The following is a 57,671-nucleotide window of genomic DNA, read 5'->3' as shown; positions in this document are numbered from 1 at the left end:
GCAGCGACTTGGGCGTCAGCACCACCAGCGGCTTGCGGAACGGGCGGATCATCTGGCGACGCAGCAGGTGGAAAATCTGCGCGCCATTGGTCGGCTGCACCACCTGCATGTTGTTGTCGGCGCACAGTTGCAGATAGCGCTCGATACGCGCCGATGAGTGCTCGGGGCCCTGACCTTCGTAGCCGTGCGGCAGCAACATCACCAGACCGGAATAACGGCCCCACTTGGCTTCGCCCGACGCGATGAACTGGTCGATCACGACCTGCGCACCATTGGCGAAGTCGCCGAACTGCGCTTCCCAGATGGTCAGCGTGTTGGGATCGGTTGCCGAGTAGCCATATTCGAAGCCCAGCACGGCCTCTTCGGACAGCACCGAGTCGATCACGACGAACGGAGCCTGCTTGTCAGACACGTTCTGCAGCGGAATGTAGGTACCGTCGTTCCAGCGCTCACGCTTCTGATCGTGCCAGACTGCATGACGATGCGAGAAGGTGCCACGACCGGCATCCTCACCCGACAGGCGCACCGGATAGCCGGCGGCCACCAGGCTGGCGTAGGCCAGGTGCTCGCCCATGCCCCAATCGATATTCAGCTCGCCCTTGAGCATGGCGCGACGATCGTTCAGCAGCTTGTTGACCAGCTGATGCACCGTGCAGCCTTCCGGCACCGTGGTGATGCGCTCGCCCAGACGCTGCAGCTCGGCCATCGGCACGGCGGTATCGGCCGCATCGGTCCACTTGGCATTGGCAAACGGCGACCAGTCGGTGGCGTACTTGCCCTTGTAGTCGGTCAGTACGGGTTCGATGGTCTGCTTGCCGTCTTCCATCAGTTGACGGTACTTCTTGACCAGTTCGTCGGCCTCGCCCTCGGCCAGCACGCCCTGCGTGGTCAGCTTGTCGGCATAGACCTGGCGGGTGCCGGGGTGCTTGCCGATTTTCTTGTACATCAGAGGCTGCGTGAGCGCCGGGGTATCCTGCTCGTTGTGGCCCAGCTTGCGGAAGCAGACAATGTCGACCACCACATCGTGGCGGAACTGGCGACGGTAGTCCAGTGCCAGACGGGTGACGAACACCACGGCCTCGGGATCATCTCCGTTGACGTGGAACACCGGTGCCTCGATCATCTTGACGATATCGGAGCAGTACAGCGACGAACGCGAATCGCGCGGGTCAGAGGTGGTGAAACCAATCTGGTTGTTGATGACGATGTGCAGCGTACCGCCCGTGCCGTAGCCGCGGGTCTGCGCCAGACTGAGGGTCTCCATGACCACGCCCTGGCCGGCGAAGGCCGCATCACCGTGCACCAGCACCGGCAGCACCTGGCTGCCGTCGGTGTCGCTGCGACGCTCCTGGCGGGCACGGACGCTGCCTTCGACCACAGGATTGACGATTTCAAGGTGGGACGGATTGAAGGCCAGCGACAGGTGGACCGGACCACCCTTGGTCGAGACATCGCTGGAGAAGCCGTTGTGGTACTTCACGTCGCCGTCGGTCAGGCCTTCGGCGTGCTTGCCTTCGAACTCGGCAAACAGGTCACCGGGCATCTTGCCCATGATGTTGACCAGCATGTTCAGACGGCCGCGGTGGGCCATGCCGACGATGATTTCCTGGACGCCGTTTTCACCGGAGTGGCTGACCACCGCATCCATCGAAGCGATGAAGCTTTCGCCACCCTCGAGCGAGAAGCGCTTCTGACCGACATACTTGGTGTGCAGGAAGCGCTCCAGGCCTTCGGCCTCGGTGAGTTGCTGCAGGATATGGCGCTTTTCGTCGACCGAGTAGTTGGGTGCGGCGACGGTGGATTCGAGCCGCTCCTGGATCCAGCGCTTGGCCACCGGGTCCGAAATGTACATGAACTCGGCACCGACGGAACGGCAGTAAGTATCACGCAGCGACTTGATCAAGTCGCGCAGCGTCATGGTTTCCGCCGTGGTGAAGTAGGTATTGGTGGCCGAATAGACCTTGTCGAGATCGGCTTCAGTCAGGCCGTAGAAGGCCGGCGTCAGCTCGGGGATCTCGGGGCGTTCCTGGCGTTGCAGGGGATCGATATCGGCCCAGCGCAGACCCAGAGAACGGTAGGCGGCGACGATGGACTGTACCGAAACCTGCTTGCTGGCCACGGACAGATCGGGTTCCTGAGCGCGGGTCACGAAGGCATTGGCCTTGGCGCGCTGTGCGAACGACTCGATGATGGGTGCGTGGGCCTGATCGCGGGTGCTTTCCTGACCGTCGGTGGCCGGAACATGCTGGAGCTGGTCGAAATACTGGCGCCAGTTGTCCGCTACCGAAGCGGGATTGTCGAGGTAGGCTTCATAAAGCTCTTCGACATAGGGAGCATTGCCCCCGAACAGATAGGAGTAAGACTGGACTTCTTTTTCCGTAGACATATAACGCTTCACCTATACGGGCGTTTCACCCGGTGCGATGCAGGAAAACCTTCCGCGACACGGCCAGACCGGATAGCGGATAGCGGGGGCAGAAGGCACGATAACAAGCCTAAAGAGCCGTTGTGAAACCAGTATAACCCTGTTGCGACCATGAGTACCACAAAAAAGCCCACCCATTTTTTGATGGGTGGGCCTGCCTGAGGCATCAGCGCAACTGAAACTCAATCATGCTGCAGCGCACATGAAAAAAGGCTTGCAAGCATGACCGTAAACTGGCTCAGCGCTTGCTGATATCAGCGACGTCACGCGGCACCGCGCCGGTGAATAGCTGGCGCGGACGACCGATTTTGTACTCGGGATCGGACAGCATTTCGCCCCACTGCGCGATCCAGCCCACGGTACGGGCCAGCGCGAAGATAGCGGTAAACAGCGAGGTCGGGATGCCGATGGCGCGCTGCACGATACCTGAGTAGAAATCGACGTTGGGATACAGCTTGCGCTCGACGAAGTAAGGGTCTTCCAGCGCGATGCGTTCGAGTTCCATGGCCAGCTTGAACAGCGGATCGTTTTCGAGGCCCAGCGACTGCAGCACTTCCTTGCAGGTTTCCTGCATCAGTTTGGCGCGCGGATCGTAGTTCTTGTAGACGCGATGGCCAAAACCCATCAGGCGCACGCCCGAGTTTTTGTCCTTGACCTTCTCCATGAACTCACCGACCTTGGCCAAGCCACCGCTGGCCTGGATTTCTTCGAGCATCTGCAGGCATGCTTCGTTGGCACCGCCGTGTGCCGGGCCCCACAGGCAGCCGACGCCAGCCGCGATGGCAGCGAACGGGTTGGTGCCAGACGAGCCGCACAGGCGCACCGTCGAAGTCGAGGCATTCTGCTCGTGATCTGCGTGCAGGATGAAGATGCGATCCAGCGCACGCTCGACCACCGGGTTGACCTTGTACTCTTCGCAGGGTGTGGCAAACATCATGCGCAGGAAATTGCCCGTGTAGGACAGGTCATTGCGCGGGTAGATGAAAGGTTGGCCCTGGGAATACTTGTAGGCCATGGCCACCAGCGTCGGCATCTTCGAAATCAGCCGGATCGCGGAGATGTGGCGATGCTGCGGATTGGTGATGTCGGTAGAGTCATGGTAGAACGCGGACATGGCACCCACCAGCCCCGTCAGCACAGCCATCGGGTGCGCATCACGACGGAAGCCACGCAGGAAGAACTGCATCTGCTCATGCACCATCATATGATGGACAACCAGACCATCGAAATCGGTTTTTTCCTTCGTATTGGGCAGCTCGCCATTGAGGATCAGGTAGCAGATATCAAGAAAATCGCACTTGACCGCCAACTGCTCGATCGGGTAACCGCGATAGAGCAGCTCACCCTTGTCGCCGTCGATGTACGTGATGCCGGAGGCGCAGGCGGCCGTCGACAGGAAACCCGGATCATAGGTAAACATGCCGGTCTGGCCGTAGAGCTTGCGGATGTCGATGACATCGGGGCCCACGGTCCCCTGGTAAACCGGCAGGTCAATGGAAGGCGAACCATCTGAAAAACTCAGCGTGGCTTTCTTATCGGACAGCTTCATCGATCGTTCCTCTCGTTTCATGCAACTCGTTATTTTGGAAAAAGGCCCCGGCCTGAACCGGGGCCTGCAACGTTTGGGCTGTCAGCCCGAGCAATCCCTACGCCGTACGCAGCCGCCCCAGCATGGTGCGGATTTCGGGCGTATCCAGCGCGCCGTCGGGCTCCTTGCGCGCCAAAAGCAGATCCAGCAGTTCGTTGTCTCCGAGTTCGAACAACTGGGTAAGCGAGGCCACATCCTCGTCGGTCAGCGTCGTTTCCGAGGCATCCAGGAAACGGGTGATGATCAGATCATTCTCCAACAAGCCACGGCGGGCACGCCACCGCAGACGAGTACGATCCAGTTCGGACAACAATGCAGCCATGCTTTACTCCCGCTCAGACGGTGCGACGCACCATCAGTTCCTTGATCTTGCCGATTGCGCGTGTCGGGTTCAGCCCCTTCGGACAGACATCGACACAGTTCATGATCGTGTGGCAACGGAACAGACGGTATGGATCTTCCAGATTGTCCAGACGCGAACCGGTCGCTTCGTCGCGGCTGTCGGCAATGAAGCGATAGGCCTGCAGCAATCCGGCCGGGCCAACGAACTTGTCGGGATTCCACCAGAACGACGGGCACGACGTCGAGCAGCACGCGCACAGAATGCACTCGTACAGGCCGTCGAGTTCTTCGCGAGCTTCGGGCGACTGCAGACGCTCCTTCTCGGGTGGCGGCGTATCGTTGATCAGATACGGCCGGATCGAGTGGTACTGGTTGAAGAAATGCGTCATGTCGACAATCAGGTCGCGGATCACCGGCAGGCCCGGCAGCGGGCGCAGCACGATGGGCTCCTTGAGTTCGCGCAGGTTGGTGGTACAGGCCAGGCCGTTTTTGCCATTGATGTTCATGGCATCCGACCCGCAGACCCCCTCGCGGCAGGAACGGCGGATGGCGAAACTGTCATCCACATCGTTCTTGATGCGGACCAGCGCGTCCAGCAGCATCTTGTCGGTCGGTTGGAGCTCGACTTCCAGTTTCTGCATGTAGGGGCGCTCGTCCTTATCAGGATCGTAGCGGTAGATTTCGAATTTAACGATGCGTTTGGTGCTCATTGCCAGCGTCCTGCTTAGAAAGTCCGCGCCTTGGGCGGGAAGCTATCAACCGTAAGGGGTTTCATCTGGACCGGTTTGTAGTCCAGGCTGTTGGTATTGGAATACCACAGGCTATGCTTCAGCCAGTTCTCGTCGTCACGCGTCGGGAAATCGTCCAGGGCGTGCGCGCCACGGCTTTCGGTACGCTTTGAGGCAGCCAGGACCGTGGCACGGGCCACTTCGATCATGTTGCTCAGTTCAAGCGCCTCGATGCGGGCCGTGTTGAAAACCTTGGACTTGTCCTTGAACGAAACGTGCTTGACACGTTCGGCGAGGTCAGCAATCTGGCCCACACCCTCTTCCAGCAGCTCGAGGGTACGGAACACACCGCAGTGACGTTGCATCGACACGCGGATGGCATTGCCGACATCCTGGGTCTTTTCGCCATTGGCACGCGACTCCAGCGCATTGACGCGATCCAGCGAGAATTCCAGCGACTGCTGGGGCAGCGGCTTGTGGGTTTTCTGGCGCTCGGGGTGGGCTGCCACGATGTGATTGCCGGCAGCACGACCAAACACGATCAGATCGAGCAGCGAGTTGGTACCCAGGCGGTTGGCACCGTGCACCGAAGTCGCCGCACACTCGCCGATCGCGTACAGTCCATTGACCACACGGTTGGCACCATCAGCCCACTCCACGACCTGGCCATGGTAGTTGGTCGGAATGCCGCCCATCTGATAGTGAATGGTCGGCACGACCGGGATCGGATCCTTGATGGGATCGACGTTGCCGAACTTGATGGCGATTTCGCGGATCGAAGGCAGGCGCTTGTTGATGACGTCGGAACCCAGGTGATCGAGCTTGAGCACCACGTAGCTGCCATCGGGACCACAGCCGCGGCCTTCCTTGATTTCCTGGTCCATCGAACGCGACACGAAATCACGCGGTGCCAGATCCTTGAGGGTGGGCGCATAGCGCTCCATGAAACGCTCGCCATTCTTGTTGAGCAGGATACCGCCCTCGCCGCGCACACCTTCGGTAATCAGCACACCCGCGCCGGCCACGCCGGTCGGGTGGAACTGCCAGAACTCCATATCTTCGAGCGGCAGGCCCGAACGTGCCACCATGCCCAGGCCATCACCCGTATTGATGAAGGCATTGGTCGAAGCCGCCCAGATACGGCCGGCACCGCCCGTGGCCATGACCGTGGTCTTGGCTTCAAGAATATAGATGTCGCCGGTTTCCATTTCGAGCGCAGTCACGCCGACCACATCGCCATCATCGTCGCGCAGCAGGTCGAGCGCCATCCATTCCACCAGGAAATGGGTACGCGCAGCGACGTTGCGCTGATACAGCGTATGCAACATGGCGTGGCCAGTCCGGTCAGCGGCGGCACAGGCGCGCTGCACCGGCTTTTCGCCGAAGTTGGCGGTATGGCCGCCAAACGGACGCTGGTAAATCGTGCCATCGGCATTGCGATCAAACGGCATGCCGAAGTGTTCGAGTTCGTACACGGCATTGGGTGCCTCGCGGCACATGAACTCAATGGCATCCTGGTCGCCCAGCCAGTCCGAACCCTTGACGGTGTCGTACATGTGCCAGTACCAGTTGTCTTCGCTCATATTGCCGAGCGAGGCGCTCACCCCCCCCTGAGCCGCAACCGTGTGCGAGCGGGTCGGGAACACCTTGGAAAGCACGGCGACCGACAGGCCAGCCTGAGCCAGTTGAAGAGAGCAACGCATGCCGGCGCCACCTGCACCGACGACCACCACGTCAAACTTGCGGCGGGGAAGGGAATTCTTGACAGCGACCACGGCTTAGATACTCCAGAGGATTTGGGCGAAATAGATGACCGAACCAAGCAGCCACAGGATCGTCAGGATATGCAAGGTCAGACGCAGGCCCACAGGCTTGACATAGTCCATCCAGATGTCACGTACGCCGATCCAGGCATGCCAGGCCAGCGCGATGAACGCCAGCGAAGCCAGCACCTGCCCCAGCGGGATCGCGAAAACCTTGAACGTGAAGAGCGCTTTCCAGTGCTCATAGGTAAATGCGGGCATGCACAGCACGCCGATGAACAGCACCAGCGTATAGATCGCGAGCACCACGGCCGTGACGCGCTGGGCGATGAAATCCTTAAGGCCGTAGTGCGCCCCGACTACGAGACGCTTGGGGCCGACGTTTTGCGGGCTTGCCATTTTTTACCAGACTCCAAACAGTTTGAGACCGAACAGGGCCGTCAGGGCCAGGCTGACGACCAGGACGGATACGGCGCTCTTGCGCGAGCCTTCCTTGGACGTGCCGATGTGCAGATCCAGCACCAGGAACCGGATGCCAGCGCAGAAGTGATGCAGATAACCCCAGATCAGCGCCAGCAGCACCAGCTTGACCAGAGGGAACGACACCAGCGCATGCAGACTGGCGAAACCCACTTCCGAGGTCACGCTGCGCTCGAACAGCGGCAGGATGACCAAGGGAATACAGAGAAACAGCAACACACCACTGACCCGGTGCAGGATCGACACCTTGCCGGCCCAGGGCAGCCGGTACTGCGAGATATTGGATATGCTGATATTGCGAAACTGCGGGCGCGGCTTGGCGGCGGTATCGGACATTGAAGGCCTCGGTGGATACGTAATGACTAAAGACTGCAAACTCGTCGTCCGGTTACATATCCGGACACAAACACAATATTTTCACTCATTTGGCGCATGAACACCAAGCAGGAGAAAAAATCCTTTCAGTTCAGACTGTTGCGGTAGTGATACCCCTCAGTCAGATAGTGTCCGCGACGCACCTCCATGGGGCGATCGCCATAGGTATGGGATACGCGCTCGACCTGCAGCAGTGGCGTGCCCGGCTCGATCTGCAGCAGGGTGGCATACTCGTCGCCCGCCGTGACGGCACGCAACTTTTCGTCGGCGCGCACCATGCTGACGCCGAACTCGGTCTCGAACAGTCCATACAGCGGGCCACGATAGCTGCCCAGCAGCTCGGTCGTCAGGCCGCGGAACACATCCCCGGGCAGCCAGATATCGTCCACCACGGTAGCCTTGCCGGCAAAGCTCAGGACACGGCGAATCGCCACGACCTGCTCTCCCGTGCGGATCTCAAGTGCCCGGGCGATCTCTGCGCTGGAGCGGATACGCCCACACGACAGTACCTGGCTCTGGGCAGGTTGCGGTACCCCCTGATCGGGCGCAAGCCGCAGGAAACGGTAGCGCACGCGGGCTTCATGATGGGTGGCAACAAAGGTACCCTTGCCCTGGCGACGCAGCAGCAGATGCTCGGCAGCCAGCTCGTCGATGGCCTTTCGCACCGTACCCTGGCTGACCTGGAAACGCGTCGCCAGTTCCATTTCGCTGGGAATGGCTTCGCCGGGTTTCCAGTCGCCCCGATCCAGGCTTTGCACCAGCAGCGCCTTGATCTGGCGATAGAGCGGGCTGAAGGCCGCACCGTGCATTCTTCCGGCACGCGCCTGTGCCGCAGGCACTGCCAAGCCGCCCGCTGTAGCGGGCACCGCAGACTGCAGGGCGTTGTCATCCGTTGAGTTCATGCACACAGTTCAGGCCGGCGCACTTGCTGTATGCGGTTTCCACACACAGCACGCCCGGCCTTTTTCGGAATAGGGTTTCCGGCATTGTGGCACAAGCCGGATCGGGCGTCCAGATCTTATGTCTTATATAAGATATAAGACCATTGACGAAGATCAAGTATGGGTCTACGATATTTGCACTGGATAACGCGTCCCGGGGCTGTCGGCACGACAGTTTGACCGGTAAACTGCTTGATGCCCTATCCACTCACATATATACGGAGATTTTTCATGTCCAAACCCGCTTTGCGCGTCGCCGTGACCGGCGCCGCCGGTCAGATCGGCTATGCCCTGCTGTTCCGCATCGCCTCCGGCGAGATGCTCGGCAAAGACCAGCCCGTCATCCTGCAACTGCTGGAAATCCCTGACGAAAAAGCGCAAAAGGCACTGCAGGGCGTGATCATGGAACTGGACGATTGCGCTTTCCCCCTGCTGCAGAGCGTCACCGCCCACAGCGATCCCCGCACCGCCTTCAAGGATGCCGACGTGGCCCTGCTGGTCGGTGCCCGTCCCCGCGGCCCCGGCATGGAGCGCAAGGACCTGTTGCAGGTCAACGCCAAGATTTTCACCGAGCAGGGCAAGGCCCTGAATGATGTCGCCAGCCGCAACGTCAAGGTGCTGGTGGTCGGCAACCCGGCCAATACCAATGCCTACATCGCCATGAAGTCGGCACCCGACCTGCCTGCCAAGAACTTCACCGCCATGCTGCGCCTGGACCACAACCGCGCCCTGTCGCAGTTGTCGGCCAAGGCCGGTGTGGCCGTGGGTGACATCGAGAAACTGGTCGTCTGGGGCAACCACTCGCCCACCATGTATCCGGACATCCGCTTTGCCACCGTCAACGGCAAGAAGCTGGCCGAAACCATCAACGACGACGCATGGAACCGCGACACCTTCATCCCCAAGGTCGGCAAGCGCGGTGCCGCCATCATCGAGGCACGCGGCCTGTCCTCGGCAGCCTCGGCAGCCAACGCCGCCATCGACCACATCCGTGACTGGGTGCTGGGCAGCAACGGCAAGTGGGTCACCATGGGTGTGCCCTCCGACGGTTCCTACGGTATCCCCGAAGGCATCATCTACGGTGTGCCGGTCACGACCGAGAATGGTGAGTACAAGCGTGTCGAAGGCCTCGAAATCGACGCCTTCTCCCGTGAACGCATGGACTTCACGCTGAACGAACTGCTCGAAGAGCGCGACGGCGTCAAGGATCTGCTGGCCTAAGCGCCCCCCGGCGTCCGCGTTCTGCGCGGACGCTGCCGGCCCGACTCGGCCTGCTTTCCGACCCCATGGTGGAAACGTCGAGCCGGACGGCGGCTCCGGACACCTGGGGATGTTTCGAGACACATTTCCCACTGTCATTTCATACGGAGTTCCCATGTCACGACCCGAATCCGCCGGCGCACGCTTTCGCCAGGCCCTGCAGGAAGAACATCCCCTCCAGATCATCGGTGCCATCAATGCCAACCATGCACTGCTGGCCAAGCGTGCAGGCTATCGCGCCATCTACCTGTCGGGTGGCGGCGTCGCCGCAGGTTCGCTGGGACTGCCCGACCTGGGCATCAACACGCTGGACGATGTACTGACCGATGTACGCCGCATCACCGATGTCTGTGATACGCCACTGCTGGTCGACATCGATACCGGCTTCGGCCCCTCCGCCTTCAACATTGCGCGGACCGTACAGAGCCTGATCAAGTTCGGCGCAGCCGCCTGCCATATCGAGGATCAGGTCGGTGCCAAGCGCTGTGGCCACCGTCCAGGCAAGGAGATCGTCTCCACCGCCGAGATGGCCGACCGTGTCAAGGCGGCTGCCGATGCCCGCACCGATGCAGACTTCTACCTGATTGCCCGCACCGACGCGATTGCCGTCGATGGTGTGGACGCCGCACTCGAACGCGCCCATATCTGCGCCGAAGCCGGCGCAGACGCGATCTTTGTCGAAGCCGCCTACGACCTGCCCACCTATCGCCGCTTTACCGAATCGCTGCCCGTACCGGTATTGGCCAATATCACCGAATTCGGCAAGACCCCCCTCTTTACCGTCGAAGAACTCGACAGCGCAGGCGTCGGCATGGTGCTGTATCCGCTGTCGGCCTTCCGCGCCATGAACAAGGCCGCCGAACTGGTCTATGCCGCCATCCGCCGCGACGGCCACCAGCACGATGTCCTGGAACTGATGCAGACCCGCGAAGAACTCTACGACCGCATCGGCTACCACGATTACGAAGCTCGCCTCGACGCCCTTTTCGCCCAGGGCAAAAAAGCCTGATCCCAGTTCGCCCCCTCGCATCGGGGCGCATCCAGAACACCCAAGGAGCAGAGACAAATGAATACCCGAAAAACGACCGCCCAAAATAGTAACAAACGTTCGACCGCCCCCCAGGCGGCAGCCAAGGCCGCCGCCCCGATCGATACCACGACTGCTGCCAGCGCGGCACCTGCGACCGGCCCCAGGCCCAAGAAATCCGTCGCCCTGTCCGGTGTGGTCGCAGGCAACACTGCACTTTGCACGGTCGGCCGCAGCGGCAATGACCTGCACTATCGCGGCTACGACATTCTGGACCTGGCCAAGGCCAGCGAGTTCGAGGAAATCGCTCACCTGCTGGTACATGGCAAACTGCCCAACAAGACCGAACTGGCTGCCTACAAGCAAAAGTTGCGCAGCCTGCGCGGCCTGCCCCTGCACCTGCAGCAGGTTCTGGAGTCGCTGCCCGCGGCCAGCCATCCCATGGATGTGATGCGCACGGCAGTGTCGGTACTGGGCTGCGTGCTGCCCGAGAAGGATGACCACAACGCCCCCGGCGCACGCGACATCGCCGACCGTCTGATGGCCAACCTGGGTTCGGCCCTGCTCTACTGGTATCACTACAGCCACAATGGCCGGGTCATCGACGTCGAGACCGACGACGACAGCATCGGCGGCCACTTCCTGCACCTGCTGCATGGCGAGGCCCCCTCCGACGAATGGGTCCGGGCCATGCACACTTCGCTGGTGCTGTACGCCGAGCATGAATTCAACGCCTCCACCTTCACGTCACGCGTAATCGCCGGTACGGGCTCCGACATTTATTCGGCCATCGCCGGTGCCATCGGCGCACTGCGCGGCCCCAAGCACGGCGGTGCCAACGAGGTCGCCTTCGAGGTACAGCAACGCTACGAAACCCCGGACGAAGCCGAGGCCGACATCCGTCGCCGCGTCGAAAACAAAGAAGTCGTGATCGGTTTCGGTCATCCTGTCTACACCGTCTCCGATCCGCGCAACAAGGTCATCAAGGACGTGGCGCGCAACCTGGCCAAGAAAGCAGGCAACACCAAGATGTACGACATTGCGGAACGTCTCGAGACGGTCATGTGGGATGCCAAGAAAATGTTCCCCAACCTGGACTGGTTCTCGGCCGTGTCGTATCACCTGATGGGTGTGCCGACTGCGATGTTCACTCCGCTGTTCGTGATCGCCCGCACGGCCGGCTGGGCGGCGCACATTCTGGAGCAACGCGCCGACAACAAGATCATCCGCCCGACGGCCAATTATGTCGGCCCGGAAGACCGCAAATTCGTGCCCATCGGCAAGCGCTGATCCATATCGAGGATGCCGCCATGAATCGCGCATACCGCAAATCCCTGCCCGGCACCATGCTGGACTACTTCGACGCACGCGCTGCCGTCGATGCCATCCAGCCCGGAGCCTACGATACCCTGCCGTACACCTCGCGCGTACTGGCAGAAAACCTGGTGCGCCGCTGTGATCCGGCGTTGCTGCCCGAAGCATTGCAGCAGATCATCGATCGCCGCCGCGACCTGGATTTTCCCTGGTACCCGGCCCGCGTCGTCTGTCATGACATCCTGGGCCAGACCGCACTGGTGGATCTGGCCGGGCTTCGCGATGCGATTGCCGAACAAGGAGGCGATCCGTCGCAAGTCAATCCGGTGGTACCAACCCAGTTGATCGTGGACCATTCCCTGGCTGTCGAGCATGCCGGTTTCGAGCCCGACGCGTTCGAGAAGAATCGTGCCATCGAAGATCGCCGCAACGACGATCGTTTCCATTTCATCAACTGGACCAAGACCGCCTTCAAGAACGTGGACGTCATCCAGCCAGGGAACGGCATCATGCACCAGATCAATCTGGAAAAAATGTCGCCGGTGATCCAGAGCCGTGATGGTGTGGCCTTTCCCGACACCTGTGTCGGCACCGACAGCCATACGCCGCACGTCGATGCGCTGGGCGTAATCGCCATCGGCGTGGGGGGGCTTGAGGCCGAAAGCGTCATGCTGGGCCGTGCCTCCATGATGCGCCTGCCGGATATCGTCGGCGTCTGGCTGACTGGACGCCGCCAGCCCGGCATCACCGCCACCGACATCGTGCTGGCGCTGACCGAGTTCCTGCGCCGCGAGAAAGTCGTGGGGGCCTATGTCGAATTCTTCGGCGAAGGGGCCGACAGCCTGACCATCGGCGACCGCGCCACCATTTCCAATATGTGTCCGGAATACGGTGCCACGGCGGCCATGTTCTATATCGACCAGCAGACGCTCGACTACCTGCGACTGACCGGCCGCGAGCCCGAACAGGTGGCACTGGTGGAAAACTATGCAAAAACCACCGGATTGTGGAGCGACGCGCTGCGCAGCGCCGAATACGAGCGCACGCTGACGTTCGACCTCTCGACCGTCGAACGCAATATGGCGGGTCCGTCCAATCCGCATCGACGCCTGCCGACTTCGGCCCTGCGCGAACGCGGCATCGCCGATTCCACCCGGCTGGCGGCAGGCCAGGCCGAACAGGCACAGGGCCTGATGCCGGACGGTGCCGTCATCATCGCCGCCATCACCAGTTGCACCAACACCTCCAACCCCCGCAACGTGGTGGCGGCCGGGCTGCTGGCTCGCAAGGCCAATGCACTCGGCCTGACACGCAAGCCCTGGGTCAAGACCTCGTTTGCCCCCGGTTCCAAGGTGGCCCGCCTGTACCTGGAAGCATCCGGCCTGTTGCCCGAGCTGGAGAAGCTGGGCTTCGGCATCGTGGCCTATGCCTGCACCACCTGTAATGGCATGTCCGGCGCGCTCGACCCGGCGATCCAGCAGGAAATCATCGACCGCGACCTGTATGCCACCGCCGTGCTGTCCGGCAACCGCAATTTTGACGGCCGGATCCATCCCTACGCCAAGCAGGCATTTCTGGCCTCGCCTCCCCTGGTGGTGGCCTACGCCATTGCCGGCACGATACGCTTCGATATCGAGCAGGATGCGCTCGGTCACGATGCGTCGGGCCAACCCATCACGCTCAAGGACCTGTGGCCCAGCGACGAAGAAATCGATGCCCTGGTCGCCGCCAGCGTCAAGCCCGAGCAATTCCGCCAGGTCTACATGCCGATGTTCGACCTGGGCACGGTGCAGGAAGCCGACAGCCCATTGTATGCATGGCGTCCGACCAGTACCTACATCCGCCGTCCGCCGTACTGGGAAGGCGCACTGGCCGGTGAGCGCACGCTGCGCGGCATGCGCCCGCTGGCGGTCCTGCCGGACAATATCACCACCGATCACCTGTCGCCTTCCAACGCCATCCTGCCCGACTCGGCCGCCGGCGAATACCTGGCAAAAATGGGACTGCCGGAAGAAGACTTCAACTCCTACGCCACCCACCGGGGTGATCACCTGACCGCGCAGCGCGCCACATTCGCCAACCCTCAGCTGGTCAACGAGATGGCCGTGGTCGACGGTCAGGTCAGAAAAGGTTCGCTGGCCCGCATCGAGCCGGAAGGCCAGGTCGTGCGGATGTGGGAAGCCATCGAAACCTACATGGATCGCAAGCAGCCGCTGATCATCGTCGCTGGTGCCGACTACGGCCAGGGATCGTCACGTGACTGGGCCGCCAAGGGGGTGCGCCTGGCCGGTGTCGAGGCCATCGTGGCCGAAGGTTTCGAACGCATCCACCGTACCAACCTGGTCGGCATGGGCGTGCTGCCGCTGGAATTCAAGCCGGGCACCACCCGCAAGACGCTGACCATCGACGGCACCGAAACCTATGATGTGGTCGGTGCCCGCACCCCGCGTGCCGACCTGACGCTGGTGATCCATCGTCGCAACGGGGACACCCTCGAGGTGCCGGTCACCTGCCGGCTCGATACCGAAGAGGAAGTCTCGATCTATGAGGCAGGCGGTGTCCTGCAGCGTTTCGCCCAGGACTTCCTGGAGATGGAGGAAACACAATGAGCCACGCCCCTCAGATCCGCATCCCGGCCACCTACATGCGCGGGGGCACCAGCAAGGGCGTGTTTTTCCGGTTGCAGGACCTGCCACTGGCCGCCCGGCAGCCCGGTGCCGTCCGTGATGCACTGCTGTTGCGCGCCATCGGCAGCCCCGATCCCTATGGCAAACAGATCGACGGCATGGGCGGTGCCACCTCCAGCACCAGCAAAACAGTGATCGTCTCGCGCAGCGAACGGCCCGGCCATGATGTCGACTATCTGTTCGGGCAGGTCGCCATTGACCGCCCCTTTGTCGACTGGAGCGGCAATTGCGGCAATCTGTCGGCGGCTGTCGGCCCCTTTGCCATTGCCAGCGGGCTGGTGGACCCGGCCCGCATTCCACTGAATGGTGTGGCCACCATCCGCATCTGGCAGGCCAATATCGGCAAGACCATCGTGGCGCATGTCCCGATCACGAACGGTGCCGTGCAGGAAACCGGCGATTTCGAGCTGGATGGCGTGACATTTCCGGCCGCCGAGATCCAGCTCGAATTCCTGGATCCTGCTGCCGACGAAGACGGTGATGGTGGCGCGATGTTCCCGACCGGCAACGTGCAGGACGAACTGGAGGTGCCGGGCATCGGCACGTTCAGAGCCACGCTGATCAATGCCGGCATCCCGACGATTTTCCTGGATGCCGCAGCACTGGGCTATACCGGGGCCGAGTTGCAGGAAGCCATCAACGGGGATGCCCAGGCGCTGGCTCGCTTCGAAACCATCCGTGCCCATGGTGCCCTGCGCATGGGCCTGATTGACCGCCTGGAAGCGGCTGCCACACGCCAGCACACCCCCAAGATCGCATTTGTCGCACCTGCCGCTGCCTACACGTCCTCAAGCGGCAAGCATATCGAAGCGGGTGACATCGACCTGCTGGTGCGGGCACTGTCGATGGGCAAGCTGCACCACGCCATGATGGGCACGGCTGCTGTCGCCATCGGCACCGCAGCCGCCATTCCCGGCACGCTGGTCAACCAGGCTGCCGGCGGCGGACCACGCCAGTCAGTCCGTTTCGGCCATCCGTCCGGCACGTTGCGAGTCGGTGCCGAAGCCCACCAGCAGGAGGGACACTGGACCGTGACCAAGGCCATCATGAGCCGCAGTGCGCGGGTCCTGATGGACGGACGGATTCATATACCGGGGTAATCCGTGGATTTTCAGTCTTTTCTCGCCAATGGGCAGGTATCAGTGGCCTTCGGGACAACATACGAGGCGTTACCCGAAGGCTTCAAAACCATCAGACGCCACGACATCGACAAGGCGTCTGGCGCTTTCGCCCTGTATCCTGACGGCATAGAACTGCTGTTCGAAGATGGCAGGCTATGCCTGGTTCAATATGAAATTGCCAGGCTGGGGACGCTCCGCCTGGCAGGCAACATCATCACTGGCCGAACCTCCCTCCAGGATTTCAAAGGGTATCTGGATGCTCTGCGCATTTCGTATACGGAATGCACCCAGGATGACCAACAGATTCTGGTCACAACGCAGCATGTAAAAATCTATTTTGAGAACGGCATGTTCGCGACGGCGCTGAAGTCATGGTGAGGCATTACCGTTCTTTCAAAACGGATTGCAATCGCCTGATCCGTTCTGTCAGTGCAAAACAATCCTCCGGCGCTTCGCCAGTCAGAGCCCAGTAGTCGATCAGATGTTCATGCTGATCGCGGTGCGCCGCCAGAAAATCCAGTACTCGCTCCACAACGCGATCGCTTTCGGCATCCGCCTGAGCCACCAAATCATTGGCAACATCCAGCATGAGCGCCATCAGCAGATTTTTTTCGACAGCCGAGCGCCCCGGCTTTGCATATGCATCGGCATATTTTTCCAGCCATAGCGTGGTTCGGTATATTTCAGGTAACTCGTAGATTACATCCTGGGTAAACGCATCACCTTTCGGCAACCCCAGCTCGGCGCACACTTTTTCGATTGCATTCGCCGTCACGCGCATTCCGAATAAGGCAGGAAGCAGCAGGCCACACTCGCACCCGCAAAATACAGGCCTGACATCCTGAAATCATCAGCGCCCTCCATGGCATCTGAATACGGCGCAAAATCCACGAAGTGGATATCGTCGATACATTGATGCGCAATGCCACCGGACAGCACGACATTCGAAAAACCGGCGGACTGCCTGACCGAAAACTCCGTCAGTCCCGAGATCCTGAATTCGACATTCACCCACTCGGCGCTGTCCTTGCGTCTGGCGGAAATGACCACCACGGCATCACTGAGCGACAGCAGGCATACTTTCCTGACCAGACCGTCATAGCCATGCGTGATAGTTTCCAGCGTACTGGAAATTTCGCTCACAACTCATACTCCTGCACCGTCACCTGATCGTAGCGGGACACCAGTGCAGCCACCAGCCGCCCCAGAAATGCCCTGCCCTGACCACCATGATCGCAGAAATAGATGCCTGCCGGTTCGATCGCCAGGGAAGCATCGGGCATGGCGTTTTCAGCCAGCATCTCCACCGCACTGAAATAACCGGCCCGGGCCTCACTGTCCCAGTGGCTCGCCAGACGTGCCAGCGTTTCCTGCAGCGAATCGGCAGGAAACGCTGGAGATGTGATCAGATATTCGACGCCCATAGTGGCGCACAGCATACCCAGAGTTATGCGTGGTCCGCAATCCCCATCGGCACCAGCGGCACGCAACCCGTCAGGGGGGCCGGGCCATAGCGTGCCTGCGGCTGGCCGGCATACCATGCCCACAACTGGTCGCCGCAGTCGAAATGCCACCATTCACTGGGCAGGTTGGTAAAGCCTGCCGCCCGCATTGCATGGTAGAGAATCCGGCGACGCTGGCGGAACACGGCGGCATCGGCCTGCGAATCACTGTCGACCGTGCTTTCGTAATAGGCCGTATGCGATGCCGGTACCGTGGCATCGAAAGGTGTCCCCATGTCCAGCCAGACACCATCATGACTGCACAGCGTGACATCGACCGCCCCCCCGGTCAGGTGCGGACTGGGACGGGCGGGATGGGTACTGGGCAGCGACACGAACTCGCGGGTCAGGGCCAGCAGCTGTTCGGCCGGCAGGTCAGGATGCCGCCGCCGCAGCGTATCCTGATAGGCATCGAACAGTTGCTGCTGCACCCGCCACGGGCGCCAGCCATCCAGCACGACCAGATGCAGGCCGTCCGGCAGGCTACGGGCCGCCTGCAACAGACGCCGGCCCACATCCTCGCGTACATAGCACTCCTGGTGCGCCCCGGCGACTCCCTGGCGCGCATAGGCAGGAAAAGTGAGCACGGGGCGTGGCATGAGACTGGTCGGCACCAGGCGCTCGCCACACTCGCCAATGGCGATGGCCCCCACCTGCGGCCAATCGGGATCGGCCAGCAAGGGGATGGGCATATGCATCATATCGGCAGCCGTCATGCAAACAGTCCTGGCAGCCACAGGGTCAGCGGCGGAAAGACGATCAGCAAGCCGAGCACGCCCAGCGCCACCAGCACGAATGGCCAGATGGAGCGGAACAGCGCCGTGATTTCCAGCTTGCTCACCGCCGCCGCCACGTGCAGGCAGGCCCCCATGGGCGGGGTAATCAGGGCGATCGTGATGTTCAGTGTCACGATAACGCCGAGTTGCACCGGATCGATCCCTGCCGCCAGCGCCACCGGCACCAGAATGGGTGTCAGCAGCATCAGGGCAGACACCTCCTCCATGAACATCCCCACCGTGAAGATGATCAGGCTCAGCAACAACAGGATCAGCAGCGGACTGTCGAGGAACGGCGTGAACAGCGTCGTCAATTGTGCCGGCACCTGGGCATACGACAACTGCCAGCTGATGGTGGCCGATGCCGCCATGATCAGGAAGATCGCCGATGTCAGGCGCACCGTTTCGGTCAGGCTGGCCCAGACATCCCGCAGACGCAGGCGTCGCTGCAATACGCCGCAGATGACGACATAGAGCGCAATCAATCCACCGGATTCAGTGGGCGTGACCAGCCCCATGACGATCCCGAGCACAATGATCACCGGCGCAACCAGAGCGGGAACCGCCTGTACAACGGCAGCGCTCAACTCCTTCAGGGTGGGCGCACGGCCATTGCGTGGCAACTGGTGACGCCAGGCGTACCAGCCATTCATCGCCATGAAGGCCGCGGCAATCACGAATCCCGGAATCACGCCGGCCAGGAACAGGCTGCCGACCGACACATTGGTCAGCGATGCGTAGAGGATCATGAAAATGCTGGGCGGAATGATCGGCCCCACCAGAGAACTGGCCGCCGTCAGCCCCGCTGCAAAAGCCTTGTCGTAGCCCTCCTTGCGCATGGCCGGCACCAGCAGCGGCCCGAGCGCCGACGTATCTGCAACGGCCGAACCATTGACTCCCGCAAAAAACACGCTGGACAGCACGTTGACATGGCCGATGCCGCCGCGCAGATGCCCCACCAGCAAACGCGCCAGACGCATCAACTGATCGGTCATACCGGCCGCATTCATCAGATTGCCCGCCAGGATGAACAGCGGAATGGCCATCAGCGAAAAGGCATTGATGCCACCGTAGAACTGCTGCGGCATCATGCGCGGGATCATGGCGGGATCGATGAAGAAGAACCCGACCACGGCGCTGGACAGCAGCGCCAGAAACAGGGGCAGCCCCAGAAACACATGAATCAGGAAGGTCAATATGATCGCAATAAGCATGTCAGATGTCCTCTTCCTGAAGGGGCAGGAAACGCGGGCCGTACAACAAGGCCTGCCAGCCCAGCAGCGCAAAACCGATAGGCATCGCCATGACGGGAATGCTGCGGCTGATCCCCAGCCCCATGGTGCGGAACATGGCCACCGACTGCGCATAGCGCCAGCAGATCCAGGCAGCGGCAAACGCCAGCACGACCGTCAGTACCCATTGGTAGAAAGCCAGCAGGCGACCGGCCGGCGCAGGCAGCAGCCGCTCAATCAGCGCCACCCGCATGTGTATGCCTTCGACCCAGACGGCTCCGGCAGCCAGCATCACCGTCGAGATGATCAGAAAGCGGGACAGTTCATCCATCCAGATAGGCGCGCCCCCTGCCAGGTAGCGCATGAAGACGCCGTACAGGATCACGGCCAGATTGCCCAGCAGCAACAGCGCAGCGACGGTAATCGTCACTGCGCGGCTGTACCTGAGCAGGCATTCGCGCAGCGTATGCATGTTCATGTCAGATCATCCTGCGCAGGTTATTCCTTGACCGGTTCCAGCCCGGCATCCTTCAGCGCCATGTCGATCCATTTGCGATCGATGCCCTGTGCGTGGAGCCAGTTCATGTACGAAGGCTGTGCCTTGGTGCGGAATGCGGCGCGCTCTTCATCCGTGAGATGAATCACTTCCATGCCCTTGTCGGCCAGGTACTGGATGCGACTCTCGACATCACGCTCGTTCTCGGTGCGTGCCTTCTGGTTGGCTTCGCGCACTGCCTCGTGGAACGCCGCCCGGACCGGCTCCGACAGACTGTCGAGAAATGCCGCATTGCCCACCAGGAACTGGTCCGAATATTGGATGTTGGCCAGCGTCAGGTACTTCTGCACTTCGTAGAGACTGCCCAGGATGATGTACATGGGCGGGTTCATCTGCCCATCGGCCACGCCCGTGCGCAGCGCCATATAGACCTCGGTCCAGGGAATCGGCGTGCCGGTCGCGCCAAACGACTCATAGAGCGCGACCTGGCTCGGGTCCATGGCACGAAAACGCAGGCCCTTGAAGTCATCGGGCGTGCGGATCGCCTTCTTGCTGTTGGTGAATGCCAGGAAACCGCCTTCCTCGACGACTGCCAGCATTTCCACCCCGGTACGCTCGCGGAACGCCTCGCTGAGCGCCTTCCAGTACTCGCCCCCATCGAAAAAATGGCGGGCCGGCTCGAAACCGCTGAACATGAAGGGGATCGCACTCACGAAAATTTCCGGTGCCAGCGGCGAAATGCCCGAGAAAGAGGCAATGTTCAGGTTGGCTGCCGCCATGGTCTGTTCCATGCGGGCCTCTTCGTCACCCAGCATGCTGTTCGGATAAAGTGTGATCTTCAGCTCGCCCTGGGTCTTTTCCTCGACCAGCTCCTTGAGCGTCTGGGCAAAGACATGCACGGCGTTTTTCTGCGGATCGGGCGCACCGTTGTAGCTCAGGTTGACAGTCGTGGCTGCCACGGCGGCCCCCATCCCAGCCAGACCAAGCAGGCCGGCTGCGCACAGTTTCTTGACGATGACGGATGCGGTCATTCGCATTGGTTTCCCCTTTCGATGATTTATTGAAATATCCGCAGGCACACGGGTACCAGACGGTCAAGGCATCCTAACCGTAGCCGCGTAGACAAATCAATTACACATCCGTAGCTTAAAAAGCTACACAAGAACACCGTGTCGATCAGGTGCGTGCTCGCGGAAGAAGCGCATATTGCGACGTAGGTGATCCAGGAAGGCCTGGGTGGCTACCGTCAGGTTGCGATCCGCACGGCTGGCGATCTGCGCCCGCGCCTGGGCAAATACAGGATGGCGCATCGGCAGCACGACCAGGTCACCACGCTTGACGTCGTTCTGCACGGTCGTCTCGGGCATGAAGGCTGCGCCGGTTCCCGACAGGACGAACTGACGCAAGACGGCAACCGAGTTGGTCCGCAGCACGGGAGCCAGTTCCACGCGCTCCTGCTGCGCCACCATCCCCACCAGTTGGCCCATACCGAACTGGTTGCCCATCAGGGCCAGTCGGCAATCCTGGATGTCGGCCAGGTCAAGCTGGCGCGAACTGCCGGCCAGGGCATGGCTCGGCGGCACGATCAGATGCAGGGGATGGCGGGTTTCCACGTGTGCCACCAGATCGCGATCCTGTGGCGGTGCGTACAGTAGCGCCACGTCGGTATCGTAGTCCTTGAGCAATTGCACGGCCTCGTTGACGCCCGCCATCTGGACATCCAGCGCAATGCCGGGATGCCGTGCCAGAAATGACTGCAGCGGTGCCGCGATCAGATCGGCAATGAACCCCTCGCCCAGTGCAATCCGTACCTGCCCTGCATGCAGCCCGCGTATCGCATCAAGGCGCGACAGCACGGCCTCTTCAGTCGTTTTCTGGTTCTGGTAATGCCGGACCAGCAACTCCCCAGCCTCTGTCGCCTTCATGCCCGCAGCAGTACGCTCGCATAGTTCGAGGCCAACCTCGTCTTCCAGCGCCTTCAGTTGCCGACTGATTGCAGTAGCATCCACGCCCAGCGCAGCCGCCGCCCTGCGCACCGAGCCCTTGCGCACCACCTCGGACAGGTAATGCAGTGCACGGACATTCAGCATGCCGCCATCCCGGCCATCGGCCCGGCCTGTACCGGCGGGCTGGCGCCCATGAAACCGCAGACAGCCTGCGCGGCATCCACCGGCAGCGATTGCAGCAGCAGGTGTGGCGCATCAAACACCTGCAACTGGGTCTGCGCTGCCAGACGACGTACCAGCAGACCCGCCGACTCCGGCACGATATGGTCGTTGCGTGCCTGGAGATACAGCAGCGGCACCTGGACTTTGCTCAGCAGCGCACTGCAATCGATAGACATCGCAGCCTGCGCACGCGTACGCAACACGACAGGATCGACGGTTTCCAGGATTTCGAGGAGGTCATCCAGCAGGGGCGAGCCAGACAATCGGCCCAGCGTCAGGTAGCCCAGCAGCGGGGTCGGCAGGAAAGACAACGGTACGGTCGGCAGCATCGGCGACAACCAGCCAAAGCCGGGCATGCTGGCAAAAGAACAACTCAGGATCAGTCCCTGCAAACCTGGAGGCTGCGCCGCCGCCAGACGAATGGCCAATGGTCCTGAAAAGGATTCGCCCAGCAGGAAAAAAGGCTGCCCCTGCGGCAACAGCGCGCGTACCGTGGGCTCCAGCGCATCGTAGTCCAGCGGTTCATCCACCGGGTACGAGGCCACGATGATTTCCAGACCCGGATGCTGCACGGCCATCTCGGTGGCAAAGGCATCGAAAAGACGGCCGGTACCATCCAGGCCAGGCAGCAGAACCAGCGCCGTCATGGCTTCGACAAGGCAGCAGCCAGCACGGCCTTGACCGCCCTGTCTGCCGCCGCCATGCCCATGGCCGCCGTCACCATGACGACCGAACCATAGCCGGCACACGACAGTCCCTGCGGCCCCTGGGCCGGCGATGACGACTGTGCCCAGGCGTCGGGCAACAGGGCCTGCTGGTCGAACCAGAGCACCGATACGCCCATTTTCGGCACCCGCTTGCCTGCCCGGCCAGCCGCCGTACCGCCACCCGGATACCCATGCTCCTTGCGCAGGCGCTGGCGCAGCTTGCTCAGCAGCGCGTCGTTGACGCTGGCTGAAAGATCACCACCGCGCAGAGCAAGCGGATCGGTCTTGCCGCCCGCACCGCCACAGACCAGCAAGCCGCACCGCTGGCGGCGCGCCCACAGGATCATGGCAATCTTGGCAGCGGCCTGATCCGTCGCGTCGATCAGGAAATCCGGCAGGCCGTCCGCAAACAGCGCGCCAATGTTGTCAGGCGAGACGAAATCGTCGACCAGCGTCAGGCGGCAGGCCGGATTGATATCGCGGATGCGCGCCGCCATGGCCTCGATCTTGGCCTGCCCCAGCGTGGCACCCAGTGCGTGGATCTGGCGATTGATATTGGATTCGGCAACATGATCCATGTCGATCAGCGTCAGCGCGCCGATCCCGCAGCGTGCCAACGCCTCGGCCGACCAGGAGCCGACGCCGCCAATGCCGGCCACGGCAACGTGAGCACGCGCCAGCACATCAGGGGCGGTGGCACCATAAAGTCGGTTCAGGCCGCCGAAACGGCGTTCGAGGTCAGGTTGCTGCGTATTCATGAGGCGCTATTTTCCCACGAATCGATGATGATTTTTTTGCATTCATATAAGCACAAGAAATAAGCATGTTGCTTTTTATGCACGCCGATGACAACGCCCAATCCAATGACTAAAATCAATCACCAGTTTCAGCACGCCCAGACTTGCCACCGCATGGACTCCCCTGCCTCACTGACCGCATTGTCTTCCGCCCTTGAGCCCTCCCCGAACGCGATCCGCCTCTGGACGCCGGAAGAGCGGCTCGCCTCGATGAACGCCACGTTGCACCACTGGCAACCCGGCCAGGACATCTGGATCTATGCCTACGGTTCGCTGATCTGGCGCCCCGAATTCGAATACCTGGAACGTCGTCTGGCCACCTTGCGTGGTCATCACCGCTCGCTGTGCCTGTGGTCGCGTGTCAACCGGGGCACACCTGAGGTGCCAGGTCTGGTCTTCGGTCTGGATCGTGGTGGTGCCTGCCGTGGCATGGTATTCAAGATCGCTGGCGACAGCGTGCCGGATGTTTTCCCGCCACTGTGGGCACGCGAAATGTCCACCGGTGCCTATATCCCGCGCTGGATTCATTGCGACACCCCGGAAGGCCGCGTACAGGCACTGGCATTCCTGATGGACCGGCGCAACCCCGGCTATGCCGGCGGCCTGCAGCATGAACACATGCTGGCTGTCGTGCGCCGGGCGCACGGCACCAATGGTCCCTGCGTCGAATACGTACTCGAGACGGCCTCGGCCCTGCGTGCCGCCGGCATCCGTGACATGCGCCTGGAAAATTTCGCCCAGCACCTGTTGCAGCCGCATTAAACTGGCATTTTGCCGTTCGACAGGAACCCGTCATGTCAGTCTCAGATCTGCGTCAGGATTACGATAAATTCAACCTGCAGGAATCCGACCTCGCTGCCACGCCGTTCGACCAGTTCGACCTGTGGTTCAAGCAGGCCCTGCAAGGCGATGTACCCGAGCCCAACGCCATGACGCTGGCCACGGTCGACGAGCGCGGACAGCCCTCGGCCCGTATCGTCCTGATCAAGGATTACGATGCGCGCGGTTTCGTGTTCTACACCAACTACCAGTCGCGCAAGGGCCATGAACTGGCCCACAATGCGCGGGCCAGCCTGTCGTTCTTCTGGCAGCCGCTACAGCGCCAGGTATTGATCGAAGGCACGACAGAACAGGTTTCACGCGAAGAAAGCCAGACCTATTTCCACAGTCGTCCGCTGGGTTCGCGCATCGGTGCCTGGGCCTCGCAGCAGAGTCGCCCCATTGGCGATCGCAGCGAACTTGAGCATCGCGTACAACAGTTCGAAGAACAGTACGGTGACCATCCCCCCTGCCCCGACCACTGGGGTGGTTATCGCCTGCTGCCCGAGCGGATCGAGTTCTGGCAAGGCCGCCCGTCGCGCCTGCACGACCGCATCGTCTATCACACCAACGGCCAGGGTGGCTGGACCACCCAGCGCCTGGCCCCCTAAGAGAGACATGTCCGTTTCCCCTACCGCTTCCGACCAGACTTATTTCCGCAGGGCCCTGGGCCGCTTTCCGACAGGCGTGGCCATCGTCTGCGCCCAGTTGCCCGGTCAGGCCCCTGTCGGCCTGACGATCAGCTCCTTCAATTCGGTCTCGCTGACGCCACCGCTGGTGCTGTGGAGCCTGTCCAACACATCCAGCCTACTGGACGTGTTCCTGCAATGCGAACGCTACGTCATTCAGATCCTGCGCGCCGACCAGCCTGAGCTGGCCGGACGCTTCGCTTATGGCGACATGGCGGGACGCTTTGCCGACCTGCCTGCAGACCGGGCCCCGGGCGGTACATTCATGCCCGCCATCGACAGCGCAGCCTGGTTCGAGTGCCGCAACCGCAGCCGCTACCCGGAAGGTGATCACCTGATTCTGGTGGGCGAAGTGGAGCACTGCGGCCACAACGAATCATTGCCGCTGGTGTATCATGCCGGCGGGTTCGACCTCACGCCGGCCATCCCGGCTGCCACGTCCGAACGCTAGTCTTCCAATTCTGTCTTTCCGGTTTTTTTCATGTCCCAGCCTGTCGATGTAGCCGCTTCGAACCAGGACTTCGTCCTGACCCTGTCCTGCCCGGATACCACGGGTATCGTGTATCGCGTATCAGGTCTGCTCTACCAGCACGAAGGCAATATTCTCGACGCGCAGCAGTATGGCGACACGGAAACCGGCCGTTTTTTCCTGCGCGTGCATTTTGCGCTGCCTTCGGCACACAGCATCGATACGCTGCGCGAGCGCTTCGCGGAACTGGCCGGCCCGCTGCAGATGAACTGGCAGATTCACGACAACAGCCGGCGCTCGCGCCTGCTCATCATGGTCAGCAAGCAGGGGCACTGCCTCAACGACCTGCTGTTCCGTGCCCACAGCGGCCAGCTCAAGGCCGACATTGCCGCCATTGTCTCCAACCATCCTGACTATGCGGCACTGGCCGAGTCGTACGGCATTCCTTTTCACCACCTGCCGATCACGCCCGACACCAAGCCCCAGCAAGAACGCCAGATCCTGGATCTGGTCGAGCGCGAACAGATCGACCTGGTGGTGCTGGCACGCTACATGCAGATCCTGTCGGCCGAGATGTCGACCGCATTGACCGGACGGGCCATCAATATTCATCACAGCTTCCTGCCGAGCTTCAAGGGCGCTCGCCCCTACCACCAGGCCTGGCAGCGCGGCGTCAAGATCATCGGTGCCACGGCCCACTACGTGACCTCGGACCTGGACGAAGGCCCGATCATCGAGCAGGACATTGCCCGCGTGGATCACACTATGCGTGCCGAAGACCTGACCCGCGTGGGCAGCGACATCGAGTCGCTGGTGCTCTCGCGTGCCGTGCGGCGCCACGTCGAGCATCGCATCCTGCTCAATGACAATCGGACGGTGGTATTCCGGTAAGACCTCAAGCAGTACAGCAATGATTTCAAAAATTCAGGTCTTACTTTCAGCCATCTTTATCGTCGCTGCCATACCTGCTGGCTCGGCACAGGCTTACAGTCTCGACCCAGAGTCGGCCACCGAAGCCTATGCCATCATGCGCAATATGCAGGGATTGGCCACCTACTGCGTACGCAAAGGCTATCTGACTCAGGAAAGCATCGAGCATGCCAACACGCTGACCGCCTCGCTGGAACGCTGGCAGCCGGACAAAAGTGGTGGAGACGCCGCCCAGGCCTATGGTGCCAAGGGATTCCTGCTCGAAACACGCCAGCCGATCAAACAGAATTCCGAAGGGTTGAGCGAGGCCGAATGGTGCCAACAAGCAGCGCACGGCTGGGCAATGTGGGCCGTGCTCGACGGTGTCCAGATTGGTCCGGAATAGTGGCCTGACTCTGCCGATGCCGGAAACGGCATTCGCAGAGCTGCTCCGCAGGCTTTCCAGTACGCTCACCCTCAAGAGAATGCCAATAACGGGGTGTACGGAACGACAACTGCAAGAGCTTGAAAATGTGCATGGGGCAATGCCGGCGTTTTACAGGATTTTCCTGAAGCGTATGGGCATTGTGGCAGGAGACTTCAAGACTGAAAGCTGGTTTTTTCATGCACACCTGCATGACATCAACGCAGAAACTCGGCTGTTGATGAAGGAAAACCATGTTCAACTGCCCGCCCGGCTGTTCGCATTTCTGATGCATCAAGGCTATACATCCTTGTTTTTCATTCAGAGAGATGCAGACCCTGAGGTCTTTTGCTACACGGAAGGCTGTGAGATTGCCAGCACGCAGATGCGTTTCAGCCAATTCATGAAGCTTGAAATCGACCATTATCTGTCGTCAGATATTCAGCACTGCAAAAAACCATGACTATCTCTTGCCTGACAGCACTGATGCCGCCCCCCAGGCATCCATCCGAATCCGGAAACAACGAAACCTGGCCCAGCATAGATGGCGACCTCTCTTTTCCGGAAGATTATTTCGCATTCATTCACAGTTACGGTACGGGCCGGATCGCCGACTTCATCGCCATATTCAATCCATTTGCCGCCAATGAAGACATTAACTTCTTCAAGCAGAAAACACTGATCCTTGGCGATCTTGAGTCTCTGAACCAGGAAGACCCAGATTATTTCAAGTACCCGCTTTACCCCGCAGAAAATGGCCTGTTACCAATCGGCCTGACAGACAATGGTGACTATCTGTTCTGGACAGTATCCAACACTCGCGATAGCAACACATGGGGCACTGCCATCATTGCCGCCAGATCACCGGATGTGGAGTATTTCGATCAAAATCTGACGACCTTGCTTTTCAGCATCCTGACAGGTACGTTGAAGCCACAATCGTTGCCTGGCAGTTTTCCGGGTAGAGCGGTAGCTTTCGCTCAATTTTAAGGGTTTCCGATCACCTGCTCAAAGACGCCACGAAACGTTTGCAGCACTCACATCATCGGCCAGATACGCCGCCAGATAAACCTCCAGATTTGCATATCTGGACTCGCCGTTGGCGTCATAGACCCACAGCTCAGGCTCATCGCAGCCATCCAGCCACAGCAGGAATATGGCTTCATTGCCGATATCGCTCCCCGCGAACAGCGAGAGGCGATCTTCCCGAAACAAACCAAACACATTATTGTCCCAATCGGTCTTCAGACACTCAGCCTGAAACTTGATCTGATCAAGCAATTCGTCCTGAATATCGTCTTGCCATAGCGTTTCCATATCGGCAACGCTCAACCAATGCCCATGTGTTGCATGCGCCCAGCGTCCATACCGGGCAAAGCGTGCCGTCAGCATCGGGCTGGCGTCTTTGTAGACCCCCTTCATCAGGCTCGGAATTTTTCCAGAGAAAGTTTGGTCAGCATCCGCTGGAGCCACACAGCAATCCTCGCCAAAGGATTGCCTCTTGTTCACAGCCAGATCAAGTAAGATCCCGTTCATGCTAGGTTAAATACCTATGTATCATCCAGAAGCTGAAAGGCCAATCCCGCCAGGCCAAGCTTCTCGGACTCGTCTTTAAAAAATCCCGAACAGACTGACCTCGACAGGGATCCGGAACAGGTGGAAACCGCTATGATCAGCTCCCACTGTGCATCGGATGCCAACCATTTCCCTCTTTCGCGCCGTAGTGAACATTCTGCAGCGGCACAAGCTTCCACTGGCCATCACTGTCTTTCACAAGCTCGCTGGCCTGTACGCGACACTGGTAGCGCAAGGTATCGGCTTCCAACTGGAATTGATATTTTTTGCCTTTTTCTGGAACAAAGCGCGTGGCAACAAGGCATGAGTATTTGCCTTCAACATAAACATTGATAATTGCCGTTTCAAGGCCTGGCTCCAATGGGGTTTCGTAGTAGTCAATATCGTATTTTTCTCCAGACACTTTTGGCATTCCGCGATCCCGGGTATTCTGCAAAACCCACTCGCTGGAACGGACAAGACCGCCGATGCGTGTGCCGTTTAACGTCTGGTAGATGCTTGTCTGCTCTGTGTTATCTACGATACGCACCCATGGTGAATCATCTTTTTCAGCGGGCGGACTAAAAAACGAATTATTCGGCCATATTGAGCATCCTGAAACCAAAGCAGCCATCACAGCAAGGCTGGCCAGCCATGAAATTTTCACTTTCACTCCCTTGATTCTTCTCATAAAAATTAACTCAACCAATCTGATCAAGCAAGATCCAGATCCTCCCAAGCTGAATACCTATATGTATCATCCAGGGGCTGAAAGGCAAATCCCGTCAGACCAAGCTTTTCGCATTCATCTTTAAAAAGACCCGAACAGACCGGCATCATCAGTTCCTTGCAAAAGAACAGATTATCGACCACTCCACCCCTGATCTTGAAAAGATCTATCGAATCGTAGTACGTGTGCTCCAGACCCTCGGAATCTGAGCAAATTGTATAGATCGATTTATCTGCATCCAATATGGAAATGTATTTTTTCAAGAAAAAGAGAAAATACTTCTTCTCCGGAACCTTGCCTCGATACAGGCTGACATCGACAGGAATCTGTATGTAGTCAACACCCAGCCTTGCACACATATCACACATCTGCCTCGAAGCCAGATGATCGTCGATAAAAAAGTCACCGTTCAACTGATACGTTTTGGCCCGAAGCGCATAGCGACCTGAAAACATGCTCTCATCGAGTGGTGAGGTGTAAAAATCAGCAAAGCAATCCGGCAAATCAGGCATCCAGTCTTTATCAAAAAAATACGGAACACCCGGCTCTCCAGGAGCGGAATTGACGATAAAAAACTCATCTCCAGATTTCATAAACAAGGCCTTAACGAGTATTTCAATGTGACAGCAGCAACCTACGGCGTCACACGTCCAGACTGCGCATCGTCCAACCCCTGCCATCCCCCGCCCAACGCCGCCAGTAGCTTGACGGCAGCATCCAGCCGCCGTCCCTCCAGATCAAGCATCGTGCGCTGCGCAGCCAGCGTGGTGTTCTGCGCCACCGTGACCTCCAGGAACGACACCATGCCGGACTGATAGCGGTTGTATACCAGCCGCTCGCCCTCCTCGGCCAGCGCCACCACCTGCGCCTGCTGACCCGCCTCGGTCTCGAGCACCCGCAGTACGGCCAGCGCGTCCTCGACCTCGCGAAAGGCATCCAGCACTTTCTGGCGATAGGCGGCCACGGTCTCGTCATACTGCGCTTCAGCCTGCTCCAGCGCGGCGCTGCGCTTGCCGCCATCGAACAGGGTCAGCGCCAGCGCAGGCCCCAGTGACCAGATTCGGTAGGGTGCAGACAGCCACTGACTGGCACGGCTGCCCTGCCAGCCTCCCGAACCACCCAGCGTCAGGTCAGGAAACCAGGCGGTCTGCGCCACGCCGATCCGCGCGTTGGCAGCCGCCACGCGGCGTTCTGCCGCGACGATATCGGGCCGGCTGGCCAGCCAGATCGAAGGCACGAGTGTCGGCACCGGTGCCAGTGACGGCATGAAACCCGGCTGGCCGGCCCAGTCTAGCGCGCCCGGCGTACGCCCCAACAACACCGAGACGGCATGCTCCATCTGCGCCCGCTGCCATTCCAGCTCGGACAATTGCACCCGCGCCACTTTCAGCTGAGTCTGCGCCTGCACCACATCACTGCGTGCTACCAGACCGGCCTCGTACTGGTTCTGCGTCAGTTGCAGCGAACGCAGGTAGGCCTGGACCGCCCCCTCCAGCACGACCTTCTGTGCATCCAGCACGCGCACACCGAACACCTGCTGCGCCAACTGCAGTTGCATTGCCAGTTTCACCGCTGCCAGATCGGCCTGGCTGGCGTCAAGGTCTGCCCGGCCCGCCTCGACCTGGCGACTCACGCGCCCCCATATGTCCGGCAGCCAGCTCGCATTGGCCGACAGTCCAAACTGATTATTCACGCCACTGGCCGTTCCCTGACGCGTCAGGGACGCATTGCTGCCGACCTGCGGGTAGAAGTCTGCCTGGGCGGCAGCCGCCAGCGCAGCAGACTGCCGCGCACGTGCCACTGCCTGGGCCAGAGTCTGGTTGGACAGTTCGATTTCAGGCATCCAGGCATCCAGCCTGGCATCACCGAATGCCTTCCACCAGTCCGTCTCAACCTCTCGTACCAGCCCTGCTGCCGGTGTCCAGCCATCAAGCTGCCCAAAGGCCGCCTGCGTCTGGCCTGGCGTATCGGGACGCACGTAGTCAGGCCCCATGGCGCATCCCGCCAGCAACATGGCCAACAGTGGCACGCCCAGTTGGCATCGTACGGTCGAAAACGATTTCGTCATTCCTGTGTTCCTTGTCTCTGCCAGCGTTTCACGCGGGCACGAGCCCGTTCGAGCAGCAGGTACACCACCGGCGTGGTGTAGAGGGTCAGCAACTGGCTGACCGCCAGCCCGCCGACGATGGCAATGCCCAGCGGCCGCCGCATTTCAGCCCCATAGCCCAACCCGAGCACCAGCGGCACGGCCCCCAGCAGGCCTGCGAGGTTGGTCATGAGGATCGGTCGCACACGCATCATGGCTGCCTCGTAGATCGCCTGGCGAGGAGCCAGACCGCGATGACGTTCCGCATCCAGCGCAAAGTCGATCATCATGATGGCGTTCTTCATGACCAGCCCGATCAGCAGGAACAAGCCCAGCAGCGCAATCAACGTGAATTCGAGCCCGGCCATGCGCAATGCCAGCAATGCCCCCACCCCGGCCGAAGGCAAGGTCGACAGGATGGTCAGCGGGTGCAGCGTGCTCTCATACAGCATACCCAGCACCAGATAGACGGCCACCACCACACCCAGGATCAGCCAGGGCTGCGCCCCGACACTGTCCTGGAAGTCTGCCGCGCCGCCGCCCAGCCGCGCATGCACGTCCAATGGCAACATCAGCCCGGCCAGTGCCCGGTCGAGTGCCTGCAGGCCTGTCTGCAGCGGCACGCCCGGTGCCAGTGAAAAATCGATGCCGACAGCCGCAAACTGGCCATCATGGTAGACACGATCATTGACCACCCCGTATTCGTAGCGGGCGAAGGCCATGAGCGGGATCAACTGACCATCGGCCGTCATCACCTGCACACGCTCCAGTTCATCCGGATTCTGCGTATAGCGAGGGTCCAGCTCCATGACCACACGGTACTGGTTGAGACGATCATAGAGCGTGGCAACCTGACGCTGGCTGAACGAGTTGCCCAGCACCGATGCCACCGTACGCATGTCCACGCCCAGCCGCTGCGCCGCCTCACGGTCGATGGTCAACAGCACCTGCTTGGCAGCATCGTCGCCAAACGACTCGACATCCACCAGTTCAGGCACATCCTGCAAGGCCTGCGATACCTTGCGTGCCCAGGTACGCAGCTGCGTGGCATCCCCCGACAGCAGGGTCAGCGAGTAATCGCCCGACGAACCGAACGAATGCGGTGGGTTGAGATCCTGATCCAGGCGTGTGAACAGCATACCGCCCGGGATCTGCGGCGACTGATCGCGCAGGCGGTCGGCCACGGCCTGCGCGCTCTCGCCACGCTCGCCCAGCGGCTTGAGGCGGATCAGGATGAAGGTATTGCTGCCCCCCATCTCGCCGCCACTGCTGCCAACCACGTCCTGCACGGCAGGATCAGCCATCAGCATGCGCCGATAAGTCTCGACCTTGGGCTGCATGACCTGGAAGGAAAAACCGTCATCGCCCCGCACGAAGGCCGACAATTGCCCGGTATCCTGCGGAGGCAGAAAGCCCTTGGGAATCGCCACATACAGATAGATGTTGAGACCAATCACGCCCACCAGCAATGCCAGTACCAGCCACAGACGACCGAGACACCAGTCCAGGCTGCGTCCATAGCCTTCCCGCAATGCCTGCATCAGCCGTCGTCCCCTGTCTGCCAGTCCGCCTCGTGCCGATCCAGTCTCGGGACGGCGGTGCAACAGTCGGGCGCTGAGGCTGGGCGTGAGCGTCAGCGACACACCCAGTGACAGCAGCATCGCGCCCACCAGCGTAATCGAGAACTCGCGGAACAGGCGCTCGACCAGCCCACCCATGAACAGAATAGACACGAACACCACGGCCAGCGCCAGATTCATCGCCAGCAGCGTAAAGCCGACCTCGCGGGTACCCAGCAAGGCAGCACGAAACGGCGGCACGCCGCGTTCGATATGACGGGTAATGTTTTCCACCACCACGATGGCATCATCCACCACCAGCCCGGCCGCGACGATCAGCGCCATCAGCGACAGGTTATTCAGCGAAAAACCGTACAGGTACATGATGGCAAAGGCACCAATCAACGATACCGGGATGGCCAGGCTGGGAATCAGTGCCGCGCGCAGGCTACCCAGGAATGCCCACACGACCAGCACCACCAGCACCACCGCGATCAGCAGCGTCAGCCAGGCATCGCGCAGCGTGGCGCGGATGCTATCGGAACGGTCGAGCACCACGGTCAGGTCGACATCCTCGGGCGTCAGGGCGCGCAGGGCCGGCAACTGAGCATAGATTTCGTCGATGGTGCTGACGATATTGGAGCCGGATTGCCGACTGACCAGCAGCACCACGGCAGGCCGGTCGTTGTGAAAACCGCTGCTGTAGCGATTCTCGACCGAATCGCTGACGGTGGCCACATCCCCCAGGCGTACCACTGCGCCATCACGCTGACGCACGATGAGCGGCAGATAATCGACCGCCTTGCGCAACTGGTCGTTGGTCTCGACCGACCAGCGCCGCTGTGCCGACTCAAGATCGCCGCGCGGAGTCAGTGTATTGGTATCGGCGATGGCCTGTCGGACTTCGTCAAGGGCGATGCCACGCTGCGCCAGCGCCCTGGGATCGAGTTGTACACGCACGGCAGGCAGCGAACTGCCTCCCACCCGGATCTCGCCCACGCCACCGATCTGGGCCAGTTTCTGCGCCAGCACCGTCGAGGCAATGTCATACAGCTCGCCGGGTGTGCGATCCGGAGAACTCAGGGCGATTGCCATGATGGGTGTATCGGACGGATTGACCTTGCGATAGGTCGGATCGCCCGGCATCCCGGCAGGCAGTTCGCCCCGCGCGGCATTGATGGCCGCCTGCACATCACGGGCCGCTTCGTGGATATTGCGATCGAGTTCGAACTCCAGCGTGATGCCGGTCGACCCCTGGTTGCTGGAAGAGGTCATCGATGTCACGCCCGCAATGCTGCCCAGCGCCCGCTCCAGTGGAGCCGCCACTGTACTCGCCATGCTTTCGGGACTGGCACCGGGCAGGTCGGCCGACACTTCAATGGTCGGGAAATCCACCTGTGGCAAGGGCGCAATCGGCATCAGACGCCATGCCAGCAGACCGACCAGCATGATGCCCAGTGCCAGCAAGCAACTGGCCACCGGCCGGTGGATGAACAGGCGCAACATCAGTCTCTCCGGGTCTCGACCACGGCTGCCGGCTCACCCCCGCCAGTCCCGGCATCCGCTGCCGGCGACGCACTGCGCCGACGACTCAAGCGGTCAAAGAACAGATACACCACCGGCGTGGTAAACAGCGTCAACACCTGGCTGACCAGCAGGCCACCCACCATGACCCAGCCCAGCGGCTGCCGCAATTCGGCACCCGAGCCCGACGCCAGCATCAGCGGAATCGCGCCGAACAGCGCCGCCAGCGTCGTCATCAGGATAGGCCGGAAACGCAACAGCGCCGCCTGGTAGATAGCCTCCTGCGGTGCCATGCCCTGACGTCGTTCGGCATCAAGAGCGAAGTCCACCATCATGATGCCGTTCTTCTTGACCAGTCCAATCAGCAGAATGATACCGATCACTGCCACCAGATCCAGCGGCTTGCCACTGATCAACAGCGCCAGCAGCGCCCCGACCGTGGCCGACGGCAATGTGGACAGGATGGTGACCGGGTGAATGGTGCTTTCGTACAGGATACCCAGCACGATATACATGGTGATCACTGCTGCCAGAATCAGCCACAGCGTGTTCGACAGCGATGCCTGGAACGCCTGAGCTGCCCCCTGGTAGCGCATTTCGATACTGGCGGGCAGGCCGATTTCAGCCAGCGTGGCATCGATCTGCGCAACCGCATCGCCCAGCGAGGCCCCCGGTGCCAGATTGAAGGAAATCGTGGCCGACGGGAACTGCCCCACATGGTTGATCAGCAATGCCGTAGGGCGTTCGCTGATCCGCGCCAATGCAGACAGCGGTACCAGCTCGCCACTGTCGCGGCGCACATGCAGCCGCTCCAGCGCACCGGGTTCGGTCGCAAAGCGCGGATCGACCTCCAGTACGACACGGTACTGGTTGGCCTGCGTAAAGAGCGTGGAAATCTGGCGCTGACCATAGGCACTGTAGAGCGCATTGTCGATATCCGCCATGGTCACGCCCAGTCGCCCCGCCGCATCCCGATCCACCTCCAGGAACGCCTGCATGCCGCCCGCCTGCATATCGCTGGCAACATCGCGCAGCGCATCCTGGCCCGCCAGCGCCACCAGCGCACGCGGCACCCATTCTTCCAGCAAGGTCTGATCAGGCGAGGTCAGTGTGAACAGAAACTGCGTGCGGCTGACACGATCCTCGATGGTCAGCTCCTGCACCGGTTGCAGATAGAGATCCATCTCGGCCACATCGGCGGCACGCGACTGCAGACGCGACAGGATTTCGGGCAGGGCCACGCTGCGCTCGGCAATCGGTTTCAGATTGATCATGATGCGGCCGCTGTTGAGCGTAGCATTGACCCCATCCACCCCGATGAAAGACGACACCGAGTCGATATCCTGATCTTCGGCCAGAGCCGCCGCCAACGCCTGCTGGCGACGTGCCATGGCCTGGAAGGAAATATGCTGCGGTGCCTCGGTCACCCCTTGCAGCACACCACTATCCTGCACCGGGAAAAATCCCTTCGGCACGAGCAGGTACAGCAACGCCGTCAGCAGCAGCGTACCCAGCATGGTCAGCAATGTCAGGGTCTGGTGACGCAGCACCCATTGCAGGCCCGACGCATAGCGCTCGATCACACGGTCGAGCAGCCCCTTCCTGCCATGCTGCTGCGACAGGTCGGGCAGCATGCGGGCACAAAGCATCGGCGTCAGACTCAGGGAAATCAGCAGGGAAATGAAAATTGCCACGGCCAGCGTAATGGCAAACTCCCGGAACAGCCGGCCCACCACGTCGCCCATGAACAGCAGCGGTATCAAGACCGCAATCAGCGACAGGGTCAGCGACACCAGCGTAAAACCGATCTGTCCGGCTCCCTTGATTGCCGCCTGCATCGGTGAATGTCCCTGTTCCCGGTAGCGGGCAATGTTTTCCACCATGACAATCGCGTCATCCACCACGAAGCCGGCAGCAATGGTCAAGGCCATCAGGGTCAGGTTGTTGACCGAAAATCCCGCCAGATACATCACGCCAAACGTGCCGATCAGCGACAGCGGCACGGCCAGGCTGGGTATCAGCGTGGCACGCAGGTCGCGCAGGAACATGAAAGTCACCAGCACCACCAGTGCCACGGCAAACAGCAGCTCGATCTGCACGCCCCGGATGGAAGCCCGGATGCTGACGGTACGGTCGGTCAGCACGGCCACGTCCAGCGACGCCGGCAAGGTGGCAGACAGTTGCGGCAGCAAGGCCTGCACCCGGTCCACCACATCGATGACGTTGGCTCCGGGCTGGCGCTGGATATTGACCAGCACGGCGGGTACATCCCCTACCCAGGCGGCCAGCCGTCGATCCTCGCCGCCCCGCGCCACCTCGGCGACCTGTCCCAGCCGGATCGGTGCATTGTCGCGCCAGGCCACGATCAGGTCGCGGTATTCGTCGAGCGTGCGCAACTGGTCATTGGCATCCAGGATGACGCTGCGCACCTCGCCATCAAAACTGCCCTTGGGCTGGTTGACGTTGGCATTGGCCACCGCCTGCCGCACGCTATCCAGGCTCAGTCCATGCGCAGCCAGGGCAAGGGGATTGATCTGAATGCGGACTGCCGGACGCTGCCCTCCTGCCAGACTCACCATGCCGACACCGGAAATCTGTGCCAATCGCTGCGCCAGCAGGGAGTCCACCAGATCGTACACTTCGTGCAGCGGCAGACTCTCGGAGGTGATGGCCAGTGTCATGATGGGCACATCGGCCGGATTGACCTTGCGATATACCGGCGGCGTCGGCAAATCATCCGGCAACAGGCTGCCGGCGGCGCTGATGGCCGCCTGCACCTCCTGCTCGGCCACGCTCATGGGGATATCCAGCGCAAACTGCAGTGTCAGCACCGAGGCTCCGCCCGAGCTGGCCGACGACATCTGCTTCAGACCGGGAATCTGACCGAAACGCCGCTCCAGCGGTGCCGTGATGGCACTGGCCGCAACCGACGGGCTGGCCCCCGGGTAGTGCGTAAACACCTGAATGATGGGGTAATCGACCTGCGGCAGTGCCGCCACAGGCAGCAACCGCCAGGCCATGATGCCGGACAGCAGCAACGCCACCATGAGCAACATGGTGGCCACCGGACGATGGATGAAAAGCCGTGACAGGTTCATGGTGCCGGCGCTGCTGCACCTGCCTGAGCGGCAGCCTGGCTGCCAGGCAATGCATCCGCCGATGCCGCGGATCCCGCATCAGGATCAAGATTGGCCTCACCCGGATCTGCTGCATTGCCTATGATTTCCACCTCTCGACCTTCGCGCAGGCGATCCAGCCCTTCGAGGATGACGCGCTCGCCGGGCTTGAGCCCATCCTCCACGACAATCTGGCCCTGCGACATCGGCCCGAGGCGAACCTGCCGCATATACGATTTGCTGTCGTCCCCGGCAATATAGACATAGGTTCCCCGCGATCCGTACTGGATGGCATCCTCGGCCACAGCAATCACGCCCGCGATGTTGCGTACCTGCAGCCGCACGTTAACGAACTGATTGGGAAAGAGCGCCTCGTCGGTATTGTCGAATTCGGCCCGCAAACGTACCGTGCCAGTGGTCGTATCGATCTGGTTGTCGATCGTGCGCAGCGTGCCAGTCGCCAGCAGGCTGTTTTCGCTCCGATCCCAGGCCTCGACCCTCAAAGCCTCACCGCGACGCAGCGGCGGCAATACTTCCTGGAGTTGTGTCTCCGGCAGGCTGAACAACACCGAAATCGGCTGCATCTGGGTAATTGTGACCAGACCGCCTTCATCACCGGCCCGCACCAGGTTGCCGATATCGACCTTGCGCAAGCCCAGGCGGCCGCTGATCGGTGCCTCGATGCGGGTATAGCCGAGCTGCAGGCGTGCCTCATCGACGGCAGCCTGGTCGCTGCGCGCCGTACCACTGTACTGACGCACCAGCGCTTCCTGGCTTTCCAGTTGCTGGCGGGCGATCGAATCCTGGCTGAAAAGGGTCTGATAGCGCTTGAGATCGGCCTGCGCATTGCGCAATTGCGCCTGGTTCTGCTGCTGCTGCCCCAGCGCCTGGGCCAGTTTCACCTCGTACGGGCGCGGGTCTATCCGTGCCAGCAAGGTACCGGCCTCGACCGCCTGCCCTTCCTTGAAAGGCAGTTCGACCAGCTCACCTTCGACCCGGCTGCGTACCACCACCGTATTGAGCGGTGTAACCGTACCGAGCGCATGCAGAACCAGTGGAAAATCCTGCTGCTCGGCCAGCACCACGCTGACGGCCACCGGTCCGGCATAGCGAGAAGGACCGGCAGCCTCTTGCGGGCCGGACAGCCAGGCATAGAGGCCGCCTGCAACGAGGAGCGCCGCAACGGCGCAAAGAATCTTGGTTCGGGAAGAAGAGAAAGAGGCCATGACAGAAGCGAAGGACAATCGGGCGACGCGACGGGAATATTTTGCTACGCCCCTTCGGTCTGCTTGCTACGGATAGATAGGGACATTCAAAATTGAGAATGGTTCCCTTTTTTGTTCTTGATTCTTAAAACCATAGAATTTTACACGCGAACACCGCTATACGATAATTCTTGCAGGCATCCTGGCTAGGCATGCTGCCATACAGACAAACACTGCCATTGTTTTGGTTGAAAATGGAAAAACAATCAAAGTATCCGCAGAGAAATTGCGCCAGGAAATCAAAAAACCGTAACTTGGCGCTTTCAACTGAAGCACACAATGAATACCGGGCAATTCAAGGAAACAGTCGACTATGTTCGCAGCCAGAAACCAAACTGGTTCCTGACAGAGGACGCGCATCTTGCCACGGCTGAAGACATCAGCGACACGGAAAAAACCATTGGCAAGCGATTGCCGGATCAGTACGCCTACTTTGCCAGCACATACAAGGCAGGCTACTTCGCATTCCTGAACCTGTACTCCCTCAGTCCGCTCAACGGCTGGTGCATTTCACGCAGCGAGAACGGCAACCTTGTCCTGCAAGGCATCACCATGCCGCCCAATTTCTTTCCGTTCAGCGATGATGAAACGGGCGGCTACTATGGCTTTGTAAGCGATGACAGCAGCTATTCGAACGCTGTCTATTTTTATGATTCATCCTCGGATGCACAGCCTGAGCCCACCCATCAGGACTTCTTCGACTTTGTCGTGGAAAAAGCATTCCAGCCGACGCATTTCGGGCTGAAGCTGCCGGACTACTGACCGCGCTACGCTTGCCAGTCCGAAGGAAAAGCCGCTGCCGCCCGCTGCACGCGATCACGCACCCCAGCCCAACGGGCCTCTTCGGGAGGTGTTTCGAGCAGGATGACATCCACACCCAGCACATCCCACTCGCGCATGCGAGCATAGAGCACGTGTGCATAGGCATCGGCATCGGTCGGCATGGCTTGCCAGAACACTGCCCCACCAGAAGGCAACACGGGGGCCACGGGACAGCTATGCGAAGCCACCACACAACGACCACCCGCCTGATTCGCCAGAAGATGCAGGATCGCATCAAGCGGCAACAGCCGAAACGGCGTGCCCGGTGCATAGTGCGCCTTGAGGGTGCCGGACGCACGCGGTGCATCGACATCGGGCGGCAATACCGCCTCACCCAGCACCTGTTCCAGTTGCCCGGCGCTGATGCCACCCGGCCGCAGCAGCACAGGACGCCCTCCCAGATGCACCCGCGACAGATCGAGGATGGTCGATTCGATGCCAACCTCGGTCGGCCCGCCATCCAGCACCTGGATCTGTCCGCTGGCCACCTCGGGCGCAAACTCTTCCAGCACATGGCGTGCCAGTGTAGGAGAGACATGGCCGAAGCGATTGGCCGACGGTGCGGCCACGCCGCCCTGCCCGCCGCTACGCTGTGCCGCGAACGCTGCGATCAGCGCCTGGGCCACCGGGTGGGCCGGGCAGCGTAATCCAATGCTGTCCTGACCACCGCTGATGGCCGGATCGATATGCGTGGCACGCTTGAGGATCAGAGTCAATGGCCCCGGCCAGAATGCCGCGATCAGGCTGCGTGCCTGACTCGGCATATGGGCAGCCCAGTAGTCGAGGTCGGCTCCCGGTGCCAGGTGCGCAATCACGGGGTGGTTGGATGGCCGGCCCTTGGCGGCATAAATGGCCGCCACCGCCTGTGGGTTCTCGGCATCGGCCCCGAGGCCATAGACGGTTTCAGTCGGAAAGGCGACCAGCCGGCCAGCCTGCAACTGCGCGGCGGCCGTCTCGATGGCGACCGCATCCGGATACCCAGAAACACCACCCGCCGACATCAGGGACGACCGCGTATCCATCAGGCCGGATCGTAGGCAATGCCCAGCGCACGCGCTGCGGCAGCAGCGGCGGCGCGTGCCTGTTCAAGCGTGGGTGCCACGCAGTTGACGTGGCCCATCTTGCGGCCCTTGCGGGCATCACGCTTGCCGTACAGGTGCAGCTTGGCCCCAGGAATCGCCAGCACGGTACGCCAGTCAGGCTCGCGCACTGCGTCGGTTTCGGGATCGAACCAGATGTCACCCAGCAGATTGAGCATGATGGCCGCACCGGTCATGCTGGTATCGCCCAACGGCAAGCCTGCCATCACCCGTGCCTGCTGCTCGAACTGACTGGTCAGACAGGCATCCATAGTGTAGTGACCGCTGTTGTGTGGACGCGGCGCGATCTCATTGACCAGCAACCGACCGTCCTGCAGCACGAAGAACTCGATGCAGAGTACACCACGATAATCCAGTCCCTGTGCCAGAGCACGAGCGGCTTCATGCGCCTGCGCCTGAATCGCCGGATCAAGGCTGGCCCCGACTTCGGATACGGCCAGGATACCGTTGCGATGCTCGTTGCGCGCTGCCGGAAAAATCCGGATCTCGCCATCATGGCCACGCGCCAGCACGACGGAAATCTCGTAGTCGAGCGGCTGCAGGGCTTCCAGCACACAGGCGGCACCATCAAAAGCGGCCAACGCAGCCAGTGCCTCCTGGCGATTGACGACATGGGCCTGTCCCTTGCCGTCATAACCCAGGCGCGCCACCTTGAGAATTCCTGGAAACAGCGCATCAGGCGCAGCATCGAGATCGGCTTCGCTGCGGATGGCTGTCCAGGGAGCCACGGGGATACCCTGAGAAGAAATGAAAGTTTTTTCGGCAATGCGATCCTGCACGACGGCCACGGCATCGCCCGACGGGCTGACGGCACTGACCTCGGCCAGCACGCGCAAACTGTCTGCCGGTACATTCTCGAACTCGGTCGTCACCGCCTTGCACAGACCGGCAAGCTGGGCCAGAGCAGCCTCGTCATCGTACGCGGCCTGCAGGTGACGGTCTGCCACGGCGGCTGCCGGCCCCTGGGCTGCCGGGTCGAGCACGGCCACCTGGTAGCCCAGGTCCTGGGCTGCCTGGCAGAACATGCGGCCCAGTTGGCCACCGCCCAACACACCCAGCCACTGGCCGGGCACGAGATAAGGGAAAGTGCGCGATACAGTCATGCGGTTTCCTGTCAGTCGAGCGGCGGCAGATTCATGCCGCGCGCCACTTCATTCTGGCGTGCGCGGAAGGCACGCAGCTTTTCGCGCAGCGCGGCATCGGTCGTCGCCAGGTTGGCAATCACATGCAGGGCGGCATTGGCCGCGCCCGCCTCGCCAATGGCGAACGTCGCCACCGGCACGCCTTTGGGCATCTGCACGATGGACAGCAGCGAATCCTCACCGCGCAGGTAACGCGACGGCACCGGCACGCCGAACACCGGCACCTCGGTAAAGGCTGCCAGCATACCCGGCAGGTGAGCTGCACCACCCGCCCCGGCAATGATGGCACGCAGGCCGCGTGCCGCAGCCTGATCGCCATACTCGGCCATTTCGGCCGGCATGCGGTGCGCGGAGACCACCTGTGCCTCGTAGGGTACGCCGAAATCCGCCAGGATGCGGATGGCATGCTGCATCACGTCCCAGTCGCTCGAAGAACCCATCACCACCCCGACCACGGGGCTTTCGTGTCTGTGTGCCTGCTGAATCATCTGCATATGCTCCTTGCGACTCAGGCAGTCAGGCGCTCGAGCGCCTCACGGTATTTGGCAGCGGTTTTTTCCAACACCTCGGCAGGCAGGCGCGGAGCCGGCGGCGTCTTGTCCCAGACCTGGGTCTCGAGCCAGTCGCGCACAAACTGCTTGTCGAACGACGGTGGGCTGATCCCCTCGCGGTAGCCATCGGCCGGCCAGAAACGGGACGAGTCCGGCGTGAGGACCTCGTCCATCAGGTGCAGCACACCCTGGTCATCCAGGCCGAACTCGAACTTGGTGTCAGCGATCAGGATACCCTTGGTGGCGGCGAAATCGGCTGCTTCGCGATAGAGTTGCAACGTGAGATCGCGCAGGCGGCCTGCCAGTTCGTCGCCAACGGCGTTGCGTACATAGTCGAAATCGACGTTTTCGTCATGCTCGCCCAGTTCTGCCTTGGCCGCCGGCGTGAAGATCGGTTCCGGCAGCTTGCCGGCCTGCTGCAGGCCGGCCGGCAACGTGATGCCGCACACGGCACCCGTGGCCTGATAATCCTTCCAGCCGGAGCCGATGATGTAGCCGCGTGCCACGGCTTCGACCAAGATCGGCTTGAGACGCTTGACCACGACGGCACGGCCACGCACCTGATCACGCTCGGCTGCCGTGACCACGTCTTCGGGCTGCACGTCAGTGGAGTGATTGGGCACCACATGGGCCAGCTTGCGCAGCCAGAACTCGGTCAGGCCGGTCAGAACCTCACCCTTGCCGGGAATCGGATCATCCAGGATCACGTCGAATGCGGAAATGCGATCGGTCGCGATCACGAGCAGCTTGTCGTCGCCGACGGCATAGATGTCGCGCACCTTGCCGCGGCCAAGCAGCGGCAAGGACTGGATACTGGATTGATGCAAAGCGGAGGTCACGTCGGTTCACCGGGAAAGTGGAAAGTTCGGATCATCTGCCCACAGTGCGGGACAGAAGCTGCCGCGCCTGCATCGTGAATGACGGGTGCCATCCGTGACGCAAGCACGGCTGCGGAGTTACTGCACCTGCTGCTTCAGCGCGCCGGAGGCGTACTGGCGTGCGATCTCGTCGAGGCTGATCGGCTTGATGCTGGCGGCATGGCCGGCGGTGCCGAACTGCTGATAGCGTTCGATGCACAGCTTCTTGGCAGCCAGTCGAGCCGGCTTGAGGAATTCGCGCGGATCGAACTTGGAGGGGTTCTCGAACAGGAAACGACGCACGGCGGCGGTCATCGCCAGGCGGATATCGGTATCGATGTTGATCTTGCGCACGCCGTACTTGATGGCTTCCTGGATTTCCTCGACCGGCACGCCGTAGGTTTCCTTCATGTCGCCACCGAACTCGCGGATCTCGGCCAGCAGATCCTGCGGCACGCTGGAGCTGCCGTGCATCACCAGGTGGGTATTGGGCAGGCGTGCGTGGATTTCCTTGACGCGCTTGATCGACAGGATATCGCCGGTGGGCTTGCGGGTGAACTTGTAGGCACCGTGACTGGTACCGATGGCAATGGCCAGCGCATCGAGCTGGGTGCGGCGCACGAAATCGGCGGCCTGCTCGGGGTCGGTCAACAGTTGCTCCATCGACAGCGTGCCCTCGGCACCGTGGCCGTCTTCCTTGTCGCCCTGCATGGTTTCGAGCGAACCCAGGCAGCCCAGTTCACCTTCAACGGTCACGCCCTGGCGATGGGCAGCCTCGACCACCGTGCGGGTCACTTCGACGTTGTATTCGTAGTCGGCGATGGTCTTGCCGTCTTCCTTGAGGGAGCCATCCATCATCACGCTGGAAAAGCCCAGGTCGATCGCGCCCTGGCACACGGCTGGCGACTGGCCGTGATCCTGGTGCATGACCACGGGGATATGGGGATACGACTCGACGGCGGCCTGGATCAGATGCCTGAGGAACTCCTCGCCGGCATATTTGCGCGCACCGGCCGAAGCCTGCATGATCACCGGGCTGTCGGTCTCGTGGGCAGCCTCCATGATGGCCTGGACCTGCTCCAGGTTGTTGACGTTGAACGCGGGAATGCCGTAGCCGTGTTCAGCGGCGTGATCCAGCAGCTGACGCATGGAAACGAGGGCCATGAAGAACTCTCCGAAGATGAATGGATGAAATCCGGTGCCGCGCAACGCGGCCAAACCCCGATTTTACGCAAAAAAGAGCCCGCTGACCGGACAAGCCGGCCAGCGGGCTGCGTGGAATTGTAAAGCGGCTGGCAACACTCAATGTCAGCGACCAGCCCGCGCCTTATTTCTCTGCTGCGCCCTGGATCGCCTCACCACCACGCTCGATATCCTTGCCCACGCCGGATACGGTATTGCAGCCTGCCGCCAATACAGTCGCACACAACAGCATGACAAGACCGGTTTTCTTGGCAATTTTCTGCATCATGGCATTTCTCCTAGTCATTGACGTAAACAGGAATTTCAGTCTATCCAGCCTGACTGCATCAGGCAAGGCCAAATACAGCCAGCAACATCAAAAACCGTTAATTGCCTCTCTCAGTGGCCAACCGCCGCGGCCGGCTGATCCCGGTCCAGGGAAATGCGCAGCACCTGCTCCCGTGCGCCCTCGACGAACTCTTCCGGATTCCACTGCTTGCTGAATCCCTGCTTGAGGCCGACATACAGTGCGTCGCCATCGGCAGACTGCGCCATCATGTTAGGAAAGACATGGCCCGGAATGCGCTTGGTGAGCTGATACGTCTTGCCATCGACTACGCCAATCGTGCCGCCAAAGAAATTACTGACATATATCTCGTCATGCTTGCGGTTGTAGGCCAGCGTGACCGCGCCCTCGCCTGTCGGCACGAAAGCAGTCTGCGCACCGGTTTTCAGGTCGAATACATACAGGCCATCCTGTTCGCCTTCGTTCTCATCATCGGGCTGGTGAATGAACTGCGAGGCAAAGATGCGCCCACCCTGCGCATCGACCGCCAAGCCCACCAGGTTATTGATGCGGGGCTGGGTCTGATCCAGCGAAATATGGCGAATCACCTGACGGCTGACCGGGTCGATCTCGTTGATATAGTCACGGCCGGCGGTATAGAGATGCTGGGAAACGGGGTCCAGTGTCAGTGCATACCCCACCGATGGGAACGCACCCTCGACCTCGCCCTTGAGCTGCAGCGTCTGGCCATCTAGCACCAGCAGCCGATAGACCGATTGCCGAGACTCTCCTTCGCCAACCTTGCCTATATAGGCCACGAACAGCTCGCCGGTCCTGTCGTTGTAGACCATGTGACGCAGATGCTCATCCTGGGGTGCGCTGGGCTCGACATGCAGGCGCTCGCTGGTCACAGCCACCTTGCCATCTTGCGGCGATACCCGGCTGACGCGCAGCGAAGCCGCCTGGGTATGCCCCACGTACAGCCATTTCCCGGCACCATCCTGTGCCAGAGAAAAGGCCCGGTATGGCATTTCGTAGCGCCCCTTGATCTGCATGGTTTCACCATCGAAGGCATACAGATAGCCCCGGTTCTCACCTCGCCGCACCCGGTCGATCGCTGCCCCGAAAACCGCGCCTGTCGGTGCGTTGAACTGCAATTCATACACCCCCTCCTCCGGCTCCTGCAGATAATTAGTGCGCATCCAGAAGCGATCCTTGTCGGAGACAGGCGGCGATGCCCCGAAAGCCGAGGACAGCGCCAGCAGGCAGGCCAGGCCCGCCGTCAGCGCCCCCTTGAGAGGATTGGACAGGCGATGCGATGAAAGATGATGGGTCGTCATTGAAGTAATACAGCTTTTGGTTGAGGTAATTCAGGTATGGCAGGCAAGTGCTGCGCGTCAGCCGGTGATCCACAGATAATCCGCATGCGAGGTATCGGCGTCGGACTCCTGGGTCAGGAGCAGCAATACCCTGACCGCCGACTCGGGCTGATCCGGCCATTGATCGCGCAGGTGCATGGCAACCCCTACATCCTTGAGCGCATGGATGTTGCCGGCAAACAGCACGCTGGGTTTGGGTGCAGCGATCAGCGTGTCCGCCATGCGACGATCCCGCCACATCTGCACGGCAATCATGCCGGGCATCTGTTTCTCGATTCCGGCATGGCTGCCACCGATATACCCTGCCAGCGTGTCAGCCACCGCAGGCCGTTCGCTCAGTGCACCCTGGGGTCGCGTTTGCCGCGCCATGATCTGGCGCATCTCATCCGTGTCGAAATTACCGGCAAGCACGGGCTGTGGCTGGCTGAGCAGCGCAATAACCAGGTTGCCGTAAAGCGGCCAGGGCCAGCCATCCTGCCAATCCAGCCGACGCCGCAGGGTTCCGGCAGCCGATACCGGTTGTGTCTGCAACTCGTGTTGCAGTTCATTCAGGGCAGACTGCTGGGAGGGCCGTGCCATTTCCAGCACATAGCTGCCTGCCGGGCGCTGCTCAGGCAGCGTACGCACCAGCCACTCCTCGATCTGGTGGTGCCGGAGATTGTCATGATCTTCGCCCACGATCAGTACCTGGGCAGCCGCCAGCTCGGACAGCAATGCGTCCGGGCTCAGGCGGGCACCATCGGCCAGGCGCACGACATATCCCTGGGCCACGGCCTGCTGCAATACGACCTGATGCTGTCGGGGATCAGGCGCATGCTGACAGGCTGCCAGCAAAGAGGTCAGCACAAGGAACGACAACAGGCGCGAGATCATTTTTTTACCAATTCAAAAATATAATTATATTGCATTCTCATTTGCATTAAAATTCCACTATCAATAGCGCGTCAAGCAAAAACTGGAACGACGCCCGTCTCACGATTGCATCGCATGGCTTCTCCCGCTCCACCTCCTGATATCGAACAGATCTACCAGGCACATCAACCCTGGCTGAAATCATGGCTGGGGCGCAAGCTGGGAGACATCCATTGCGCGTCGGATATCGTCCAGGATGTCTTCGTGCGCCTGCTGTCGCGCAGCGACCCAACCCCCATCAAGGAACCGCGTGCACTGCTGACAACCATTGCCCAGCGCGTGCTGGCCAGCCACTGGCGCCGTGAGCAACTGGAGCGCGCCTACCTGGATGCCCTGGCGCAACAACCCGTGCCATTGGCGCTGTCTCCCGAAGCCCATTCCATCCTTCTGGAAACCCTGCACGAAGTCGATCAACTGTTGCAGGGCTTGCCCCAGGCTGTCCGGCAGGCCTTCCTGCTGAGTCAACTGGACGGACTGAAGCAGGCGGAGATTGCCGCCGTGATGGGCATCTCCCTGACCACGGTCAAGCGCTATCTGATGCGTGCCGCCATGCAATGTTATTTTGACCAGTCAGCATGACCACATCACACGCCGTTGCAGAGCAGGCCATCCAGTGGCTGCTTGCCTTGCAGGAAAACCCTGGCAGCGCCAGCCTGCTCAGGGAGTGGCAGGCCTGGCACGATGCCAATCCTGCACACGCCCAGGCCTGGCAACGCATCGCCACGTTGCACGGCCGCCTGCAAGGCATTCAGCATACCGCGCCGGCCTCGGCAGGCGCAGCACGCAATGCCCTGCTCACCCGGCCCGCCAATCCGCGCCGACGCGCCATGGCCGGCTCACTGGCCCTACTGCTGAGTGGCGGCCTCAGCTGGCTGGCCTATGACAACCAGCCAGGCCAGCGCCTGCTGGCCCAGGAGCGCACCCGCAAAGGCGAACAGCGGCAAAGACATCTGGAAGATGACACGACATTGACCCTGGCACCAGACACGGCCTTGAATATCCACTACGACGACCAGATGCGTGTCATCGATCTTCTGGCCGGCGAGATTTTCGTGGAGACAGGACACGCTACCGGCGACCTCCGTCCATTCATGGTGCGCACTCGACATGGTCTGGCCCAGGCGCTGGGCACACGCTACTCGGTTCGCCTGCTGCCGAGCGCAGCAACAACACCTCCTCCAGCCACCCAGGTATCGGTCTTCGAAGGTCGGGTCAGACTGCAGGCCAGTCAGGCAGACAATACGAGCGCCCAGCCTTATATCCTGGAGAGCGGCGAGCAGAGCGTGATGCATCCTGATCGTTACGATCTTCGCCAGCCTGCCGATGCCGGCCGGGCCAGTTGGCCCGATGGCATCCTGCTGGCTCGCGACATGCGATTGGCCGACCTGCTGCGCGAACTGGGTGCCTACGCCCCGTTTGAACTGGACTGCGCCCCTGCGCTGGCCGATCTGCGACTATCGGGCTCCTATCCGCTGGCTGCGCCAGAAGATGCCATCTACAGCCTGGCCAGAATGCTCCACCTCAGGGTCGAGGATCAACGCCGCGGTCTGATCTGGACAACGCGTACGCTCTATCTTTCATGAAAACGCAGATGCAAATGGTCTGTTTTTTTATTTCGTGCGACATGGAATGGGTAAACCCTGAAAACATCGATCCGATTCCATATGAGCCGTCCCTTGAGTGCCTCGCCCTGCCAACCTTTGCGCCCCATCCCTCTTCGCGCTTCATCGCTGCACCGTGCCGTGCTGCAAGCCATGCTCCTGCTGGTCCCCCTGACAACCGTCGCGCAAACCACCGCGTCTGATGCCACCACGACAGAAACCCGCCATGCCGCCCTCACGCTCGACCTGGCAGCAGGCCCGCTGGATCAGGTACTCAACACCTTCGGCAGACAGACTGGCCTTCTGCTGACCTATCCCAGCGACATGGTTGCAGGCAAACAGAGCCCAGGTCTGCAGGGTCGCTACAGCAATCCCGAAGCGGCACTCACGGCATTGCTGGCGAACACCGGGCTGTATGCCGTCGCCACGCAGCACAACGGCTTCATGCTGCAACGTACGAACACCATCCAGCGCAATAACGTGGCACGCATGGATACCCTGACCGTGACGGGCACCTATGAAACTGCCGGTGCCCACAGCACACGCACGCTCAACCAGAACCTGCAGAGCCTGGATGCCACCTTGCGCAGCATGGCCGGCACTTATACCCAGCTCGATCCGCTGCAGGCTGCCGTCAGCGTCAACATCCGCGGCATGAGCGGCCTGGGGCGGGTCAACACCATGATCGATGGCGTGACCCAGACCTTTTTTGGCGTCGCCCCAGCCGGCTACCACGGCAATGGAGCCAACAGCGGCGCAGGTGCCCTGATCGATCCGAACTTCCTGGTCGGCGTGGATGTCACACGCGGCAACAGTGCGGGCTCCCAGGGGATCAATGCGCTGGCCGGCAGTGCCAACATGCGTACGCTGGGCGTCGATGACATTCTGTTCGAAGAGCGCAACACGGGTGTCATGGGCCGGTTTTCCGTAGGCAGCAATGGCCTGGGGCGCAGCGGGATGGTGGCCATGGCAGGCCGCACCCCCTTTTCCGACACCGGCAGCATAGGCGGTCTGGTAGGCATCAGCGGCAGCACCGTACATGCCACCTACAACAACGGCAGCGGGCGTAGCAGCAGCGAATTCCTGGGCGAAGATCCCCAGTTCATGAAACAGCATCCACGCTCACAACTCTACAAGCTGGAAATCCGTCCCGACAGCGACAACCGACTGGAACTGAGCGGGCGTAGCTATACAAACTCGTTCAATCGACGCGACCTCAACAGCGAGGACTACTACCTGAAATACAACTACTCGCCGCGTTCCGACCTGGTAAACCTGAATGTCCAGGTCAGTAACAGCCGTTCTCGACAGGATTACGAATACCAGGCACTCAGCGCATATGCTCAGGCAGCCGTACGCAACCGCTCCAACAGCTTCGATATCAACAATACCAGCCGCTTTGCGTGGAGCGACTATGAACTAGACCTGCTGGTCGGTGGCAAGTTCATGGATACCACGTACAGTCGCAATATCGTCCGCGAATACGAGGATGAAGGCCGCAACGGCTTCATGCCAGCCGGCCGGCAAAAAATTTCTTCCCTGTATAGCACGCTGACCCTGCGGCGCGACATCTACCAGTTAGACCTGGGCCTGAACTACACCAGAAGCAACGTCATCGGCAACAAACCAGCCTGCCCGGACACGATACGCTGCTTTCCCCAGGGTGCCGCCCGGCTTGACCTGACTGACACTGCCATCAATCCTTCGGCCACGTTTGGCGTCCAGGTCGCCCCCTGGTTTCGTCCCTTCGTATCCTACAGCCATTCTTCACGTGCACCGAATGTGCAGGAAGTCTTTTTCTCCAACGAAGGTGGTGGCTCCATGAACCCCTTCCTGAAACCTGAGGAGGCAGAGACCTGGCAGGCCGGCTTCGATATCTTCAAACAGGGTCTGCTGACGGAAAAGGATACCTTCCAGCTCAAGGCATTGGCCTATCGAACCCGGATCCGGAACTACATTACCAGCGAATCGTTCTTCCTGTGCTATGACGGTGCCCGCTGCAAGGATATCGATAACTCGTACGCCGACTTCAACGCGCATATCGCCATCAACTCGTTGACCCCCGTCACTACACGCGGCTATGAGCTCGAAGCCCGCTACGATGCCGGCATCGTATATGCCAGTCTGAGCTGGAGCAAGCAAAAAACCGACCAGCCCACCTCGATTGTCAGCACAACCCAACTGGGCTTCGGCTACGACGACATGAGCGATCTGCCCAACAGCTATGCCACCCTGGACATCGGTGCTCGCCTGCTCGACAGGCAACTGGTGGTAGGAGGCCTCGCCAAGTTCACGGGCAAATCACGACGCCTCAGCACCGAGGGAATCAGCCTCGATACCAACCGTGTCGAGAAAGAAGATATGCCCAGCATCCCCACGATTTTCGATATCTACGCCAGCTACCAGCTTTCCCGCAACGTGATGCTGCGTGCCAGCGTACAGAATGTGGGCAACAAGGATTACGCCGAAGCGCTCAACCGCATGAACCAGGATCTCTACTATGCCCAGGAAGGTGCATCAGTCAATACAACGGCACGCGGCCGGACTTATATGGTGAGTACGGAAATACGTTTCTAGCCCTCAAGCTGGATCTGTCGGGCACCGTATAGTCTCTCCCGACAGATCGCGCCACGTCGATCACACTTCCTTGCGATCACGCCAGCGATAGCGCAACAATTCCAGCGTCGCCACTTTCCTGACCACGCCATGCAGTGGAATGGCCTTGGGCTGCGTGCGAGGAATGTCAAGGTCGTCGCTGCTGCGGCCCTGCGCCGCCTCTGCCAGCATTTTGCCGGCTGCTACGGCCAATGCCACACCCCGGCCATTGAAGCCGGTCAGGGCCACGACACCGGGGGCCAGTTCATGCAGATGCGGCAGGAAATCCAGCGTGATGCCAACGTGGCCGAACCAACCATGCTCAAAGCGCCAGTCCAGCCCCAGATGTGGAAACACGCGCGCCAGACGTGCACGGATGCGCGACTCCAGGCGCGGTCGCCATGCCGCGGGTACAGCCAGCACGCCCCCAGACACCAGCCGCCCATCCACGGTCGGCCGTGCAAAATGCATGTCCCCTCGCGTGTCGGAAATGGCCACCTGCCCTGGCAGGACCTGGGCACGCACCGACTCGGGCAATACCGAAGTCGCCAACTGGTAGAACTGCACCGGCACGACTGAATGCTGCAAGGCGGGAAACAGGCCATCGGCATAGGCATCCGTCGTCACCACCACCCGTTGCGCCTGCACGGCTCCCTTGGCCGTACGCACCTGCCAGCCGGGCAGGGCTGCCTCGACCTTGAGCGCGGCAGACTGCACGTAGATCTGCGCACCTGCCGCCTGGGCAGCCGCAGCCAGTCCGCGCACCAGTTTCAGGGGATGGACATGCCCCCCGTCGTGCGCGATCCAGCCACCAAAATATTCCGTGGCACCGCTCAGCGCCTGTACGCCAGCAGCATCCAGCTCACTGACGCTGGCCCCCAGCGCCTGCCACTGCCGGGCGCGCTGGACAGCCTGACGTGCACGCCCCGGCGAATGGGCAGGCTGAATCCAGCCTTGCTGCACCGCCTCGCACTCGATCCCCAGTTCGCGGATCAGGTCGAAGGTGAATGCGGCCGAGCCGGCCACGAAACGGGCCATGCGTTCGCCGCGTACATCGCCATAATGGCGACGCAGATCGTCAGGGAAGGCGCGGGTCAGCGCCGGAATCACCATGCCATTGTTGCGCCCGGCCCCACCATGCCCGATATCGCCTGCCTCCAGCACCACGACCGAGCGGCCCTCGCGGGCCAGGTGCAGGGCGGTCGACAGGCCGGCATAACCGGCACCGATGACGACGACATCGGCCGATACCGTATCCTGCAGCACAGGAAACACGGATGTCGCCACATCACTTGCTTGCCAGTAGGAGTCACTGACGGGCTGCTGCCAGGGCAAGGTCATGTGATCACTCCACCAGCAGCAGCGCCACGCCGGAAGCCTGCGAAGCAGGCACCAGGATGCCGTCAGACTGGCGCTCGAAAGGCACGCCATTGGTTTCCAGCACGCGGGCGGCGTCCTGCAGCGAGCGGGTCTGCAATTCCAGCCCAACCTTGCGATCGGCACCATCCGGTCCCAGTTCGATCTCAGTGCCAAAAATGGCGCGTGCACGCGCCAGCGTCAGAAACTCGACGCTGGCCTGCCCGGTCCTGAGACGCAGGCCACCTTCGATCGGCTCCAGTTCCGAGGTCTCGAAAACCCTGGCCAGCACGGCACTGGCTGCCTGCGGGTCCTGCGAGGCAATCACGACCCGCTTGACGGCATAGACACCATTGGCATGCTGCTGCCAGGGCGCATGCCAGACCAGATCCGGATCCAGGTGCTGGCAGAAGAAAATGCGGCCGCTGGGCGTCGTCGCCAGGTCCAGGTGCAGCGTGCGAAAACGCGCATCGCGCAACGTGCCGTCGGTCAGTTCGACCGGACGGTGAAATGCCTGCGGTGCCTCGCTCATCAGACCGACACCGCGCGCCTGCAACGGGGCCACCAGCGCATCGGCGTCATCGGTCTTGAAAATCAGTCCGGCCAGCCCTTGCTGCGTACCCCACACACCGGCAACGCGGCCGGCATTCTGCGGCTCGTAGCCCAGCAGTTCGAGGTAATCGTTCTCGAAGATCGCCAGGTGGTTGCTGGACCCCAGCGAGTGATGGCCACGCGGCGTCAGGGTAAAGCCAAGCCGCGCATATTGACGGGCAGCCTCGTCCAGTTGGTCGTTGACATTGACCAGCACATGGTCGATAAGCGGAAATTTGAGCGACATACGCCCTCCTGGTTCGAATTTTGAAACTGCAGACAAGTCGCCTCAGGCAACCTGCGACACATCCGCCGCAGCAACACGTGGCGGCTGCCAGTGACGACCGGGAACGGCGTCCAGCAACGCACGCGTGTATTCATGCTGAGGATTGGAGAATACTGCAGCCGCCGGGCCATGCTCGACGACCACGCCGTTTTTCATGACGGCCACCTGATCGCATATCTGGGCTGCGACCCGCAGGTCATGCGTGATGAACAGCAACGACAGCCCCAGCCGCTCGCGCAGGCTGGCCAGCAGGTCCAGCACCTGGGCCTGCACGGACACATCGAGTGCCGAAACCGGTTCGTCTGCCACCAGGATACGCGGCTCCAGCGCCAGTGCACGGGCCAGGCCGATACGCTGGCGCTGCCCTCCAGAAAACTCGTGCGGAAACCGGTGCGTCGCTTCCGGATCGAGGCCGACCAGCGCAAAAAGCTCCCGTGCCCTGGCCAGGGCCTGCTCGCGCGGCGTGCCATGCACCACCAGCCCCTGTGCCACGATATCGCCGACCTTGCGGCGAGGATTCAGGGAACCATACGGATCCTGGAACACCATCTGCACATGCCGGGCATGCTGGCGCAATTGCTTGCGACTGAGTGCTGCCAGGTCCATGCCCTCGAAACGGATTTCGCCGCTATCGGGATCGAGCAGCCGGACAATGCAGCGGGCCAGGGTCGATTTGCCCGAACCGCTTTCACCGACGATACCCAGGGTGCCGCCCTTTGGCAGCGTCAGGCTGACGTCATTGACGGCATGCGTCAAACGACGCCGGCTCTTGATCAGGCCACCACTGCGATAGGTCTTGCTGACATGGGAGGCCACCAGGATGGGCTCGCCACCGTGCTCGCGCACCGGCGGCGGCTCCAGCGGCGGCACGGCCGCAATCAGTGCCTGCGTATAGGCATGAGCCGGTGCGTTCAGCACCTGCTGGGCAGCACCGTACTCCACCAGATGCCCCTGCTGCATCACGGCGACCTGGTCGGCAATCTCTGCCACCACGCCAAAATCGTGCGTAATAAACAGCACGGCTGTACCCTTGCGGGCCTGCATCTCGCGGATCAGGTGCAGAATCTGCGCCTGTGTCGTCACGTCCAGTGCCGTGGTCGGCTCGTCGGCAATCAGCAGGCTAGGCTCCAGGGCCAGGGCCATGGCAATCATGGCGCGCTGGCGCTGTCCGCCCGACAGTTCATGGGGATAGGCACGTGCGGCCCGCTCGGGATCGGGAATATGCACATCCGCCAGCAGATCCAGTACCCGCTTGCGGATTTCGGCGCGCCCCAGGTGGGTGTGCGTGCGGAACATCTCGCCGATCTGGTCGCCGATCCTGCGCAGGGGATTGAGCGCAGTCATCGGCTCCTGGAAGATCATGCCGATCTGCGCCCCACGCACCGTGCGCATGCGGGCCTCGTCAAAAGCCAGCAGGTCTTCACCCTGGAACAGGATGCGGCCCTGGCTGGCATGTACTTCAGGCGGCAACAGGCCCATGATCGCGCCTGCGGTCATCGACTTGCCAGACCCGCTCTCGCCGACCACGCACAGGGTCTGCCCCTGCGCCAGTTCGAACGAAACATCGGTCAGCGCATAGGGCCGGTCCGCGCCGGCGGGCAGATCCACCTGCAACGATTGCAATGCAAGTAAAGTGCTCATCGCTTTTTCAACCTGGGATTCAGTGCGTCATTGAGCCCCTGCCCCACCAGCGATACCGCCAGCACGGTCAGCAGGATGGCAAAGCCCGGAATGGCCGATACGTACCACTGCACGCGCAGCACCCCTCTGCCACCCCCGATCAGGTTGCCCCAGGACGGCACGTTGGGATCGGACAGGTTGAGAAACGCCAGGGCACTCTCGAGCAGGATCGCCACTGCCATGATGACGCTGGCGTAGACGATCACCGGCGGCAATGCATTGGGCAGGATTTCCCGGAAGATGAGCGCGCCATCCGTCAGCCCCAGCGTCCGCCCGGCCTGGACGAACTCGCGGTTGCGAAAGGACATGAATTCGGCCCGCGTCAGCCGCGCAGCCGGCGGCCAGGACACCACCCCGATGGCGATGATGACCGTCTCCAGCTGTGAGCCGAAGACCGCCACCAGCACCAGCAGCAGCAGAAAATTCGGCAGGATCTGGAAAGCCTCGGTCACCCGCATCAGGATATCGTCGATCACGCCACCGTAGTAGCCGGAAATCGCCCCGACCACGATGCCGATCACGATCGCCAGCACGGTGGCGACCAGCCCGATCAGCAGCGTGACACGGGCACCATGAAAAATCTGCGCGGCAATATCACGCCCGGTATGGTCCGTACCCAGCGGAAAGGCCGGATTGGTGAACGGCCACTGCAGCGGCCGCCCTGCCAGGCCCAGCGGATTCTTGGGAAAGAAGATGTCTGCCGTCAGGGCCAGGCTGATAATCGCCAGCAGCAGTACCAGGCCGATGACGGCAGCCGGACTGCGCAGGTAGTTACGTAGGAACTGCATGATTCAATGTCCCGTGTTGATGCGGGGGTCCAGCCGGCTGTAAATCAGGTCGACCACGAAATTGATGACGATCACCAGAATGGCAGACACGAACACCACACCCAGCAGGGTGTTCAGGTCGCGCTGCATCACCGATTCGTAGGCCAGCCGGCCCAGGCCCGGCAAGGCGAACACGCTCTCGACCACCACCGAACCGCCCAGCATCGTACCGGCCTGCAGTCCGATCAGCGTCACCATCGGCAACATCGCATTGCGCAGGACATGGCGCACCACCACGGCGTTCTCGCTCAGACCCTTAGCGCGGGCCGTACGCACGAAATCCAGTGTCGAGACTTCCAGCATCGATGCCCGCATGATCCGCAGGTAGACCGCCAGGAAAATCAGTGCCAGCGTCAGCGTCGGTAGTACCAGGTGCCAGGCAATATCGAGTACCAGCGCCCAGCCCTCCAGCCCGGCCCCGATCGTGCCGAAACCGCCGGCAGGCAGCCAGCTGAGATAGACGGCAAAGACGAAAATCCCCATCAACCCGAACCAGAACGAAGGCGTGGCGTAGAACACCAGGCCCAGCGTGGAGATCAGCGTATCCTGCCACTTGTTGACACGCCGGGCTGCGATCACGCCCAGCACCATGCCGAAGGCAAAGGACAGCGCCAGTGCGGAACCCATCAGCAACAGGGTTGCCGGCAGCCGTTCGATAATGACATCGGCCACCGGTTTGCCATAGATAGCGGACTCACCCAGGTCCAGGTGCACCAGCCGCCACAGGTAATCTCCCAGCCGCGTGGTGGTGGACTGGTCAAGCTGGTAGTGCCGACGCAGTTCCTCGATCATGGTGGCATCGGCACCGCCCACCTGGGCGACCAATGCATCCACGGTATCCCCGGGTGCCAGTTGCAACAGCAGGAACAGGCCGGCCAGGATAATCAGCAGGGCCGGGATGGCGGCAGCCAGCCGCCGCCCGACCAGGGAAAGGAAATGCATCATGTCGGCGTACTTCTTTCTTTACTTTGCGATCCAGGTGTCATGCCAGCTGCTAGAAGGCCAGCGTGCCACATTATGGTCGTTGCCGACCTTCTTGCTGACGACCGAGAAGAACTCCCGCTCGACGGCGAACCAGAGCGGAAACTCCTCGTTCACTTGTTCGACCAGTTCCACGTACAGCGCACGCCGCTTTTCCGGATCGATCTCGGATGCCGCGTCATCGACCAGTTGATCGACCTTGTCGGATTGCCAGCCGTACTGGTTGGTCCAGGGCGAACCGGCCGGGCTGCCGGAACGTACCCAGACGGTCGTGGAAACATGGGGATCGCCACGATACTGGTTCCAGCCGGTCGCGATATCGAAATCATACGAGGTATAGACCGCATGCAACGCACCGGCATAATCGTGGTTGGCGATCTCGACCTTGATGCCGACTTCGGCCAGCGACTGCTGGATGAAGGTCGCAAACAGCGGCACATCCTCGCCATTGGGAATCTGCACCAGTTTCAACGTGAAACGCTCCCCCTTGCCATCGCGAGGATAGCCGGCTTCGTCCAGAAGCGCCTCGGCGCGCTCGCGATCGAACGGATAGGGTTGCTTGCTGTTGGGCGGATAGAACTTGGCCGACGAGGAAGGAATGATGCCGGTCGCCGGCTTGCCCTGTCCATAGAGGAAGTTCTCGATGAAGA

At 61.2% G+C, this 57,671-nt stretch carries 56 protein-coding genes (2 of these 56 cut by a window edge); 17 read left to right on the top strand and 39 right to left on the bottom strand.

Annotated features, from left to right (window positions below; translation table 11 throughout):
- The 8 genes from DD235_RS00785 to DD235_RS00750 form a co-directional block, all read right to left on the bottom strand.
- Positions 1–2,386, bottom strand: partial view of a 2-oxoglutarate dehydrogenase E1 component gene (locus DD235_RS00785; protein ID WP_109060950.1) — the 5' portion only. Its footprint begins 482 nt before the window's first position; only the first 2,386 of its 2,868 coding nucleotides appear in the window; it begins with the start codon at positions 2,384–2,386; its stop codon lies beyond the left edge, outside the window.
- Between the two features lie 277 nt (positions 2,387–2,663).
- A complete protein-coding gene (gene gltA, locus DD235_RS00780) occupies positions 2,664–3,974 on the bottom strand; it encodes a citrate synthase (RefSeq protein WP_109060163.1) in 1,311 nt (436 codons plus the stop codon).
- 97 nt (positions 3,975–4,071) lie between these two features.
- On the bottom strand, positions 4,072–4,335 hold the full coding sequence (locus DD235_RS00775; protein WP_109060162.1) for an FAD assembly factor SdhE: 264 nt from the start codon (positions 4,333–4,335) through the stop codon (positions 4,072–4,074).
- A 13-nt stretch (positions 4,336–4,348) separates the two neighbouring features.
- Positions 4,349–5,065, bottom strand: a complete 717-nt coding sequence (locus DD235_RS00770; protein ID WP_109060161.1) for a succinate dehydrogenase iron-sulfur subunit — start codon at positions 5,063–5,065, stop codon at positions 4,349–4,351.
- Positions 5,066–5,079: 14 nt separating this feature from the next.
- Entirely contained in the window at positions 5,080–6,858 is a 1,779-nt protein-coding gene (sdhA, locus tag DD235_RS00765) for a succinate dehydrogenase flavoprotein subunit (protein ID WP_109060160.1), read from the bottom strand.
- Positions 6,859–6,861: 3 nt separating this feature from the next.
- Entirely contained in the window at positions 6,862–7,245 is a 384-nt protein-coding gene (gene sdhD, locus DD235_RS00760; RefSeq protein WP_109060159.1) for a succinate dehydrogenase, hydrophobic membrane anchor protein, read from the bottom strand.
- Positions 7,246–7,248: 3 nt separating this feature from the next.
- A complete protein-coding gene (gene sdhC, locus DD235_RS00755; protein WP_109060158.1) occupies positions 7,249–7,662 on the bottom strand; it encodes a succinate dehydrogenase, cytochrome b556 subunit in 414 nt (137 codons plus the stop codon).
- Positions 7,663–7,787: 125 nt separating this feature from the next.
- Positions 7,788–8,603: a GntR family transcriptional regulator gene (locus DD235_RS00750; RefSeq protein ID WP_109060157.1), complete on the bottom strand. Its 816-nt coding sequence runs from the start codon at positions 8,601–8,603 to the stop codon at positions 7,788–7,790.
- 270 nt (positions 8,604–8,873) lie between these two features.
- Here DD235_RS00750 and DD235_RS00745 point away from each other — a divergent pair, with 270 nt between their 5' ends.
- The 6 genes from DD235_RS00745 (at position 8,874) to DD235_RS00720 (ending at position 16,429) form a co-directional block, all read left to right on the top strand.
- Positions 8,874–9,863, top strand: a complete 990-nt coding sequence (locus DD235_RS00745; protein ID WP_109060156.1) for a malate dehydrogenase — start codon at positions 8,874–8,876, stop codon at positions 9,861–9,863.
- 154 nt (positions 9,864–10,017) lie between these two features.
- A complete protein-coding gene (prpB, locus tag DD235_RS00740; RefSeq protein WP_109060155.1) occupies positions 10,018–10,911 on the top strand; it encodes a methylisocitrate lyase in 894 nt (297 codons plus the stop codon).
- A 57-nt stretch (positions 10,912–10,968) separates the two neighbouring features.
- Positions 10,969–12,219: a bifunctional 2-methylcitrate synthase/citrate synthase gene (prpC, locus tag DD235_RS00735; RefSeq protein WP_109060154.1), complete on the top strand. Its 1,251-nt coding sequence runs from the start codon at positions 10,969–10,971 to the stop codon at positions 12,217–12,219.
- A 20-nt stretch (positions 12,220–12,239) separates the two neighbouring features.
- Positions 12,240–14,852 (top strand): Fe/S-dependent 2-methylisocitrate dehydratase AcnD, encoded by a 2,613-nt coding sequence (acnD, locus tag DD235_RS00730; protein WP_109060153.1) that lies wholly within the window; start codon positions 12,240–12,242, stop codon positions 14,850–14,852.
- Entirely contained in the window at positions 14,849–16,030 is a 1,182-nt protein-coding gene (prpF, locus tag DD235_RS00725; protein WP_109060152.1) for a 2-methylaconitate cis-trans isomerase PrpF, read from the top strand. The genes acnD and prpF overlap by 4 nt, the downstream gene beginning before the upstream one ends.
- A gap of 3 nt (positions 16,031–16,033) precedes the next feature.
- Complete coding sequence (locus DD235_RS00720) at positions 16,034–16,429, top strand: hypothetical protein (RefSeq protein WP_109060151.1); 396 nt, start codon at positions 16,034–16,036, stop codon at positions 16,427–16,429.
- Between the two features lie 4 nt (positions 16,430–16,433).
- On the opposite strand, the gene DD235_RS00715 is transcribed toward DD235_RS00720, so the two are convergent.
- The 10 genes from DD235_RS00715 to DD235_RS00670 form a co-directional block, all read right to left on the bottom strand.
- Positions 16,434–16,826 (bottom strand): hypothetical protein, encoded by a 393-nt coding sequence (locus tag DD235_RS00715; protein WP_204524162.1) that lies wholly within the window; start codon positions 16,824–16,826, stop codon positions 16,434–16,436.
- Positions 16,823–17,194, bottom strand: a complete 372-nt coding sequence (locus tag DD235_RS00710; protein WP_204524161.1) for a hypothetical protein — start codon at positions 17,192–17,194, stop codon at positions 16,823–16,825. The genes DD235_RS00715 and DD235_RS00710 overlap by 4 nt, the downstream gene beginning before the upstream one ends.
- Entirely contained in the window at positions 17,191–17,490 is a 300-nt protein-coding gene (locus DD235_RS00705; RefSeq protein WP_146193364.1) for a hypothetical protein, read from the bottom strand. Before DD235_RS00705 ends, DD235_RS00710 begins: the two co-directional genes overlap by 4 nt.
- An 8-nt stretch (positions 17,491–17,498) precedes the next feature.
- Positions 17,499–18,269: a M15 family metallopeptidase gene (locus tag DD235_RS00700; protein ID WP_109060148.1), complete on the bottom strand. Its 771-nt coding sequence runs from the start codon at positions 18,267–18,269 to the stop codon at positions 17,499–17,501.
- Positions 18,266–19,543: a TRAP transporter large permease gene (locus DD235_RS00695; RefSeq protein ID WP_109060147.1), complete on the bottom strand. Its 1,278-nt coding sequence runs from the start codon at positions 19,541–19,543 to the stop codon at positions 18,266–18,268. Before DD235_RS00695 ends, DD235_RS00700 begins: the two co-directional genes overlap by 4 nt.
- Before the next feature lies 1 nt (position 19,544).
- Positions 19,545–20,039 (bottom strand): TRAP transporter small permease, encoded by a 495-nt coding sequence (locus DD235_RS00690; RefSeq protein WP_204524160.1) that lies wholly within the window; start codon positions 20,037–20,039, stop codon positions 19,545–19,547.
- Between the two features lie 20 nt (positions 20,040–20,059).
- Entirely contained in the window at positions 20,060–21,088 is a 1,029-nt protein-coding gene (locus DD235_RS00685) for a TRAP transporter substrate-binding protein (RefSeq protein WP_239989989.1), read from the bottom strand.
- Between the two features lie 123 nt (positions 21,089–21,211).
- Entirely contained in the window at positions 21,212–22,147 is a 936-nt protein-coding gene (locus DD235_RS00680) for a LysR family transcriptional regulator (RefSeq protein ID WP_109060145.1), read from the bottom strand.
- A complete protein-coding gene (locus DD235_RS00675) occupies positions 22,141–22,872 on the bottom strand; it encodes an alpha/beta fold hydrolase (protein ID WP_109060144.1) in 732 nt (243 codons plus the stop codon). Before DD235_RS00675 ends, DD235_RS00680 begins: the two co-directional genes overlap by 7 nt.
- Entirely contained in the window at positions 22,869–23,690 is an 822-nt protein-coding gene (locus tag DD235_RS00670; protein WP_109060143.1) for a tRNA threonylcarbamoyladenosine dehydratase, read from the bottom strand. The genes DD235_RS00675 and DD235_RS00670 overlap by 4 nt, the downstream gene beginning before the upstream one ends.
- A 249-nt stretch (positions 23,691–23,939) precedes the next feature.
- On the opposite strand from DD235_RS00670, the gene DD235_RS00665 reads away from it, so the two are divergent.
- From DD235_RS00665 to DD235_RS00635, 7 genes are read left to right on the top strand one after another with little or no spacing between them, the layout of a single operon-like run.
- On the top strand, positions 23,940–24,491 hold the full coding sequence (locus DD235_RS00665) for a gamma-glutamylcyclotransferase (RefSeq protein WP_162300408.1): 552 nt from the start codon (positions 23,940–23,942) through the stop codon (positions 24,489–24,491).
- A 32-nt stretch (positions 24,492–24,523) separates the two neighbouring features.
- Positions 24,524–25,159 carry a pyridoxamine 5'-phosphate oxidase gene (pdxH, locus tag DD235_RS00660; protein WP_109060141.1) on the top strand — a complete coding sequence of 212 codons (636 nt, stop codon included), beginning with the start codon at positions 24,524–24,526 and terminating at the stop codon, positions 25,157–25,159.
- 7 nt (positions 25,160–25,166) lie between these two features.
- Positions 25,167–25,688 (top strand): flavin reductase family protein, encoded by a 522-nt coding sequence (locus tag DD235_RS00655; RefSeq protein ID WP_109060140.1) that lies wholly within the window; start codon positions 25,167–25,169, stop codon positions 25,686–25,688.
- Between the two features lie 30 nt (positions 25,689–25,718).
- On the top strand, positions 25,719–26,597 hold the full coding sequence (purU, locus tag DD235_RS00650) for a formyltetrahydrofolate deformylase (protein ID WP_109060139.1): 879 nt from the start codon (positions 25,719–25,721) through the stop codon (positions 26,595–26,597).
- A 19-nt stretch (positions 26,598–26,616) separates the two neighbouring features.
- Positions 26,617–27,021 carry a hypothetical protein gene (locus DD235_RS00645; RefSeq protein ID WP_109060138.1) on the top strand — a complete coding sequence of 135 codons (405 nt, stop codon included), beginning with the start codon at positions 26,617–26,619 and terminating at the stop codon, positions 27,019–27,021.
- 16 nt (positions 27,022–27,037) lie between these two features.
- Positions 27,038–27,502: an SMI1/KNR4 family protein gene (locus DD235_RS00640; RefSeq protein ID WP_146193362.1), complete on the top strand. Its 465-nt coding sequence runs from the start codon at positions 27,038–27,040 to the stop codon at positions 27,500–27,502.
- The gene (locus DD235_RS00635) at positions 27,499–28,029 is read left to right on the top strand and encodes an SMI1/KNR4 family protein (RefSeq protein WP_109060136.1); all 531 of its coding nucleotides are present in this window, start codon (positions 27,499–27,501) and stop codon (positions 28,027–28,029) included. Before DD235_RS00640 ends, DD235_RS00635 begins: the two co-directional genes overlap by 4 nt.
- A gap of 18 nt (positions 28,030–28,047) precedes the next feature.
- On the opposite strand, the gene DD235_RS00630 is transcribed toward DD235_RS00635, so the two are convergent.
- The 7 genes from DD235_RS00630 to DD235_RS00600 all read right to left on the bottom strand — a co-directional run bounded on the left by DD235_RS00630 (position 28,048) and on the right by DD235_RS00600 (position 38,834).
- The gene (locus tag DD235_RS00630; RefSeq protein WP_204524159.1) at positions 28,048–28,575 is read right to left on the bottom strand and encodes a hypothetical protein; all 528 of its coding nucleotides are present in this window, start codon (positions 28,573–28,575) and stop codon (positions 28,048–28,050) included.
- 136 nt (positions 28,576–28,711) lie between these two features.
- Positions 28,712–29,284: a hypothetical protein gene (locus tag DD235_RS00625; RefSeq protein WP_204524158.1), complete on the bottom strand. Its 573-nt coding sequence runs from the start codon at positions 29,282–29,284 to the stop codon at positions 28,712–28,714.
- A 23-nt stretch (positions 29,285–29,307) separates the two neighbouring features.
- Complete coding sequence (locus DD235_RS00620; protein ID WP_109060135.1) at positions 29,308–29,916, bottom strand: imm11 family protein; 609 nt, start codon at positions 29,914–29,916, stop codon at positions 29,308–29,310.
- 41 nt (positions 29,917–29,957) lie between these two features.
- The gene (locus DD235_RS00615; RefSeq protein WP_109060134.1) at positions 29,958–31,391 is read right to left on the bottom strand and encodes an efflux transporter outer membrane subunit; all 1,434 of its coding nucleotides are present in this window, start codon (positions 31,389–31,391) and stop codon (positions 29,958–29,960) included.
- Positions 31,388–34,474, bottom strand: coding sequence for an efflux RND transporter permease subunit (locus tag DD235_RS00610; RefSeq protein ID WP_109060133.1), 3,087 nt, complete (start codon positions 34,472–34,474; stop codon positions 31,388–31,390). Before DD235_RS00610 ends, DD235_RS00615 begins: the two co-directional genes overlap by 4 nt.
- Positions 34,474–37,590, bottom strand: a complete 3,117-nt coding sequence (locus tag DD235_RS00605; protein ID WP_109060132.1) for a multidrug efflux RND transporter permease subunit — start codon at positions 37,588–37,590, stop codon at positions 34,474–34,476. Before DD235_RS00605 ends, DD235_RS00610 begins: the two co-directional genes overlap by 1 nt.
- A complete protein-coding gene (locus DD235_RS00600) occupies positions 37,587–38,834 on the bottom strand; it encodes an MdtA/MuxA family multidrug efflux RND transporter periplasmic adaptor subunit (protein ID WP_109060945.1) in 1,248 nt (415 codons plus the stop codon). Before DD235_RS00600 ends, DD235_RS00605 begins: the two co-directional genes overlap by 4 nt.
- Positions 38,835–39,152: 318 nt before the next feature.
- Here DD235_RS00600 and DD235_RS00595 point away from each other — a divergent pair, with 318 nt between their 5' ends.
- Positions 39,153–39,635 (top strand): SMI1/KNR4 family protein, encoded by a 483-nt coding sequence (locus tag DD235_RS00595; protein ID WP_109060131.1) that lies wholly within the window; start codon positions 39,153–39,155, stop codon positions 39,633–39,635.
- Positions 39,636–39,640: 5 nt separating this feature from the next.
- On the opposite strand, the gene DD235_RS00590 is transcribed toward DD235_RS00595, so the two are convergent.
- From DD235_RS00590 to DD235_RS00555, 8 genes are all read right to left on the bottom strand, one after another.
- Entirely contained in the window at positions 39,641–40,696 is a 1,056-nt protein-coding gene (locus DD235_RS00590; RefSeq protein ID WP_109060944.1) for an L-threonylcarbamoyladenylate synthase, read from the bottom strand.
- A 20-nt stretch (positions 40,697–40,716) separates the two neighbouring features.
- On the bottom strand, positions 40,717–41,898 hold the full coding sequence (locus DD235_RS00585; RefSeq protein ID WP_109060130.1) for a 5-(carboxyamino)imidazole ribonucleotide synthase: 1,182 nt from the start codon (positions 41,896–41,898) through the stop codon (positions 40,717–40,719).
- An 11-nt stretch (positions 41,899–41,909) separates the two neighbouring features.
- Positions 41,910–42,425 (bottom strand): 5-(carboxyamino)imidazole ribonucleotide mutase, encoded by a 516-nt coding sequence (gene purE, locus DD235_RS00580; RefSeq protein ID WP_109060943.1) that lies wholly within the window; start codon positions 42,423–42,425, stop codon positions 41,910–41,912.
- Positions 42,426–42,445: 20 nt separating this feature from the next.
- The gene (locus tag DD235_RS00575) at positions 42,446–43,327 is read right to left on the bottom strand and encodes a phosphoribosylaminoimidazolesuccinocarboxamide synthase (protein WP_109060129.1); all 882 of its coding nucleotides are present in this window, start codon (positions 43,325–43,327) and stop codon (positions 42,446–42,448) included.
- Positions 43,328–43,444: 117 nt separating this feature from the next.
- Positions 43,445–44,509 (bottom strand): class II fructose-bisphosphate aldolase, encoded by a 1,065-nt coding sequence (gene fba / locus DD235_RS00570; protein WP_109060128.1) that lies wholly within the window; start codon positions 44,507–44,509, stop codon positions 43,445–43,447.
- A 163-nt stretch (positions 44,510–44,672) separates the two neighbouring features.
- Complete coding sequence (locus DD235_RS00565) at positions 44,673–44,780, bottom strand: entericidin A/B family lipoprotein (RefSeq protein ID WP_109060942.1); 108 nt, start codon at positions 44,778–44,780, stop codon at positions 44,673–44,675.
- A gap of 146 nt (positions 44,781–44,926) precedes the next feature.
- Positions 44,927–46,153, bottom strand: a complete 1,227-nt coding sequence (locus DD235_RS00560; RefSeq protein WP_109060127.1) for a YncE family protein — start codon at positions 46,151–46,153, stop codon at positions 44,927–44,929.
- A 57-nt stretch (positions 46,154–46,210) separates the two neighbouring features.
- Positions 46,211–47,065, bottom strand: a complete 855-nt coding sequence (locus tag DD235_RS00555; protein ID WP_109060126.1) for a ChaN family lipoprotein — start codon at positions 47,063–47,065, stop codon at positions 46,211–46,213.
- 114 nt (positions 47,066–47,179) lie between these two features.
- Here DD235_RS00555 and DD235_RS00550 point away from each other — a divergent pair, with 114 nt between their 5' ends.
- From DD235_RS00550 to DD235_RS00540, 3 genes are all read left to right on the top strand, one after another.
- Positions 47,180–47,683: a sigma-70 family RNA polymerase sigma factor gene (locus DD235_RS00550; protein ID WP_109060125.1), complete on the top strand. Its 504-nt coding sequence runs from the start codon at positions 47,180–47,182 to the stop codon at positions 47,681–47,683.
- Complete coding sequence (locus tag DD235_RS00545; protein WP_109060124.1) at positions 47,680–48,687, top strand: FecR family protein; 1,008 nt, start codon at positions 47,680–47,682, stop codon at positions 48,685–48,687. Before DD235_RS00550 ends, DD235_RS00545 begins: the two co-directional genes overlap by 4 nt.
- Before the next feature lie 81 nt (positions 48,688–48,768).
- Complete coding sequence (locus tag DD235_RS00540) at positions 48,769–51,282, top strand: TonB-dependent receptor (RefSeq protein WP_204524157.1); 2,514 nt, start codon at positions 48,769–48,771, stop codon at positions 51,280–51,282.
- Between the two features lie 60 nt (positions 51,283–51,342).
- On the opposite strand, the gene DD235_RS00535 is transcribed toward DD235_RS00540, so the two are convergent.
- The 6 genes in view from DD235_RS00535 to DD235_RS00510 are tightly spaced (at most 42 nt apart) and all read right to left on the bottom strand, a layout consistent with a single transcriptional unit that may run on beyond the window.
- A complete protein-coding gene (locus DD235_RS00535) occupies positions 51,343–52,641 on the bottom strand; it encodes an NAD(P)/FAD-dependent oxidoreductase (RefSeq protein ID WP_162300377.1) in 1,299 nt (432 codons plus the stop codon).
- Positions 52,642–52,645: 4 nt separating this feature from the next.
- The gene (locus DD235_RS00530) at positions 52,646–53,494 is read right to left on the bottom strand and encodes a VOC family protein (RefSeq protein ID WP_109060122.1); all 849 of its coding nucleotides are present in this window, start codon (positions 53,492–53,494) and stop codon (positions 52,646–52,648) included.
- Positions 53,495–53,536: 42 nt separating this feature from the next.
- Positions 53,537–55,174: an ABC transporter ATP-binding protein gene (locus DD235_RS00525; protein WP_109060121.1), complete on the bottom strand. Its 1,638-nt coding sequence runs from the start codon at positions 55,172–55,174 to the stop codon at positions 53,537–53,539.
- On the bottom strand, positions 55,171–56,001 hold the full coding sequence (locus DD235_RS00520) for an ABC transporter permease (protein WP_109060120.1): 831 nt from the start codon (positions 55,999–56,001) through the stop codon (positions 55,171–55,173). Before DD235_RS00520 ends, DD235_RS00525 begins: the two co-directional genes overlap by 4 nt.
- Before the next feature lie 3 nt (positions 56,002–56,004).
- Entirely contained in the window at positions 56,005–56,982 is a 978-nt protein-coding gene (locus DD235_RS00515; protein ID WP_109060940.1) for an ABC transporter permease, read from the bottom strand.
- 21 nt (positions 56,983–57,003) lie between these two features.
- On the bottom strand, positions 57,004–57,671 hold the 3' end of the coding sequence (locus tag DD235_RS00510) for an ABC transporter substrate-binding protein (protein ID WP_109060119.1). The gene runs 952 nt beyond the window's last position; only the last 668 of its 1,620 coding nucleotides appear in the window; its start codon lies off the right edge, out of view; the stop codon is at positions 57,004–57,006.

This window comes from Corticimicrobacter populi (genome assembly GCF_003123725.1).
GTDB classification, from domain to species: Bacteria; Pseudomonadota; Gammaproteobacteria; order Burkholderiales; family Burkholderiaceae_B; genus Corticimicrobacter; species Corticimicrobacter populi.
The sequence above is the reverse complement of the archived record's forward strand: the minus strand, read 5'-3'. Positions and strand labels throughout refer to the sequence as shown.

Coding starts and splice junctions, on each gene's coding strand:
- gltA (WP_109060163.1), bottom strand. CDS start 3,974: ATGAAGCTGTCCGATAAGAAAGCCACGCTGAGTTTTTCAGATGGTTCG.
- DD235_RS00775 (WP_109060162.1), bottom strand. CDS start 4,335: ATGGCTGCATTGTTGTCCGAACTGGATCGTACTCGTCTGCGGTGGCGT.
- DD235_RS00770 (WP_109060161.1), bottom strand. CDS start 5,065: ATGAGCACCAAACGCATCGTTAAATTCGAAATCTACCGCTACGATCCT.
- sdhD (WP_109060159.1), bottom strand. CDS start 7,245: ATGGCAAGCCCGCAAAACGTCGGCCCCAAGCGTCTCGTAGTCGGGGCG.
- sdhC (WP_109060158.1), bottom strand. CDS start 7,662: ATGTCCGATACCGCCGCCAAGCCGCGCCCGCAGTTTCGCAATATCAGC.
- DD235_RS00750 (WP_109060157.1), bottom strand. CDS start 8,603: ATGAACTCAACGGATGACAACGCCCTGCAGTCTGCGGTGCCCGCTACA.
- DD235_RS00745 (WP_109060156.1), top strand. CDS start 8,874: ATGTCCAAACCCGCTTTGCGCGTCGCCGTGACCGGCGCCGCCGGTCAG.
- prpB (WP_109060155.1), top strand. CDS start 10,018: ATGTCACGACCCGAATCCGCCGGCGCACGCTTTCGCCAGGCCCTGCAG.
- prpC (WP_109060154.1), top strand. CDS start 10,969: ATGAATACCCGAAAAACGACCGCCCAAAATAGTAACAAACGTTCGACC.
- acnD (WP_109060153.1), top strand. CDS start 12,240: ATGAATCGCGCATACCGCAAATCCCTGCCCGGCACCATGCTGGACTAC.
- prpF (WP_109060152.1), top strand. CDS start 14,849: ATGAGCCACGCCCCTCAGATCCGCATCCCGGCCACCTACATGCGCGGG.
- DD235_RS00705 (WP_146193364.1), bottom strand. CDS start 17,490: ATGCTGTGCGCCACTATGGGCGTCGAATATCTGATCACATCTCCAGCG.
- DD235_RS00700 (WP_109060148.1), bottom strand. CDS start 18,269: ATGACGGCTGCCGATATGATGCATATGCCCATCCCCTTGCTGGCCGAT.
- DD235_RS00695 (WP_109060147.1), bottom strand. CDS start 19,543: ATGCTTATTGCGATCATATTGACCTTCCTGATTCATGTGTTTCTGGGG.
- DD235_RS00690 (WP_204524160.1), bottom strand. CDS start 20,039: ATGAACATGCATACGCTGCGCGAATGCCTGCTCAGGTACAGCCGCGCA.
- DD235_RS00685 (WP_239989989.1), bottom strand. CDS start 21,088: ATGACCGCATCCGTCATCGTCAAGAAACTGTGCGCAGCCGGCCTGCTT.
- DD235_RS00680 (WP_109060145.1), bottom strand. CDS start 22,147: ATGCTGAATGTCCGTGCACTGCATTACCTGTCCGAGGTGGTGCGCAAG.
- DD235_RS00675 (WP_109060144.1), bottom strand. CDS start 22,872: ATGACGGCGCTGGTTCTGCTGCCTGGCCTGGATGGTACCGGCCGTCTT.
- DD235_RS00670 (WP_109060143.1), bottom strand. CDS start 23,690: ATGAATACGCAGCAACCTGACCTCGAACGCCGTTTCGGCGGCCTGAAC.
- DD235_RS00665 (WP_162300408.1), top strand. CDS start 23,940: ATGAACGCCACGTTGCACCACTGGCAACCCGGCCAGGACATCTGGATC.
- pdxH (WP_109060141.1), top strand. CDS start 24,524: ATGTCAGTCTCAGATCTGCGTCAGGATTACGATAAATTCAACCTGCAG.
- DD235_RS00655 (WP_109060140.1), top strand. CDS start 25,167: ATGTCCGTTTCCCCTACCGCTTCCGACCAGACTTATTTCCGCAGGGCC.
- purU (WP_109060139.1), top strand. CDS start 25,719: ATGTCCCAGCCTGTCGATGTAGCCGCTTCGAACCAGGACTTCGTCCTG.
- DD235_RS00645 (WP_109060138.1), top strand. CDS start 26,617: ATGATTTCAAAAATTCAGGTCTTACTTTCAGCCATCTTTATCGTCGCT.
- DD235_RS00640 (WP_146193362.1), top strand. CDS start 27,038: ATGCCGGAAACGGCATTCGCAGAGCTGCTCCGCAGGCTTTCCAGTACG.
- DD235_RS00635 (WP_109060136.1), top strand. CDS start 27,499: ATGACTATCTCTTGCCTGACAGCACTGATGCCGCCCCCCAGGCATCCA.
- DD235_RS00630 (WP_204524159.1), bottom strand. CDS start 28,575: ATGAACGGGATCTTACTTGATCTGGCTGTGAACAAGAGGCAATCCTTT.
- DD235_RS00625 (WP_204524158.1), bottom strand. CDS start 29,284: ATGAGAAGAATCAAGGGAGTGAAAGTGAAAATTTCATGGCTGGCCAGC.
- DD235_RS00620 (WP_109060135.1), bottom strand. CDS start 29,916: ATGAAATCTGGAGATGAGTTTTTTATCGTCAATTCCGCTCCTGGAGAG.
- DD235_RS00615 (WP_109060134.1), bottom strand. CDS start 31,391: ATGACGAAATCGTTTTCGACCGTACGATGCCAACTGGGCGTGCCACTG.
- DD235_RS00610 (WP_109060133.1), bottom strand. CDS start 34,474: ATGTTGCGCCTGTTCATCCACCGGCCGGTGGCCAGTTGCTTGCTGGCA.
- DD235_RS00605 (WP_109060132.1), bottom strand. CDS start 37,590: ATGAACCTGTCACGGCTTTTCATCCATCGTCCGGTGGCCACCATGTTG.
- DD235_RS00600 (WP_109060945.1), bottom strand. CDS start 38,834: ATGGCCTCTTTCTCTTCTTCCCGAACCAAGATTCTTTGCGCCGTTGCG.
- DD235_RS00595 (WP_109060131.1), top strand. CDS start 39,153: ATGAATACCGGGCAATTCAAGGAAACAGTCGACTATGTTCGCAGCCAG.
- DD235_RS00590 (WP_109060944.1), bottom strand. CDS start 40,696: ATGTCGGCGGGTGGTGTTTCTGGGTATCCGGATGCGGTCGCCATCGAG.
- DD235_RS00585 (WP_109060130.1), bottom strand. CDS start 41,898: ATGACTGTATCGCGCACTTTCCCTTATCTCGTGCCCGGCCAGTGGCTG.
- purE (WP_109060943.1), bottom strand. CDS start 42,425: ATGATTCAGCAGGCACACAGACACGAAAGCCCCGTGGTCGGGGTGGTG.
- fba (WP_109060128.1), bottom strand. CDS start 44,509: ATGGCCCTCGTTTCCATGCGTCAGCTGCTGGATCACGCCGCTGAACAC.
- DD235_RS00565 (WP_109060942.1), bottom strand. CDS start 44,780: ATGCTGTTGTGTGCGACTGTATTGGCGGCAGGCTGCAATACCGTATCC.
- DD235_RS00560 (WP_109060127.1), bottom strand. CDS start 46,153: ATGACGACCCATCATCTTTCATCGCATCGCCTGTCCAATCCTCTCAAG.
- DD235_RS00555 (WP_109060126.1), bottom strand. CDS start 47,065: ATGATCTCGCGCCTGTTGTCGTTCCTTGTGCTGACCTCTTTGCTGGCA.
- DD235_RS00550 (WP_109060125.1), top strand. CDS start 47,180: ATGGCTTCTCCCGCTCCACCTCCTGATATCGAACAGATCTACCAGGCA.
- DD235_RS00545 (WP_109060124.1), top strand. CDS start 47,680: ATGACCACATCACACGCCGTTGCAGAGCAGGCCATCCAGTGGCTGCTT.
- DD235_RS00540 (WP_204524157.1), top strand. CDS start 48,769: ATGAGCCGTCCCTTGAGTGCCTCGCCCTGCCAACCTTTGCGCCCCATC.
- DD235_RS00535 (WP_162300377.1), bottom strand. CDS start 52,641: ATGACCTTGCCCTGGCAGCAGCCCGTCAGTGACTCCTACTGGCAAGCA.
- DD235_RS00530 (WP_109060122.1), bottom strand. CDS start 53,494: ATGTCGCTCAAATTTCCGCTTATCGACCATGTGCTGGTCAATGTCAAC.
- DD235_RS00525 (WP_109060121.1), bottom strand. CDS start 55,174: ATGAGCACTTTACTTGCATTGCAATCGTTGCAGGTGGATCTGCCCGCC.
- DD235_RS00520 (WP_109060120.1), bottom strand. CDS start 56,001: ATGCAGTTCCTACGTAACTACCTGCGCAGTCCGGCTGCCGTCATCGGC.
- DD235_RS00515 (WP_109060940.1), bottom strand. CDS start 56,982: ATGCATTTCCTTTCCCTGGTCGGGCGGCGGCTGGCTGCCGCCATCCCG.